Origin of the sequence: Noviherbaspirillum album (assembly GCF_035916955.1) — a bacterium.
In the GTDB taxonomy this organism is placed as follows: Bacteria; Pseudomonadota; Gammaproteobacteria; order Burkholderiales; family Burkholderiaceae_D; genus Noviherbaspirillum; species Noviherbaspirillum album.
In genome coordinates, this window is sequence record NZ_JAWIIV010000008.1 from 112,629 (window position 1) to 170,299 (window position 57,671).

44 protein-coding genes (2 of these 44 cut by a window edge) are annotated in these 57,671 nt (G+C 61.9%); 21 read left to right on the forward strand and 23 right to left on the reverse strand.

The annotated features are described in order from the left end of the window. The 3 genes from boxB to RY831_RS11810 form a co-directional block, all read left to right on the forward strand. Positions 1-68: the final stretch of a benzoyl-CoA 2,3-epoxidase subunit BoxB gene (gene boxB / locus RY831_RS11800; protein ID WP_326506544.1), read on the forward strand. It extends 1,360 nt beyond the left edge of the window; only the last 68 of its 1,428 coding nucleotides appear in the window; its start codon lies off the left edge, out of view; the stop codon is at positions 66-68. Between the two features lie 66 nt (positions 69-134). Continuing rightward, positions 135-1,376 (forward strand): benzoyl-CoA 2,3-epoxidase subunit BoxA, encoded by a 1,242-nt coding sequence (boxA, locus tag RY831_RS11805; RefSeq protein WP_326506545.1) that lies wholly within the window; start codon positions 135-137, stop codon positions 1,374-1,376. Between the two features lie 98 nt (positions 1,377-1,474). After that, a complete protein-coding gene (locus tag RY831_RS11810) occupies positions 1,475-2,284 on the forward strand; it encodes an enoyl-CoA hydratase/isomerase family protein (protein WP_326506546.1) in 810 nt (269 codons plus the stop codon). 26 nt (positions 2,285-2,310) lie between these two features. Here RY831_RS11810 and RY831_RS11815 read toward each other — a convergent pair whose 3' ends face one another. After that, a complete protein-coding gene (locus tag RY831_RS11815; protein WP_326506547.1) occupies positions 2,311-3,621 on the reverse strand; it encodes an MFS transporter in 1,311 nt (436 codons plus the stop codon). Positions 3,622-3,826: 205 nt separating this feature from the next. Here RY831_RS11815 and RY831_RS11820 point away from each other — a divergent pair, with 205 nt between their 5' ends. Then, positions 3,827-4,093: a hypothetical protein gene (locus RY831_RS11820; RefSeq protein WP_326506548.1), complete on the forward strand. Its 267-nt coding sequence runs from the start codon at positions 3,827-3,829 to the stop codon at positions 4,091-4,093. Between the two features lie 218 nt (positions 4,094-4,311). Further along, on the forward strand, positions 4,312-4,773 hold the full coding sequence (locus RY831_RS11825; RefSeq protein ID WP_326506549.1) for a response regulator: 462 nt from the start codon (positions 4,312-4,314) through the stop codon (positions 4,771-4,773). 97 nt (positions 4,774-4,870) lie between these two features. Here the strand turns inward: RY831_RS11825 and RY831_RS11830 are convergent, their stop codons facing one another. Both RY831_RS11830 and RY831_RS11835 read right to left on the reverse strand, forming a co-directional pair. Beyond that, positions 4,871-5,890 (reverse strand): Bug family tripartite tricarboxylate transporter substrate binding protein, encoded by a 1,020-nt coding sequence (locus tag RY831_RS11830; protein ID WP_437126256.1) that lies wholly within the window; start codon positions 5,888-5,890, stop codon positions 4,871-4,873. A gap of 303 nt (positions 5,891-6,193) precedes the next feature. Next, positions 6,194-6,580 carry a cupin domain-containing protein gene (locus RY831_RS11835; protein ID WP_326506550.1) on the reverse strand — a complete coding sequence of 129 codons (387 nt, stop codon included), beginning with the start codon at positions 6,578-6,580 and terminating at the stop codon, positions 6,194-6,196. 323 nt (positions 6,581-6,903) lie between these two features. Here RY831_RS11835 and RY831_RS11840 point away from each other — a divergent pair, with 323 nt between their 5' ends. From RY831_RS11840 to RY831_RS11855, 4 genes are all read left to right on the forward strand, one after another. Then, complete coding sequence (locus RY831_RS11840; protein ID WP_326506551.1) at positions 6,904-7,344, forward strand: PAS domain-containing protein; 441 nt, start codon at positions 6,904-6,906, stop codon at positions 7,342-7,344. Beyond that, positions 7,319-8,701, forward strand: coding sequence for a sensor domain-containing diguanylate cyclase (locus RY831_RS11845; protein ID WP_326506552.1), 1,383 nt, complete (start codon positions 7,319-7,321; stop codon positions 8,699-8,701). The genes RY831_RS11840 and RY831_RS11845 overlap by 26 nt, the downstream gene beginning before the upstream one ends. Further along, positions 8,698-10,479 (forward strand): putative bifunctional diguanylate cyclase/phosphodiesterase, encoded by a 1,782-nt coding sequence (locus tag RY831_RS11850; RefSeq protein WP_326506553.1) that lies wholly within the window; start codon positions 8,698-8,700, stop codon positions 10,477-10,479. The genes RY831_RS11845 and RY831_RS11850 overlap by 4 nt, the downstream gene beginning before the upstream one ends. Before the next feature lie 98 nt (positions 10,480-10,577). Beyond that, the gene (locus RY831_RS11855) at positions 10,578-11,981 is read left to right on the forward strand and encodes a DHA2 family efflux MFS transporter permease subunit (RefSeq protein ID WP_326506554.1); all 1,404 of its coding nucleotides are present in this window, start codon (positions 10,578-10,580) and stop codon (positions 11,979-11,981) included. Positions 11,982-12,057: 76 nt separating this feature from the next. On the opposite strand, the gene RY831_RS11860 is transcribed toward RY831_RS11855, so the two are convergent. From RY831_RS11860 to RY831_RS11880, 5 genes are all read right to left on the reverse strand, one after another. Further along, positions 12,058-12,915, reverse strand: a complete 858-nt coding sequence (locus tag RY831_RS11860; protein ID WP_326506555.1) for an HDOD domain-containing protein — start codon at positions 12,913-12,915, stop codon at positions 12,058-12,060. 320 nt (positions 12,916-13,235) lie between these two features. Beyond that, complete coding sequence (locus RY831_RS11865) at positions 13,236-14,831, reverse strand: OpgD/OpgG family glucan biosynthesis protein (protein WP_326506556.1); 1,596 nt, start codon at positions 14,829-14,831, stop codon at positions 13,236-13,238. Positions 14,832-15,155: 324 nt separating this feature from the next. Next, the gene (locus tag RY831_RS11870; protein WP_326506557.1) at positions 15,156-16,076 is read right to left on the reverse strand and encodes a metal-dependent hydrolase; all 921 of its coding nucleotides are present in this window, start codon (positions 16,074-16,076) and stop codon (positions 15,156-15,158) included. Positions 16,077-16,431: 355 nt separating this feature from the next. After that, positions 16,432-18,312: an ATP-dependent zinc metalloprotease FtsH gene (gene ftsH / locus RY831_RS11875; protein ID WP_437126257.1), complete on the reverse strand. Its 1,881-nt coding sequence runs from the start codon at positions 18,310-18,312 to the stop codon at positions 16,432-16,434. A 345-nt stretch (positions 18,313-18,657) separates the two neighbouring features. Further along, positions 18,658-19,638 (reverse strand): Bug family tripartite tricarboxylate transporter substrate binding protein, encoded by a 981-nt coding sequence (locus tag RY831_RS11880; protein ID WP_326506558.1) that lies wholly within the window; start codon positions 19,636-19,638, stop codon positions 18,658-18,660. A gap of 119 nt (positions 19,639-19,757) precedes the next feature. On the opposite strand from RY831_RS11880, the gene RY831_RS11885 reads away from it, so the two are divergent. Together RY831_RS11885 and RY831_RS11890 are read left to right on the forward strand one after the other, a co-directional pair. After that, the gene (locus tag RY831_RS11885; RefSeq protein ID WP_326506559.1) at positions 19,758-20,111 is read left to right on the forward strand and encodes a hypothetical protein; all 354 of its coding nucleotides are present in this window, start codon (positions 19,758-19,760) and stop codon (positions 20,109-20,111) included. A gap of 106 nt (positions 20,112-20,217) precedes the next feature. Next, positions 20,218-21,708, forward strand: a complete 1,491-nt coding sequence (locus RY831_RS11890) for an alpha/beta hydrolase family protein (RefSeq protein ID WP_326506560.1) — start codon at positions 20,218-20,220, stop codon at positions 21,706-21,708. A gap of 115 nt (positions 21,709-21,823) precedes the next feature. Here the strand turns inward: RY831_RS11890 and RY831_RS11895 are convergent, their stop codons facing one another. The 5 genes from RY831_RS11895 to RY831_RS11915 all read right to left on the reverse strand — a co-directional run bounded on the left by RY831_RS11895 (position 21,824) and on the right by RY831_RS11915 (position 28,113). Beyond that, on the reverse strand, positions 21,824-24,280 hold the full coding sequence (locus tag RY831_RS11895) for a mechanosensitive ion channel family protein (RefSeq protein ID WP_326506561.1): 2,457 nt from the start codon (positions 24,278-24,280) through the stop codon (positions 21,824-21,826). A gap of 235 nt (positions 24,281-24,515) precedes the next feature. Beyond that, a complete protein-coding gene (locus tag RY831_RS11900; protein WP_326506562.1) occupies positions 24,516-25,151 on the reverse strand; it encodes a PqiC family protein in 636 nt (211 codons plus the stop codon). 1 nt (position 25,152) lies between these two features. Then, on the reverse strand, positions 25,153-26,787 hold the full coding sequence (locus RY831_RS11905) for a PqiB family protein (protein ID WP_326506563.1): 1,635 nt from the start codon (positions 26,785-26,787) through the stop codon (positions 25,153-25,155). Beyond that, on the reverse strand, positions 26,780-27,436 hold the full coding sequence (locus RY831_RS11910) for a paraquat-inducible protein A (RefSeq protein ID WP_326506564.1): 657 nt from the start codon (positions 27,434-27,436) through the stop codon (positions 26,780-26,782). The genes RY831_RS11905 and RY831_RS11910 overlap by 8 nt, the downstream gene beginning before the upstream one ends. Continuing rightward, positions 27,433-28,113 carry a paraquat-inducible protein A gene (locus RY831_RS11915; RefSeq protein ID WP_326506565.1) on the reverse strand — a complete coding sequence of 227 codons (681 nt, stop codon included), beginning with the start codon at positions 28,111-28,113 and terminating at the stop codon, positions 27,433-27,435. Before RY831_RS11915 ends, RY831_RS11910 begins: the two co-directional genes overlap by 4 nt. Positions 28,114-28,446: 333 nt before the next feature. Between RY831_RS11915 and RY831_RS11920 the strand changes: the two genes are divergently transcribed. After that, the gene (locus tag RY831_RS11920) at positions 28,447-29,367 is read left to right on the forward strand and encodes a LysR substrate-binding domain-containing protein (RefSeq protein ID WP_326506566.1); all 921 of its coding nucleotides are present in this window, start codon (positions 28,447-28,449) and stop codon (positions 29,365-29,367) included. 43 nt (positions 29,368-29,410) lie between these two features. On the opposite strand, the gene RY831_RS11925 is transcribed toward RY831_RS11920, so the two are convergent. The 3 genes from RY831_RS11925 to RY831_RS11935 all read right to left on the reverse strand — a co-directional run bounded on the left by RY831_RS11925 (position 29,411) and on the right by RY831_RS11935 (position 31,808). Continuing rightward, positions 29,411-29,794, reverse strand: coding sequence for a hypothetical protein (locus RY831_RS11925; protein ID WP_326506567.1), 384 nt, complete (start codon positions 29,792-29,794; stop codon positions 29,411-29,413). Between the two features lie 96 nt (positions 29,795-29,890). Beyond that, positions 29,891-31,078 (reverse strand): hypothetical protein, encoded by a 1,188-nt coding sequence (locus tag RY831_RS11930; RefSeq protein ID WP_326506568.1) that lies wholly within the window; start codon positions 31,076-31,078, stop codon positions 29,891-29,893. A gap of 475 nt (positions 31,079-31,553) precedes the next feature. Continuing rightward, a complete protein-coding gene (locus RY831_RS11935; RefSeq protein WP_326506569.1) occupies positions 31,554-31,808 on the reverse strand; it encodes a hypothetical protein in 255 nt (84 codons plus the stop codon). On the opposite strand from RY831_RS11935, the gene RY831_RS11940 reads away from it, so the two are divergent. From RY831_RS11940 to RY831_RS11950, 3 genes are all read left to right on the forward strand, one after another. Then, a complete protein-coding gene (locus RY831_RS11940) occupies positions 31,807-31,977 on the forward strand; it encodes a hypothetical protein (protein ID WP_326506570.1) in 171 nt (56 codons plus the stop codon). The two genes, RY831_RS11935 and RY831_RS11940, sit on opposite strands and share 2 nt — an antisense overlap. 133 nt (positions 31,978-32,110) lie before the next feature. Then, positions 32,111-32,812 (forward strand): pirin family protein, encoded by a 702-nt coding sequence (locus RY831_RS11945; RefSeq protein WP_326506571.1) that lies wholly within the window; start codon positions 32,111-32,113, stop codon positions 32,810-32,812. 302 nt (positions 32,813-33,114) lie between these two features. Next, positions 33,115-33,405, forward strand: coding sequence for an HU family DNA-binding protein (locus RY831_RS11950; RefSeq protein WP_151633582.1), 291 nt, complete (start codon positions 33,115-33,117; stop codon positions 33,403-33,405). Positions 33,406-33,795: 390 nt separating this feature from the next. On the opposite strand, the gene recD is transcribed toward RY831_RS11950, so the two are convergent. From recD to recC, 3 genes are read right to left on the reverse strand one after another with little or no spacing between them, the layout of a single operon-like run. Then, complete coding sequence (recD, locus tag RY831_RS11955) at positions 33,796-35,871, reverse strand: exodeoxyribonuclease V subunit alpha (RefSeq protein ID WP_326506572.1); 2,076 nt, start codon at positions 35,869-35,871, stop codon at positions 33,796-33,798. 12 nt (positions 35,872-35,883) lie between these two features. Further along, positions 35,884-39,549, reverse strand: a complete 3,666-nt coding sequence (gene recB / locus RY831_RS11960; RefSeq protein ID WP_326506573.1) for an exodeoxyribonuclease V subunit beta — start codon at positions 39,547-39,549, stop codon at positions 35,884-35,886. After that, positions 39,546-42,974, reverse strand: a complete 3,429-nt coding sequence (gene recC, locus RY831_RS11965; RefSeq protein ID WP_326506574.1) for an exodeoxyribonuclease V subunit gamma — start codon at positions 42,972-42,974, stop codon at positions 39,546-39,548. Before recC ends, recB begins: the two co-directional genes overlap by 4 nt. Before the next feature lie 884 nt (positions 42,975-43,858). On the opposite strand from recC, the gene RY831_RS11970 reads away from it, so the two are divergent. The 4 genes from RY831_RS11970 to RY831_RS11985 all read left to right on the forward strand — a co-directional run bounded on the left by RY831_RS11970 (position 43,859) and on the right by RY831_RS11985 (position 48,377). Continuing rightward, positions 43,859-44,296 carry a hypothetical protein gene (locus RY831_RS11970; RefSeq protein ID WP_326506575.1) on the forward strand — a complete coding sequence of 146 codons (438 nt, stop codon included), beginning with the start codon at positions 43,859-43,861 and terminating at the stop codon, positions 44,294-44,296. A gap of 235 nt (positions 44,297-44,531) precedes the next feature. Continuing rightward, on the forward strand, positions 44,532-46,067 hold the full coding sequence (locus RY831_RS11975; RefSeq protein ID WP_326506576.1) for a methyl-accepting chemotaxis protein: 1,536 nt from the start codon (positions 44,532-44,534) through the stop codon (positions 46,065-46,067). Positions 46,068-46,596: 529 nt separating this feature from the next. Further along, positions 46,597-47,286 carry a hypothetical protein gene (locus RY831_RS11980; protein ID WP_326506577.1) on the forward strand — a complete coding sequence of 230 codons (690 nt, stop codon included), beginning with the start codon at positions 46,597-46,599 and terminating at the stop codon, positions 47,284-47,286. 29 nt (positions 47,287-47,315) lie between these two features. Then, positions 47,316-48,377 carry a TAXI family TRAP transporter solute-binding subunit gene (locus RY831_RS11985; protein WP_437126258.1) on the forward strand — a complete coding sequence of 354 codons (1,062 nt, stop codon included), beginning with the start codon at positions 47,316-47,318 and terminating at the stop codon, positions 48,375-48,377. 150 nt (positions 48,378-48,527) lie between these two features. On the opposite strand, the gene RY831_RS11990 is transcribed toward RY831_RS11985, so the two are convergent. Beyond that, positions 48,528-48,989 (reverse strand): copper chaperone PCu(A)C, encoded by a 462-nt coding sequence (locus RY831_RS11990; protein WP_326506578.1) that lies wholly within the window; start codon positions 48,987-48,989, stop codon positions 48,528-48,530. Positions 48,990-49,178: 189 nt separating this feature from the next. Next, positions 49,179-49,577, reverse strand: a complete 399-nt coding sequence (locus RY831_RS11995) for a DUF2946 domain-containing protein (protein WP_326506579.1) — start codon at positions 49,575-49,577, stop codon at positions 49,179-49,181. Positions 49,578-49,771: 194 nt separating this feature from the next. Between RY831_RS11995 and modA the strand changes: the two genes are divergently transcribed. Continuing rightward, positions 49,772-50,527: a molybdate ABC transporter substrate-binding protein gene (modA, locus tag RY831_RS12000; RefSeq protein WP_326506580.1), complete on the forward strand. Its 756-nt coding sequence runs from the start codon at positions 49,772-49,774 to the stop codon at positions 50,525-50,527. Positions 50,528-50,559: 32 nt separating this feature from the next. On the opposite strand, the gene RY831_RS12005 is transcribed toward modA, so the two are convergent. After that, on the reverse strand, positions 50,560-52,644 hold the full coding sequence (locus RY831_RS12005; protein ID WP_326506581.1) for a putative bifunctional diguanylate cyclase/phosphodiesterase: 2,085 nt from the start codon (positions 52,642-52,644) through the stop codon (positions 50,560-50,562). 658 nt (positions 52,645-53,302) lie between these two features. Between RY831_RS12005 and RY831_RS12010 the strand changes: the two genes are divergently transcribed. Next, positions 53,303-56,029, forward strand: a complete 2,727-nt coding sequence (locus RY831_RS12010) for a bifunctional diguanylate cyclase/phosphodiesterase (RefSeq protein ID WP_326506582.1) — start codon at positions 53,303-53,305, stop codon at positions 56,027-56,029. 125 nt (positions 56,030-56,154) lie between these two features. Here RY831_RS12010 and RY831_RS12015 read toward each other — a convergent pair whose 3' ends face one another. Further along, on the reverse strand, positions 56,155-57,671 hold the 3' portion of the coding sequence (locus RY831_RS12015; protein WP_326506583.1) for a thiamine pyrophosphate-binding protein. Its footprint extends 208 nt past the window's final position; only the last 1,517 of its 1,725 coding nucleotides appear in the window; the start codon falls outside the window, past its right edge — the gene reads right to left on this strand; its stop codon occupies positions 56,155-56,157.

Consider the following 57,671-nt stretch of genomic DNA (forward strand, 5'->3'; position numbering starts at 1 on the left):
GGATCGCGCCGCCGCCGGTGGGCATCAACCGCCAGCCGATCGATTTCGAGTACGTGCGATTTAACTAAGCAGCATAGCAGCATCATGGGCCGGAGCTGTGCCGGCCCCGTTTCACCCACTCAAGACTGGCCGCCATGAACGCACCCGAACCAATCGCCTTCATCCGTCAACATCTCATCGACCCCGAGGTTTGCATCCGCTGCAACACCTGCGAAGAGACCTGCCCGATCGACGCGATCACCCACGACAGCCGCAATTACGTGGTCAAGGCCGATGTCTGCAATGCCTGCGGTGCCTGCATCTCCCCGTGCCCGACCGGCTCCATCGATCACTGGCACATCGTACCGAAGGCATCCGCCTATTCGATCGAGGAGCAGCTGACCTGGGATGAATTGCCGCCCAAGCAGGACATCGATCCCGGCGTGCTCGACCGGGCCGCCAGCGACAATGCCGCTGAAGCCGCAACCGAGGAAGTGCAGGTCAATGCCTCGAGCGCGCTGACCTCGTCGGTACCACCATGGTCGGCCGCGCATCCTTACATCAACCTTTACACGCTGAAGAATCCGATCACGGCGACCATTGCCGGCAATTACCGGCTGACCGACCCCGGCGTGGAGAGCGACATTCATCACATCGTGCTCGATTTCGGCACGCAGGTGTTTCCCATCCTGGAAGGCCAGTCGATCGGCATTATCCCGCCCGGCACCGATGCCAATGGCAAGCCGCACTACCTGCGCATGTACTCGGTAGCCAGCCCGCGCAGCGGCGAGCGCGAAGGCTACAACAATCTTTCGCTCACCGTGAAGCGCGTGGTCACCGACCATGAGGGCAGGCCGACGGCCGGGGTTGCATCGAACTATCTGTGCGATTTGCAGAAAGGCGACACGGTGCAGGTGACCGGCCCCTTCGGCACCAACTACCTGATGCCCAACCATGCGGGCTCCAACATCCTGATGATCTGCACCGGCACCGGGTCGGCGCCGATGCGCGCGATGACCGAACACCGGCGCCGGCTGGAATCCAACGGCAGGAAGACCGGCAAGCTGATGCTGTTCTTCGGTGCGCGCAATCCGCAGGAGCTGCCTTACTTTGGCCCGCTGCTCAAGCTGCCCGATCATTTCATCGACAAGCATTTCGCCTTTTCCCGCGTGGAAGGTCAGCCAAAGACTTATGTGCAGGACAAGATACGCGACGCCGGCAAGCAGGTGGCGGAACTGCTGCGCGGCGACACCTACCTCTATATCTGCGGCCTCAAGGGCATGGAGACCGGCGTGATGGATGCGCTGCGCTCGGTCTGCACCGCGGAAGGCATGGACTGGAGCGAATTGTCGGCGAAGATGGTCAGGGAAGGGCGTCTGCACGTCGAGACGTACTGAACCGAAATACACGGAAACGGGGCGCATGCGCCCTGTTTTGCCTTTCTGATTTCTATTCAGTTTTCTATTCCGCTTCGCACACCTTGCCAGGAGCCCGCATGAGAATTTCACTTCCCGTCGAGACAAACAATTTCCGCGTTGAACTCGACGAGCATGGCATTGCCCATCTTGTCTTTCAGCCGGCTGGCGGCATGCCGGTTACCGACGCACAGGGTCATGCGGCGCTGGCTGCCGTCTGGCATATGCTGTCCTCTCATACGGAAGTCAGGGCAGTATTGGTGCGCAGCGAAGGCAAGGCCTTCTGCGCCGGCGGCGAGCTGGCAATGGTGGAAGACATGCTGGTCTCGGAACAGGCGCGCCAGCGCGTCATGCGGGAAGCGCGCGATATCGTGCGCGGCATGATCGATTGCACCAAGCCCATCGTGTCGGCGATCAATGGCGCGGCGGTCGGTGCGGGACTTGCGGTGGCGCTGCTGGCGGATATCTCCGTGGCCGCCCGCAATGCCAAGCTGATCGACGGCCATACCAAGCTCGGCGTTGCCGCAGGGGACCATGCGGTGCTGATCTGGCCGCTGCTGTGCGGCATGGCCAAGGCCAAGTACTACCTGATGCTGTGCGAAACCCTCAGCGGCGAGGAAGCGGAACGCATCGGCCTTGTCAGCCGCGTTGTGGATGCCGAGCAGTTGCAGGCCGATGCATTGGACATCGCGCGCAGGCTCGCCACCGGCAGCCCTTCCGCGATCGCCGGCACCAGGCGGTCGCTCAACCTCTGGCTGCAGGCCGCGTGGCCGGCGTTCGAAGCGTCGCTGACGGCGGAAATGATGGATTTCGGCCAGGCCGATGCGAAGGAAGGCGTAGCCGCCATCAGGGAAAAGCGCGCGCCGGTATTCGGCAAGGGCGCGGGTTGAAGCTCGCGTAAATCGCGGAGCCGGCGTTACACCGTTTCACGAGACCCAGCCGGGTCCGGCTCCCTTCGTTCCGGCAGCGTCCGCCCGCCATGCCGCATTGCAAACCGTGCTACCAGTGCCAGCGTCATTACGCCGATCAGGCCGGACAGCATGAAATGCCCGGCATAGCCGAGCCATTTCGCGGACCAGCCGCTCATCGCGCCGATCAATCCTGAAACCACCACCTGGGCACAGGCCTGGATGGTGAAATCCGCGCCCTCATGCCCGGGGCGGCACTGGTTCATCATCATCGCGAACAGCGCCACCGTGGACATGCCGTCGGCGACCTGTTCGAACAGCGCAACGCCATAGATCGGCAAGATGCCGCTGCCGGCATGTGCGAGCCAGGCGAATGCCCCGAGCCCGAGCGCCTGCAGCAGGCCGAACAGGATGAGCGAGCGCATTGCGCCCAAGCGGGTGTAGAGCAAACCGCCGAGGAAGGCGCCGCAGATGCCGGCAAGGCTGCTGACCAGGGTCAGCTGTCCGATCGCCGCCGCCCGCCATCCCTGGTCCACCAGCAGCGGCTTGATCATCGGCGAACCCAGCGAATCGCCGATCTTGAAACCGAGCACGACCAGCAACCACAAACCCATGCCCCGACGTGCGAGAAAGCCGCGATAGTGGCTCCACAGCAGGCTCGGCCCGGCCGAAGTCTCGCTCGCGACGGATTGACGCGGCAAGCGCCGCTGCTCGGGGAACAGCAGGATGGGCAGGGTCATGACGGCCAGCAGCGCAGCCACCATGCTGATCGACATCCGCCAGCCCCAGGCATCGATCACCAGCAGCAACAGGCTGCCGCCGACGATCATGCCGATCTTGTAGCCGCCCACCTGCATGCTGTTGCCCAGTCCTCGCCAGCGGACAGGCAGCATGCGTACCGCCAGGCCGTCGGTCGCCACATCCTGTGTCGACGCCGCCAGGTTAACCAGCAGCAGCAATCCGAGCAGCAAGGGAAGATAGGCGCCGAACAGCGCATCCGGCGGCAGGAGCGCGACGGCCGCCAGGATAACCAGGACACCGGCCTGCAACGGCAGGATCCAGCCACGGTGATGGCCCAGGCGTCGGGAAGCGATCCGGTCTATCCATGGCGCCCATAACACTTTCAGCATCCAGGGCAGGGCGAGCAGTTTGAGCAGGCCGATCACCGCGATGTCGACGCCATGCTGGCGCATCATTACCGGCAAAGCATGCGCAATCAGGCCGGATGGCAATCCTTGCGCGCAGTACAAGGTCGCCAGCAGCACGATGGCGCCGCCAGTCAAAGTCGGTTCGGGCTTGGTGCCGGATGAGAGCTGCATGGAATGGATCTTTTGCGGAATGTCCTTAAGTCTCGCATCTTACCTGCATGCCGCGCGGATTCGTTCGAACCCCGGCTGGTCCTGCGGACCTCTTGCATCATGCCGGTGCAGCCCCCATCTCATCTCCCTGTCAAATTCGAAGGTCGGTCAGCGCATGCTTGGCCGCACAATCATCTCCATAGAACAACTTGCTTATCGAAGACAAATGGACACTACGATTGCATCCTCAAAATATGATCCGAACCGCTTGCTCAATACGCTGATGGAACGGCTCGGTCTTCCCAGCGACAAGGAATTGTCGCAACGCCTGAATATTTCGACCAAGGTGCTGCGAAAGATCCGCACCGGCGAACTCACCATCAGCGCATCCATGCTGTTGTGGATGGCGGAATGCGCGCAGACAACGATAGAAGAGCTGCGAAGCATTCTGGGCGACAGGCGGAGAAAATTGCGCTTGAGCTACGTCATCTGAGCGCAAGCTGTCAGCGGTTTCTGCCCCGTGCGATAAAGCATCATTTACCTTGAGCGGCTTTGGCATCGAGCTTGCTTATCAGTTCTTGGCCACTGGCTGGCTTGCGCCGGCCAGCGGGTCAGGCGCGCGTCGCACGTAAATTGTGCCGTGCAGTCGTAAAAATTCTAGTTTGATTTTTCAACGGTAGGCTGAAGCGATCCATTGGGTGGTTATGAATAATGACAGCGTCAAGTTTAGCCCGGCTGGCAGGTAGCGGGAGCGGAGGAAGAACGGAGGCAGCAAGAAGAAGGGCGCAGCATTCCAGAGCCGATTGCTCACCCAAGCTGCAGGCCCACCGCTTACTGCTCGTCGATGACGATCTCGACCTGCTGGAAATCACTAGCGAATTGCTGGCCGCCTATGGCTTCGATGTCGTCCAGGCGACCAGCGCCAAGGCCGCGCTGGAGATCCTGCAGCAAGGCGCCGACATCGAGATCCTGCTGAGCGACGTGGTCATGCCCGGCATGAGCGGCCTGCAGCTTGCCTATAAGGCACGTGAGTTGAATCCACGACTGAAAATCATTCTCGTGTCCGGATACCCGAATCCAGCCATTGAATCGGGACATGGCTACCTGAGCGACTTCGAATTTCTCGAAAAACCCTATCGCGTGGAAGACGTTCTCCGACTAGCCGAGAAATGACGGACTGCCGCCGCAGTCCATGCGGGAAGATCGGGCTAACGGCTTTCAAGGCGACGGCGGTCGTCCGGTTGAAAGTCGCCTGCCATGCGTGGGTGGATCAATCAACCCGCGCGCCCGACTCCTTGACTACCTGCGCCCATTTCACTGTCTCCGTCTTGATATAGCCGGCGAACTCGGAAGACTTGTTGCCGACCGGTTCCGCGCCCTGCGCGAGGATCTTTTCGCGCATCTGCTGCTGCTGCACGATGCGGCCGACTTCCTGTTCCAGTTTGGAGACGATGGCCGGCGGCGTGCCGGAGGGCACGAAGAGGCCGAACCAGCTGCCGGCCTCGAAGTCGGCGAGTTCGCCGCCGCTCTGCGCCACGGTCGGCACATTCGGCAAGGAGGGAATCGGTTTGGCGGTGGTCACTGCCAGCGCCTTCAGCTTGCCGGCCTTGATCTGTCCAAGGCTTGAGGGAAGGTTGTCGAACATGAGTTCCACGTTGCCGGCGACAAGGTCCGTAACGGCCGGTGCCGACCCCTTGTAGGGCACATGCACGATCTCCGTCTTGGTTTTGCTCTTGAAAAGTTCGCAGCTCAGATGAATCGATGTGCCGGCACCGCTCGATGCGCAGTTGACCTTGCCAGGATTGGCCTTCAAATACGTGACCAGGGTTTTTACATCGGTGATCTTGTTGCGCTCCGCCCATTCCGCATTGACTGCCAGCACGTTGGGTACGCTGGCGACCATGGAAATCGGCGTGAAATCCTTGATATGGTCGTAGGGCATCTTGGCGCCATACAGCGCGGTGTTGATCGCATGCGAACCGACGGTGCCCATCAACAGCGTATAGCCATCCGGCGCGGAGCGCGCGACGTAGGCGGAGCCGGTATTGGCAGCTGCGCCCGGCTTGTTTTCAATAATGACGGACTGTCCCCATGCCTTGCTCAGTTCGCTGCCGACGAAACGGGCAAGGACATCCGTGGTGCCGCCCGAGCTGAACGGGACGACGATCGTGATCTGCTTCGAAGGATAGGTCTGAGCCGGCGACTGGGCTTGGGCTTGGGCCGCGCCCGGGACGAGAATGGCCATGGCTGCCAACGGCAGAATATGTCTGATCTTCACGCGAGTCTCCATTGAATTGGTCGGGACCGCTCTTTATTGCTACATCGGCGGTGTGGGAAATACTTTCACAAGTCGACTCCAGCGTCAATCAGCCGTGGAAGCCGACTGCGCCAGGCACAGGATTGCATCAAGCGCAGGACGCGCGATGCGAAAACCGGGCCATTGCTCCCGAATGGCGCTGAATGGTCATGATTGGCTGTGGCCGGCCCGGAATGAAGGTGCTCCCATCCAAACTCGGCCTCAAGCCCGGCCACACGGCGCCGGGGCTGAAGCCGAGGGGGCAGGTAGGCCCCAAAACCTCGTGCAGACGGGGTATCAATGCCCGTGCTGGCGTTCGTATTCGTCCGCTTCCGCCTTGGTCGCGTGGACGATGCCATCAGGATGCTCCGGCGGGGAATAGATGGTGTAAAGCTTCATTGGCTCGGACGCCGAGGTATTGATCACATTGTGCTCGGTGCCTGCCGGAATGATGACCGCCACGCCGTCTTCAAGCGCATGCTTTTCGCCATTGAGCAGTGCGACGCCTTCACCGGCCTCGACGCGGATGAACTGGTCATGGCCTTCATGGCGCTCAAGCCCGATCTCTTCGCCGGGTTGCAGGGTCATGATGACAAGCTGCATGCGGTCCGTGGTATGCAGGACCACGCGGAATTTGTCATTGCCGAGGGTGTCGTTTTCGATGTTCGTGCTAAAGCCTGTCATTGACGTTTCCTTGTAGTTAAGTGAATGGTATGGCTACAGTGCATACAGTTTCGATCCGATGGACTCGAAGAGGTTGCGAATTGAATAATACCTTGCCGACGCTGTGGCCGTCTTCGCGCCTGTGGATGGTGCGGAGATACGCTCACGCGATCTGTCCATGTCAAAAATTCATCTCGTTTCGATTGCAATTTGGCGCTGTTGTGCGGCTGTATCCCGCGACCTATTGATCTATAACAAGCTTGTCTAAGTCAAAAGAATGGTAGTATTCTTTCCGTCTGGAAATAATTACCAGCGAGCGAGGGCGGTCATACGGGAGAAGAACAATGAAAATTGCAGATGCGGCGATCGATACCTTAGGTGTCGGAACGATAAATGAAGTGACGTACGGCACGCGCTTTGCCCAGGAAAACCTCCTTGGGACGCTGGGAACCTTAAGCAAGGATGCACTCGATGCGCTGGACTTCGGCGTCATCGGCTTTGACGGCGAGACCATCGTCCGGCGGTACAACCGCTTCGAATCGACATGCGCGGGACTGGCGCCGGAACATGTGATCGGCCAGCGCATGTTCACCAGCGTCGCGCCATGCATGAACAATTTCATGGTGGCGCAGCGTTTCGAGGATGCGCTGGCCGATGGCGGCGAACTCGATACCGTCATCGATTATGTGCTCACATTGCGCATGCGGCCGGTAAAGGTGCGGCTGCGGCTGCTCGCCCGTCCTGACGCGGAAATGCGCTATGTTCTCGTTGACCGATCCGGTTAAAAATATGCGCGCGGCAACCATCGAGGAAGAGCACCAGGCGCTTCTGCAATTTCTTTACCTTGCTCCCGTTGGACTCGCGCAGCTGACGACGGACGGCGAGATCGTAATGATCAATCCGCTTTCGGCCCAGTTGCTCATGCCCTTGTCGCGCGATGGAAGCCTGAACAACCTGTTTACGACGCTGGAAACCGTTGCGCCCGAGCTTCGGCACCTGTGCGCGAGCTTTGCGAAGCCGTACGGAATGATCTGCGATGCCGCCCGGCTTCCGGTCAATGCCGGCGTCCCGGGCAAGTCCGACCCGCAAATCCTGTCCCTGACCCTGCTCAAGCTGGACGCAACGCGTCTGATGGCCGTACTCTCAGACGTCAGCGTGCAGGTCAAGCGCGAAAGGCAGCTTCAGCAGCACGAAGCCTGGTTCAATGCCATCCTGCATGGCATGACCGATTACGCGCTGGTGTCCCTGAACGGCGAGGGCGGCATCGAGCAATGGAATGAAAGCCTAAAGCGGGTTACCGGCCTGGAGGAGGCCGACGTGGCTGATCGTTCCTATTCGGTCTTTTTCCCGGACGGCACCACGACAAAAGACAATCTGGCCGATCGCCTGCATGAAGCCGACCTGAACGGCTGGAGCTTGCAGGAAGGCTACTGCCGCCGGGCCGACGGCACCCGCTTCTGGGCCAGCACGCTGATCACGCCGCTGCGCCTGGGCAATGACGATGCCGCGCATGCCGTGGCCATTCGCAAAGACATGCCGGACAGTCATTCCTACTGCCTGGTCATCCGTGACATTCATGAAAAGCGCGAAGCCAGCGAATCGCGGCGCAAGGAACTGCTTTGCGATCATCTGACCGGCGTGGCAAACCGTCGGGCGTTCTTCGATGCGGCCGAACTCGAACTCGAGCGCATGAGGCGATCGCCCCGGCCCTTGTCGCTCGTACTGTTCGATGCCGATTCCTTCAAAAGCATCAATGATCGCTACGGCCATCCCGTCGGGGACGCCGTTCTTCGCCATTTTGCCGCTACGCTTCAGGAAACCTTCCGCCAGGTCGACGTCGTGGCCCGCATCGGCGGCGAGGAATTCGCGGTGATCCTGCCTTCGACCGACCTGCCCGCCGCACTGGCCGCATCGGAGCGTTTGCGCGCCGCGGTGGAGGATGCATGTGTCGAGATCGATGGCGTGCGCATCCGTTACACGGTAAGCGGCGGCGTTGCGTCAATGGACGCCGATGTGTCCAGCCTGGATGAACTGATCAAGCGTGCCGACACGGCGCTGTACGATGCCAAGGCCGATGGCCGCAACTGCATCCGAACCTGGAAAGCCGGGCATGTCAGGCGACTGAAGATGGTGATGTCATGACCGACGACTCGCAAGAAGCCTACGAGGCGCTGCTGGAATTTTTGTACCGCGTGCCTGTGGCCCTGCTGCAGGTCAATGAGGATGGCGTCATCGACATGCTCAACCCGATGGCAGCCCAGTTGCTGATGCCGCTTGCCACCGATGGCCTTCTGGACAACCTGTTCACGGTGCTCGCCCCGCTGGCGCCCTGGCTTGCCGCCACGGTGCATGAATTCGAGCCGGCATCGGGCCTGGTGTGCGAATCCAGGCGCATCGACATCGGTCATCTCCGTCCTCAGCGCCATGGCCCGCAGGTGCTTTCGGCAAGCATCATGAAACTGGGCGCGCAGCGCTTCATGGTGGTGCTGGCCGATGCAACGCGGGACGCGGAACGAGAACAGCAGACGCTGCTGCGCGAACTCAGCGATGCGGCGCGCATCGACGGGCTGACCCGCATGCCCAACCGCTCGGCCGTGCGCGAAACACTGCAGCGGATGATCGACCAGTCGCTGCCCGATACGCAGGAGTTTGCCGTGCTGTTCATCAACTGCGATCGTTTCAAGCAGATCAACGACAGCTTCGGCAATGCGATCGGAGATCATATCCTGCGCACGATTGCCGAACGCCTGCGCTTGTCGCTCCGGCGCGCGGACCTGGTCGGCACACCGCAGAGTTCGTTGCAGAGTTCGCTGCAGATGGCCGCCCGTTTCAGCGGCGATGAATTCGTCGTGATCCTCGACGGGCTGCGGCACGGCGAGAACGCATCGAATGTCGCGCGCCGTATCCTCACGGCGCTGGAAGCACCGTACCGGGTCGATGCCCAGGAGATCGTCTGCAGTTTCAGCATCGGCATCGTGGTGCCCGACGCATCGCGCGCCGATGCCGATATGTTGCTGCAGGACGCAAGCATCGCGATGGCGGAAGCCAAGCGGGCAGGCGGCGCGCGCCATGCGCTGTTCGATCCGGCGATGCGCGAGCGGGCGCAAAAGCGGGGCGGCATGGAAGCGGAACTGCGCCAGGCGCTGCTGCACCGCGGGCTGCATGTCCAATATCAGCCCATCGTCGGCCTGCAGCAGGAGGGGGACGATGCGGGCGGCATTCCGGCGGTCGGCGCGGAAGCGCTGGTGCGATGGCACCATCCGGCCAAGGGAAGTATTCCTCCGCCCGAGTTCATCGGCATCGCGGAAGAATGCGGTCTCATCGGCGCTCTCGGCGAATTCGTTCTGGAGACCGCCTGCGCGGATTTCATGGAATGGCAACAACGGCTCGGGCCCAACGCGCCCGGCCTGCTCGCGGTGAACCTGTCGCGCGCGCAGCTGGCCGATGCCGGACTGGTGCAGCGCGTGCAGCAGATACTGCGCTCGACCGGCATGGCGCCCGGCGCGCTGCAGCTGGAAATCACCGAGAGCCTGGCGGCTCAGGACGATGTCGTGCAGTCGCGGCTGCGGGATCTCAAGGCGCTCGGCATCAAGCTGGCGCTCGATGACTTCGGCACCGGCTATTCTTCGCTGTCGTGCCTGCACATGCTGCCGGTCGATACCGTCAAGATCGACCGGTCCTTCGTGTGCCAGGCCGACATCAGTCCGCACCACCGCGTCCTCATCGAGGCAACGGTCAGGGTGGCGCACAGCCTGAGCATGAATACCGTGGCCGAAGGCGTGGAGACGCCTGCGCAGGCTGCGGTCATACGGGAACTGCAATGCGACAAGGGCCAGGGTTATCTGTACAGCCGGCCGCTAGGCAACCACCAGTTCATGGCCTGGATCGAAGAACGCCTCCAGTCCAGGTGCGCCGCATAGCGCATCGCGGGAACGCCGCGCGGTTTTGGGATATTCTCCGGGGGCTGCAATCCTGATCGGTGCAGCCGACCGAGCATACCAACCGCACCCGTCCCCGCATGGAACCCGAACAAGGCAGCTACCGCTTCATTGCGCTCGTCGTGGCGAGCATCTTCTTCATGGCGCTGCTCGACGGCGTCATCATCAACACGGCATTGCCGCAGATGGCCGCATCCTTCGGCGTGCAGCCAGTCGAACTCAGCATCGGCGTCACCATCTACATGCTGACCGTCGCCATGTTCATGCCCTTGTCTGGCTGGGCTGCCGACCGCTTCGGCGCGCGCCGCATCTTCCTTTTGGCCATCCTGCTTTTCACGCTGGCATCGGTTGCCTGCGCGGCCGCATCCAGCCTTTCCCAGTTCGCACTGGCGCGCGCGGTGCAAGGCATCGGCGGCGGCATGATGATTCCCATCGGCCGCCTCATTGTGCTCGGACAAGCAAGAAAATCGGAGCTCCTGCAGGCAACGGCGCTCATCACCTGGCCGGCATTGTTTGCCCCGGTGATCGGACCCGTGATCGGCGGCTTCATTACCGAATACGCGTCATGGCGCTGGAACTTTCTGCTCAACATCCCGCTCGGTGCCATCGGCCTGGTCCTGGTGGCGCTGGTCGTGCCGGAACAGGCGGGCAGGCGGGATCGCGTGCTGGATTTGCGGGGATTCCTTCTTACAGCTTCGGCGCTGGGCATGCTGCTGTTCGGCCTCGAACTCAGTGCCCATGCGCAGCGGGAGTGGCGATTGCCGGTTGGGTTGGTTGCCGCCGGCATGGCATGCGGCGCGCTGGCGATTCGCCATCTCAAGCGGGCAGCCAATCCGCTGCTCGACCTTTCGCCGTTCGGCGTGCAGACCTTCGCCGCGGCATCGCTGATGGCAGGCACCTACATCCAGGTCGCCATCGCCGCCACGCCCTTCCTGCTGCCCTTGCTGTTCCAACTGGTGTTCGGCCTGAACGCGTTCGAGGCGGGGGGCTTACTGTTCATCTATTTCGCCGGGAACCTGCTGATGAAAACCGTGACCACCCCCGTGCTGCGCCGTTTCGGTTTTCGTGCGGTGTTGTCATGCAACGGCATGCTGGTGGGCCTGTCGATCGCATGCTGCGCCCTGCTGGAGCGCGAGGCCAGTCAGGCGTTCATCGCCATCGTGCTATTCCTCGCCGGCGCGACCCGGTCCATGCAATTCACCGCAATCAATACGATCGCCTATGCGGACATCAACTCGGCGCAGCGAAGTTCGGCGTCAACCCTGGCGGCGATGGTGCAGCAGACCGGCATGATGGTCGGCGTGGCACTGGCCACGTTTCTCCTCAATGGAAACAACTGGCTGCGCGCCGGCAGCGGCGTCGGCCAGCAGGATTTCCGTGCCGCCTTCATCATTCTCGGCACCATGGCCGTGATCGCATCGATGCGTTTCCTGAAGCTGCCGGCGGATGCCGGAGCCGAAATCACCGGCCGGGCGGGGAATTGAGTCCGGCCCATCATCGATGGGCCGGCCGGCAAAGGGAAAAGTTCCAGCGGGACCGGAAGCCGCGATGCCCGCGGGCTCAGCCTATTTCGTCGAAACGCTGGTGCAGCTGCTCGCAAATGTCGGTCATCTCGTCGGAGGAAATGCCGAGCGCATCCATGGCCAGCTGGCCGCCTTTTTCCCATTCGAAGTGCCTGTTCTGGCCGCGATAGGACTGGATGGCCTTTTCAACGACCAGGCTCAGCGCAACCAGGCCCTTGATCAGGTCCGGCGTGATGTTGTCTGCAAGGATTTCATATTCATGATGCAGGCGGATGGCCATGGCGACATCGCCTGACAGGCCCCAGTTTTTCGCCAGGAGTGCGCCGATGGTGGCATGCGAAGTATGATGCCGCTGATCCTCGATGGTGGTGAAGCGCTCGCTGACCGTTTCGTTGGCCAGACGCAGGGTTTCCACGTAATCCGGGAAACGATTGATCAGCAGCGGAATACCGATGTCGCAGAAGAGCCCGAAGGTATGCGCAACGTCGGGGGAAGCGACGCGCAACTCGCGCGACAGCAGGGACATCGCAAAGGCCCGCTTGTCGGCCGCATCCCAGAAGCGCGTCAGGAGCGGATTGCTGGTATTGACCGTCTTGCGGGCGATCAGGCCCAGCATGATGGATGCGCACTGCGACAACCCGATATAACCAATCGCCTGCTTGACGGTTTCAGCCTTTCGCTTGAGGCCGTAGAACGGCGAATTGGCGGTGCGCAGCAAGGTCGCCGACAATGCCACGTCGCGGCTGACCAGGGTGGCAATCCTGTTAGGGTCGGGGTCTTCCTGCGTCAGTTCCTGCTGCAGGTGGGCCAGCAATTCCGGGCGGGCGGGAATCTGGATCGATCTCACGACTTCATCGATTGCCAGCTCGGGAAGCGTTGCTGTGGAAACCTGCATATTGAGTCACCGGAAGGAATTGGAATCTACGGCCAGGAACGATCTGAACCGAATCGCCTTCCATTGAAGTCGGTCCTGGGTTCGGATTGCGTTACCTTGCAGAAATTCTAGATCGGTTGTTGCTGTAAGACAAGAATTTGTTTGTGCGACGCCTGTTCATTCTGGCCATGCCCGTTTCTATGCACTTGCGCCGCTGGTGCGGAGCCGCCAGTGTTGCCTCTGGAGCGGTTTCGCCTTGACCGGCTTAATCGAGGCCGAGGCGGATTATTTCCGGGACAAGGCGCGGCGACGCGACATGGCGGGCTCGGCGAAAGCGTCCTTCAAAGCTGCCGCATGTCCGCCGCGGGCGGCGTCCATTGATAGAGCCAGGTTTCGCAAAGGGGCGCGCCGCCGGCGGTCATGTAGACGCGCAGGTCGATGGGAGCGACGCTGTCGTCGGTAGGCTTGAGGTCGAACATCACCCTGTAACCCTGGATGTCGTGGAGCGGACGCGCCGAACTCAATTCCACGGTGCCGCGCGAAGCGCTGATGACCGGCGTCACCTTTGCATCCTTGCCCAGCAGCTTGAGGTTGCCGCCGACGAAATCGATCACGAAACGCCGGGAATAATACTTGCGCTTCTGTCCGATTACGCCGCCGATGCCGGTGCGGGTGGCAGCGACAGTGGCCAGCGGCGACGACACGGGAATGTCCCGCCCCCAGTGCATCCGATAGGCGTACAGGTGCTCCTGTCCCGGCTGCGGCTTCTCGACCGGATTCCAGAAGCAGACGATATTGTCGAAGGTTTCATCCACCGTCGGAATTTCGACCAGCTGTATCGTACCCTTGCCCCAGCCGGATTTCGGTTCTATCCAGAGGCTGGGGCGCTTCTCGTAGAACACGCCGTCGTCCTGGTAGTGATCGAAATTGCGGTCGCGCTGCAGCAGGCCGAAGCCGCGCGGATTCTCATCCTGGTAGGCGTTGAAGCGCAGCTGCGCCGGGTTGGTCAGCGGGCGCCAGATCCATTCGCCGTTGCCGCGCAACATGGACAGGCCGTCCGAGTCGTGGATTTCAGGCCGCCAGTCGTTGGCCGCCGCGATGTGGCGGTCGTTTTCTCCATTCTGGAACATGCTGGTCAGCGGCGCGATGCCGAGTCTTTCTATCGCCTTGCGCGGATAGAGTGCCACGTCCACATCCATCACGAAGGAAGCGCCGGGCTCCATTTCGAAGCGATAGGCGCCGGCGACGCTGGGAGAATCGAGCAGCGCATAGACGATCAGCCGAGTCGAGTCCTTTTGCGGACGCTCCAGCCAGAACTTGGTGAACATCGGAAATTCTTCAGGGCGGTCCATGCCGCAATCGATGGCGAGGCCGCGCGCCGACAGGCCGTACTGCCAGTCCGAGCCGACCGCGCGGAAATAGCTTGCGCCGAGGAAGGCGGTGACGTCGCGTGTCAGGTCGGTGTGAAAGTTGATCCTGAAGCCGGCGAAGCCAAGGTCCTTGGGCAGCTTGCGTGGATGCAGACCGCTTTTGCCGTAGTCGAACATCGCGGGGTCGTAGGCGATCTCCCGGGCCTGGCCGTTCGCCAGTTCATGGATATGCACCGGCGTCTTGAAGAACAGGCCGAGGTGAAAGAACTTAGCCTGGAACAACGACGGTTCGCTCGCCCATAATGCATGTTCGGCGCGGTACTGGATCGCCTGGTACTGGTCCCAGTCCAGCTTTTCGACATCTGCCGGCAAGCGCTCCGACGGCGGCCGGTAGGCATTGGCCGCGAGCTGCTGCGCATGGCCCTTGAGCCACGCATAGTCGAAGGCCTGCGCCTGGCCTACGTACTTGAGCGGACGCGGCGACGTTGCCGCCGCAAGCAGGGGGGATGAATGAAAGCCGGCCGCCGCCAGGGCCGCCGCGCCTCTCAGAAAATCGCGTCTATGCATAAACTCCCTTATCCATTGTGTTCATCGTGCAGTGTGTGCCGCGACCCGGCACGGCATGCCGAGTCCCGGCCTGCGTTCCAGGTGGTCCCGGCAGCGTTGCCTTCCTTCGTTGGAGGGCGTTCAGGGTTGCCGCACTTGAGCGGCGAATGAATTACCGCACGGCTTCGAATCGACTCAACTCGTTGCAGTTCGTCGCAACTCGATTCAGGCTGTCGCGGGTGGCGTGCGCCGCTGTTTTCGTTTAAGGCTAGTGGGGTCGCCATGGACACCGGCGTCGTATCACGCCGGCCCGCCCGGAATGGTTCCGGAGCGGGCGGTTAAAGCTCAGAACTGGTAGGCCTCGCCCGGATTCATGGTCACGACGCGAACCGGCGCATTGCCTATGGCGCTGGTGTACTCGGCCGGCGTTCCCTTGAGCTGGGGCGTGGTGCCATAGTGGATCGGGATCGCATATTTCGGCTTGAGCATATGTACCGTGGCTACCGCGGCATCCTTGGGATCCATCACGAAATGGCCGCCGATCGGGATCAGCAGCAGGTCAGGCCGGTAATAGTCGCCGATCAGCCGCATGTCGCCGAACAGCCCGGTGTCGCCCATGTGGTAGATCTTGAATCCGTTCTCGAGCTCGATGATGAAGCCGATCGGTTCGCCGCCGACATGCGTTTCGTCCTTGCCGGTGGATGGATTGCGCCACACCAGCTCGGAGCTGTGCTCCGCATGCGTTGCGGTAATCTTGATGTTCGGACCGATCGGCGTTATCGTGCCGCCCTTGTTGAAGCGCGGCGACAGCTCGGTCGGGAGCATGCCCAGGTGAACCAAGGACTGGTTCAGCCCGGCCGGGCCGTAGACCGGTGCATTATTGAGCTTGGCCAGCGCCGGCGCATCGAGGAAATGGTCCATGTGAGCATGGGTCACCAGGATCAGGTCGACCTTGCCCAGCGCCTCCAGCCGCCGGAAGCCTTCGGGTGTTTTCGGATTGGTCGTCAGCCACGGGTCGATGACGATCACCTTGCCCCCGGGCGTGGTGATCTTCGTCGCCGCCTGGCCCAGCCACTGCACCGTGACCTTGCCCGCCGCGACCGGGGTGGGAGCCGGGGCCGTGGCCGGGACGGTGCTCGATACGATGATCGGAGTAGGCGTCGGCGAAGCCGATGCGGCCGGTCCGCTTGATGTGCCGCAGGCGGCGACAAGCAGCGATGCCGCCGCAATGGCGAGCGCCGGGAAAACTTTCTTGTTGATCGTCATTCCTAGATCCTCGATTGGTCGGTCGTGATTCGTCGGGGGCACAGGAAACCGATGAACGGCATGCCACTCGCTGTGCCATGCGTGAAGCGGAAACATGGGCAAACCTCGCAAGTTTAATCGGCAATCTTATGGAAGCTGCGGCAGTTGACGGCCTGCTTTAAGTAAATCAATCATCTTTCATCCAGGCATCAAATTTCCGTCCCGGTCGGCGCGTTTTCGAGCTTGGAACGCGCGGGGAACATGGAATGGATGAAACGCAGAGGATAGGGGCAGGAAAGACATCGCACAAAAGCACCACGGGCGTGCAATCTGCACGCCCGTGGCGGATGCTGCTAGCGAAGTAAGACCCCCGCGCTTATGCGGGAGCAACCGCGTTCGGGGTCGCCGGGTCAGAAGGACGGTTCTTCTTCTCCGGGATGTCGTACTTCGGAGGACGCGGCGGATTGCCCGACATGATGTCCTTGATCTGGTCGGCGTCGATGCTTTCCCAGTCGAGCAGGGCCTTGGTCATCGCCTCGACCTTGTCCCGGTTCTCTTCGAGCAGGCGGCGCGCCAGCGCATACTGGCGGTCGATGATGTCGCGGATTTCGGCGTCGACCTTCTGCTGCGTCTCTTCCGATACAGACGGCGTCGGCCCGAACGGCGACTGCTGATCATCATCCACATAGACCATGGTGCCCAGGGTTTCGGACATGCCGAAACGGGTCACCATCGCCCGCGCCAGCTTGGTCGCGCGTTCGAAGTCGTTCGAAGCGCCGGTGGACTGCTGGTTCATGAACAGTTCTTCCGCGATGCGGCCGCCGAACAGGATGGAAATGTCTTCCAGCATCTTGTCCTTGTACATGTTCACGCGGTCATGCTCGGGCAATTGCCAGGTCAGGCCGAGCGCCATGCCGCGCGGCATGATGGTGACCTTGTGCACAGGATCGGCCTTTGGCAGCAGCGACGCCACCACCGCATGGCCGGACTCGTGGTATGCGGTGTTGCGGCGCTCTTCCTCGCGCATCACCGCGGACTTGCGCTCCGGGCCCATGATGATCTTGTCCTTGGCATCCTCGAAGTCGCGCATGTCGACGATCTGCTTGTTGCGCCGGGCGGCGAACAGCGCGGCTTCATTGACCAGGTTGGCCAGTTCGGCGCCGGAGAATCCGGGCGTGCCGCGGGCCAGCACCTGCGGCTCGACGTCGCGCGAGATCGGCACCTTGCGCAGGTGTACGTTCAGGATCTGCTCGCGGCCGCGGATGTCCGGCAGGCCTACCATGACTTGGCGGTCGAAACGGCCGGGACGCAACAGCGCCTTGTCCAGCACGTCGGCGCGGTTGGTTGCGGCAATCACGATGACGCCGGAATTGCCTTCAAAGCCGTCCATCTCCACCAGCAGCTGGTTGAGCGTCTGCTCGCGTTCGTCGTTGCCGCCGCCCATGCCGCTGCCGCGCTGACGGCCGACCGCGTCGATCTCGTCGATGAAGATGATGCAGGGCGCATGCTCCTTGGCCATGCGGAACATGTCGCGCACGCGGGAGGCGCCGACACCGACGAACATTTCAACGAAATCCGAGCCGGAAATGGTGAAGAAGGGCACGCGGGCTTCGCCGGCGATGGCGCGGGCCAGCAGCGTCTTGCCGGTGCCCGGCGGGCCGACCATCAGCACGCCGTGCGGCACGCGGCCGCCGAGCTGCTGGAATTTGCGCGGATCGCGCAGGAAGTCGACGATCTCGCCGACTTCTTCCTTGGCCTCGTCGCAGCCGGCAACGTCGGCGAAGGTAATGCGGTTGCTTTTCTCATCGAGCATGCGTGCCTTCGATTTGCCGATGGAGAGCACGCCGCCCATGCCGCCCTTGCCCTGCGACTTGGACATGAAGAAGACCCAGACGCCGATGAGGAGCAGCATCGGGAACCAGGAGATGAACAACTGCGACAGGAAAGAAGGTCCTTCGGGATTCTTGACGTCGAAGCGCACGTTATTGTCGATGAGATCGCTGATCAGGCCGCGATCAAGCAGCGTGGTGGTGGAACTGAGCACAGCCCCGCCGCTGGTCACCGCAGTAATGCGCTCTCCCTCGATCGTCGCTTCCTTGATGTTTCCGGCCTTGATTTCGGTGATCAGCTCCGAATAGGCGATTGCCTTGGCAGATGACGGTACGCCGCTGCTGCCACCAAGCGACTGGCCGAAGATGAAGAATATGAAAAACATGATGGCAGCCCAGATTGCGGCCTGCGGATATTTCTTGTTCACAACACCTCCTCGGGGAACCAGCTTGCCTGTTGTGAGGAAAGGCAAACCGTTGTAAATGACTACACGACGCAGGTTAACCCATGCTGCCTTGGATAAAAACCGAGGTTTATGGCTAGGTTGCTTCGGTAATCTAGGAGTCTCAGATGAGGCCGGGCGCTGCGCTTTCAAGTGGACCTGCCTGCAGGATAGGCGTTCCCTGCGGCGGCGGCAATAGAGGCTTTTTTCCTGCATCGGACCCAGGCATCGTGTCGGTTTGTCGGGCCCAATGAAAAAAGGGCAAGCCAGGCTTGCCCTTTTTACCGCGCCGTAACATGTCCAGGCGCAGCGGATCGCTTGTTTGCGCTATCAGCCGGCTTTCGCTAGGCCCAAGCTTTCCACGGTTTCCTTCTCTTCCTTGAAAGTCTCCTGGGCGAACTTGGTATAGGCGGCGCTATCCTTGTAGATAATGGGCTGGTCGAATTTTTCCAGAACGGCAACCACGGTTGGATCTTCCAGGGTTTTCTTGAACGCATCCTGCAGCCGCTTGACCAGCGCCGGATCCATGCCTTTCGGTCCGCCGATGCCGAACGGCGAATCGGAAACGGTTTGATAGCCAAGTTCCAACAATGTGGGTACGTTCGGCCAGCGCTTGGTGCGCTTGCTGCCGTAGGTCGCCAGCAGGCGCGCGCGGCCGGCTTCGACTGCGGAGGCCCAACCGGTGGCGTCGCTGTGTCCCATCACATGGCCGCCCAGCAGGGCCTGCATGCCGTCGGCATTGCCTTTGAACGGCACGTGCAGCAGCTTGATGCCGGCCCGCTTGGCGAACTGTTCTACTACCAGGTGCGGCGTGGTGCCGGTGCCGGTGGAACCATAAGTGAAGCCGTCGGGATTGGCCTTCGCATAGTCAACGAGTTCCTTCACCGATTTGATCGGAGAATCCGAGCGCACCACCATGCCGAAGGTGTAGCCGGTCATGCAGGCAATGTAGGTCAGGTCCTTCATCGGGTCGAAGGAGACCTTCTGCATGTGCGGCAGGCGGAAGATGCCTAGCGGCAGCTGCGACAGGGTGTACCCGTCCGGCTGGGCGCGGGCCAGTTCGCCAGCGCCAAGGATCCCACCGGCACCCGGCTTGTTTTCAATGATGACGGTGCCGCCGATCTGGCGGGCGAGACTGTCGCCGATGGCGCGCATCACCACATCCGTCGAACCGCCGGCCGGCCAAGGCACGAGCAGGCGAATCGGACGGGAAGGATATTTATCCTGGGCGATCGCCGGCAGGGCGATCGTGGCACCGAGCGCCACCGCGCCTTTGATGAAATTGCGGCGGGGGTGGTGTGGAATCGACATGGTTGATTTCCTTTAATGATGTGACGTGGATGGAAAAATCCTGTATGCGCCGGTCGGCGAACCGAGGGATGAATAGCGGCCGGGCGGCCGTTCGTTATGGTCGGGTTTGGAACAAGCCCTTGACGCCGCAGCGCACCGGCACGGCTGCGCCTCCGCACCTGGCTGCAATTACAGTGGCTGCAGCGGCTGCCGCAGCAGCGGATTCGCCGAATTGCATCGTTGTCATTTGCATCTTGTCTCCCAACTTTTCCCGAAATGAGCTTCTTTCCGATCACTCGACGGTGCCGCACGACGGCATCCGTGATAAGAACGATCGTGCATTTTGTTCGGGCGATTATAAGGAGTCTTACGCTGAATGTGCAAATATCAGAATATATTTCTGCAATGCAGAATTAATTCTCGCAGTTGACCACGGTATTTCCATGGCTCAATTGCCATTAAATAACAAACTGCAAGAGCTAAAAATCCACTAGACGCTGTTCATTTTTTGCTTATACACTAGTACGCAGCAGTACCACGACAGAACCGTGTTCTGCTATGCAGTACAAAATTTGAAAATCATAAATTTCGGAGACAAACATGGCATCAACAATGGCTTCCGCGCTTCGGCTCGCGGTAGTAAGTGCTTTCCTTGCAGGTTGCGGTGGTGGCGATAATGACGTAGTAGCAAGTGCCGGCAGCACGGGCACGACGCCGGTGACCCCGCCGGCCGAAGCGAAACGTCCTCAGGACAGCCGCACTTTTTCCGTCACTGAAGCCAGCCTGCCTTTCGAGCCGCTGGCCGGCGCTCCCGAGGCCGACCGCTGGTGGGGCGTTCACCAGGGCTCGGGCTACCGGATCGAGGTACCAAAAAACTGGAACGGCAAGCTGGTCATGTATGCGCATGGCTATGCAGGCACCGGACCGGGGCTGACGGTCAGCAACCCCGGCATCCGCCGCCACCTGCTTGAACAGGGTTACGCCTGGGCGGCGTCGAGCTACACCCGCAATTATTATGATGTGCGGGCCGGTGTGGAAGACACCAACGCTCTGGCGCTCGCATTCAACAAGATCGCCGCCGAAAAGGGCCGTGCACTGGCGGCGCCGACCAAGACCTACATTATCGGCGTGTCGATGGGTGGACATATCACGGCCGCCGCGGTCGACGAGGAAGCGCTGCAGACCGCCAACAATAAGGTGCGCTATGCCGGCGCGGTACCGATGTGCGGCGTGCTGGGCGATACCGAACTGTATGATTTCTTCGCTGCCTACCAGGCTGGCGCGATGCAGCTGGCGGGCCTGCCGGCAACCACCTGGCCCGTCACCAACTGGGCGGAAATCGAGCCCGCGGTGCGCTCTACTTTCTTCAGCACCTTCCCGACGGCCACGGTCAACGGCGTGACGACGGCGCAGGGCGACAAGCTCAAGCAGATGGTGAAGAACCTGACCGGCGGCGAGCGTCCGATGTTCGACATCGGCTTCGCCGGACCCTATACCGCCACCGCATGGGGTACCTTCGGGCGTGACGGCAAGATGCTCGGCATCCTCAACGAAGACGTGGTCAGCACCAAGGACTTTATCTACCAGTTCGACAACGACCTTGCGCAGTCGGCCGAGGAGAGAGCTTTCAATGCGTCGATCTACCGCGTGCAGGCAACGCCGGATGCAAACCGTCTGCGCACCGACGGCTTGCGCTGGGTACCCAAGACCAATGCGCGCATCAATGTTCCGGTCGTGTCGATCCATACCCTGGGCGACATGTACGTGCCGTTCAGCATGGAGCAGATCTACAAGCGGCGCGCCGATGCACAGGGCACGTCGCAATGGCTGGTGCAGCGCGCGATTCGCGGCGTCAGCCATTGCGACTTCACCATGAAGGAGCAGGCATCCGCATTCGATGCGATGATCAACTGGGAGCAGAACGGCGTGAAGCCGGAAGGCGACGACGTGCTGACGCCGGCAACGGTCGCCAGCCCGACTTACGGCTGCAAGTTCACTGACAACACCCTGACAGTGGACGAGCCGGCAACTTCGGCGATCGCAAGGTCGCGCGAAGCGCTGAAGGTGTCCAATCCCTGCCCGGCGTCCTGATGGGTAATACGATCATCTGATCGAGCTCCCTTCTCCCGCCGGCGGGGGAAGGGAACCTTATTCGCCGGACCAAGCAGTATCAAGTTGCCTGCTCAGTCGGAATGCTAAAACCCGACTACGGCGTAACCGCAGGCGGCGATTGAGGCTGTTCCACCCCCGGACCTGCGGGATTCACCCCGGCATCCGGCGCCTGCGCCGGCAAGTCCTGGTTGCTCAAAGCGTCATTGATGTCGCTGATCAGATCGCTCCTGACCCTGAGCCAGGCATCGAGGTCGCCTGTCCAGACCCTGAGCTCGAATTCGAAGGCATCGACGCCGCGCTTGATGAACAGCACTTCCGGCTCGGGCGATTCCAGCACCTGCTTGTTCCAGCGCGCGACTTTAATCAGCGTGGCTTTCAGCCGGGTCACATTGATGTCCGGCTTTGTCACCACCGGCACCGCGATCTGGCGCAACTGGCTCGACAGGGTCCAGTTGGTCACCTTGTCGGCGATCAGCTTGCCGTTCGGGATGATGACTTCCGCGCCGGTGGTGCTGTGGATCACAGTGGCGCGGATGCCGATATGCTGAACCCTGCCGACAATGCCGTCGATTTCCACGGTGTCACCCACCTTCACCGGCCGCTCGAACAGCACGATCAGTCCCGAGACGAAATTGTTGACGATGTTCTGCAAACCGAAGCCGATGCCGACCGTAAGCGCGCCGGCGACAATGGTGAACTTGGTCATGTCGACGCCGATTGCCGTCAACGCAAGCACCAGGCCGGACAGCAGGATGATGTAATGCACGGTGGTCGACACCGCATACGGCAGGCCGCGGTCGAGCCGTACCCGGGAAAAGATTTCCTCCTCCAGGAAGAAGCGCGACAATCTCGACAACTGGTAAGTGGTCCAGAGAACGAGCACGAACAGCACGATATCGCTGACCGCGACATTCAGGCTTCCGATATCGAAACTCGCCTTCCATAGCGCGAGCAGCCAGCCGAGTGCCTGCTGCAGGAATCCGGTCGCCTGCAGAGTGAGAATAATCCACAGCAAAAAGGCGAGCCACTGCATCCAGCGATTGATGCGCATGGCGATGCGGGCGCGATGGCGGCGCACCCCGGCCAGAAACGACAGCGGCGGCACGTACAGCATGCCGTGCATCAGTCCTTCGCCGGCGCGCGTTAGCACGTACAGAACTGCGCCGGTATAGGCGCTGGACAGGGTGGTGCGCATCACGAGGTCGGCCAGCCGCGAATAGCCGCCGGCATTGCAGGCCAGCACCAGTGCCGACAGCAGGAAAAGCGTCCAGCTTCCGTAGTAGAGGGTTCGTGCCGCCGCGCGCGACTCGGGCAAGCCCTCGCGGCGATACTGGCGCAGCGCCGCCACCATCACCAGCAGAAGGCCGAACGCTTCCACCAGCAGCATGAAGCGATGCACACCCGGCAAGGGCGCGAACAGGGCGCGCACACGGTCCAGCAGATAGAAAATGACGACCGATAGCAGCAGCGTATAGATGCGCCGGTCCACCACGCGGCGCGCGAACGCAAGCAGCGGCGCGGAAGCGAGCACGCCCATCATCAGCCATAGTGCCCGCGGCGGGCGCGGATAGAACCAGGTGCTGAACAGCATCGCCAGCAACAGCGCGGTGACGACCGGCATGTCATAGATCTGCCGGTTGCCCTTCAAGCCTTCGTCGGTCTCGCACAGGATATCGACCCGGCTGCGCGCGGCCGACAAGGCAATGATGAGCAGGCCGAGGAAGCAGGCATGGAAAATGAAGCTCCTGACATGGGCGCGCACGTAATCGCCGAGCGCGATGGACTGGTTGACGAGGTTCTCGCCCGCTTCCACGGAAAAGCTGCGCAGCCATGCCGCCCAGAAGTCGCCGCTCCACAGCGGCGAACTGTCACGGTAGAGCAGTCGCGTCACCGCGCGTTCGCTGGCGTCGGCAAGCATGCGACGAACATCGGCGAGCTGGGTACCGATATCGGTGGCGCGGCCCTGCAGGGCAAGCACCTTGGCACGGTCTTCCAGCACGCTCTTCTTTGCAGCGGCGACGGTGCGGCTCAGATCCCTCGCGCGGTCGAGCACATCGGGAGGCGCGGCTGCCTCGGCTGCCGCCTTTGTAGTGGCGTTCCAGACGGCTTCCAGCCGTTCCAGCTCCTTCAGGTCGCGATCGTTCTGCAGCGCAGTGCGCGTCAGATCGCGACGCAACGGTGCCGTGCGCAGCTCGATGTCGCGCAACTCTTCTTCTAGGTTCTGGATGCTTTCCAGGGAAAACGCAGCCCGGTTGAGCCGGCGCGCCATCTGGACCCGATAGCCGGTTTCACGTTCCAGCAGCGGCAGGCGATCGCCTGCGGTCTGAATGACGTCCTCGATGCGGGCCCGGTTCTCCAGCTGCCGGACTTCGGCCAGCGCGGTTTCGGCCTGTATCGCGATATCGGAGATGGCAACAGGCTCCGGCGCCGGCGGCGCTTCCGGCGCTTTGGGAGGAGCGGCCGGGGCAGGGGCAGGCAAGGCAGCGGCGGGCGGCTTGGGCGGTATCTGCGCCAATGCATCGCCCTGCAGGCAGAACAATACCAGCAGCAAGGGTATCCATAACCCCGGCGTCCGCAGGCGCAGACGGCCGCAAGCTTTGGGAAATGCGAAAAGAAGAAATCGGTTCACGCTTGTGTTTATCCGGTATGCATGGAAAGGCGCCGCACGTTGGCCGTCCGGCCGGTATGTTTTGCCGGAGAAAGGCAAGTGCGGGAGATGAATTTTTCCCGTGCATGATACTTCATGCATGCCATGCGGGCTGCGCGGCAGGATAGGGCTGCAGCCGCTATTTCGCCGCCGCCGTCGGAGCGGGCATTGCCGCGATCGCCGCCGCGATGTCGCGGCTGACGCCTGCCATGGCGCGTGCGAAGGCAGGAGCGATTTCCTCATTGCCGGACCCATGCACCGGTTCGCGCGCTGCCGATTGCCCGGCCAGCGGCGCCTGCGGCGTTGTCGACCGGATGGACCACAGGGCTTGCACCACCACGGCCTCGCCCGGCACCGCATCGAAGCGGCTGATATCGATTGCCACCCGGATCTGCGCATTCTGGGCGGCCGCATCCCGGTCGAGCGCCACGCGGGCTCCCGGCAGATGGCTGCGCAATCCGCTTGCAATCGCCTGCGCGATTTCGGAACGCAGCGGCTGTGCCCAGCGATGCTGTTCGAGCAGGTCTACCTGCGTCGCTCCGCGCCGCACCACCAGCTGCGAGCGGTCGACGATTTCCGGTACCCGCACCGGACCCACCGCGATGCCGATGCCGGATGCCGCATTGTCACCCGGCGCGCTCGCAGCCGAGGCAGCCGGGGTGGTCGCCGAAGGATTAAGCGTATAAAAGCTTTCCTTGGATGTCGACGCGCATGCGCCCAGCATGGCGCAGGCAAGCATCATCGTCGTCTTCCGGATGAGCATGGGTGCGGACATGTTATTCCTCTTCCTTTTTTCCGCGCAACAGCGCTTCGGGGTGGCGGCTCAGGTAATCGGTGAGTTCGCGCACGGACTGCGCCGCGCGTCCGACTTCATTGAGCGTATCGCGCAGGTCCTGCTGAACCGGGGCGTCGCTGGCCAGGGTGCGTTCCGCATTGCCCAGCGTCTTGCGCGCCTGCTCCAGCGTCTGCTTCACTTCCGGCAGCACGCTGCCGTCGAGCTGGCGCACCAGCTTGTCGGCGCTCTCCAGCGTGGCGCGCAGGCTGACCAGGGACTTGTCGAGGTTATTGCCTATCGTGTCGAACGGCACCTTCTCCAGCTTGCGCGCGATGCTGCTCAGGGTTTCCTGAAGATCTTCGAAGGCGCCCGGCACCGTCGGCAGGGTCGCCGGTGTCTTGCTCCAGTCGATCTTGGTGCGCGGCGCGTTGGGGAAGAAGTCGAGCGCGATCAGCAGCTGGCCGGTCAGCAGATTGGCCGTCTTTAACTGGGCGCGGAAGCCGCGCGCCACCAGCCTGTCGAACAGCACATGCGGCTCGCGTTCCATCGCCGACAATTGCGGCGCGCCCGGGCGATAGCGGGAACGCATGCGCTCCGGGTAGATCTCTATCTCGACCGGGAAACGCAGCGTCTTGCTATCGCGGTCGTACTCGACGCTGACGGCCTTCACTTCGCCGATCACGATGCCGCGGAAATCGACAGGCGCGCCCGGCGCAAGGCCGCGCAGAGATTCGCCGAAGTACAGCAGATAGGTTTGCACATCTTGCCCGACACGCTTGAGCGCATCTTCCTTGTTGCCGAACAGGGTGAAGCTGGCGTTGGCTGCCGCCGGTTCGCCTGCCGAACCCTCCGGCGGCGACTGGAAGGCGATGCCCCCCACCACCACCGAGATCAGCGACTCGGTATTGAGCTTGAAGCCGGAGCCTTCGAGCGAAATATCGATGCCGCTCGCATGCCAGAAGCGCGTGTTGCTGGTGACGAAACGATCGTTCGGCTCGTTGACGAAGATTTCCAGCGTGACGCCCTTGCCATCTTCGTCCAGGGTGTAGGCGGTGACGTTGCCGACCTGCACGCGACGGTAATAGATCGGCGCGCCGATGTACAGTGAGCCGATGTCGTCGGCGCGCAGCGTGAAGCGGCGGCCCGGCGAATCGGAAGTCACCGGCGGCGGCGTGTCGAGCCCGGCGAAGTTGCGCTTGGTTTCCTCCGACTTACCGACGTCGACGCCGATGAAAGCACCCGAGAGCAGCGTGCCGATGCCGGTGACGCTGTTGAAGGTCACGCGCGGGCGCACCACCCAGAAGCGCGTGTCGGCCACGATCAGGTCTTCGGCCTGCTTGCTCATTTCGGCGGTGACGATGACTTGCGAGCGGTCCTTGGAAATGGTGATGTTCTTGACGGTGCCGATGTCCACATCCTTGTAGCGCACCTTGGTCCTGCCCGCTTCCAATCCCTCCGCGTTCTTGAAGGTGATCGTGATCGTAGGACCCTGCGACATGACCTGCTGCACCGCGACCCAGGCGCCGAGCAGCGCCGCCACGATGGGAATGAGCCAGACCAGGGATACCGCCCAGCGGCGCCTGGGCACGGCGACCGCGTGCGGAATACCGGAATCGTTATGCGGGTGGTCAGTCATTGTTCTCCTCTGCGTTGGTCGCGTTGTCCCAGATCAGCCGTGGATCGAAGGACTTGGCCGCCAGCATGGTGAGCACCACGACCGCGCCGAAGGCGGCGGCGCCGATGCCGGCCTGCATCGAGGCGAGCGCCTCGATCTGCACCAGAGCCACCGACAGCGCGACGACGTACACATCAAGCATCGACCAGCGGCCGATGAACTCCACCATCCGGTAGAGCCGGGTGCGCTGGTGTGGCCGCTTCGATGAGCGGCGGTGCACCGAAATCAGCAGCAGCGTCAGCGCAAACAGCTTGGTCAGCGGCACGACGATGCTGGCAATGAAGATCAGCGCGGCAATGAACCAGGAACCGGTGTTCCAGAACAGCACCACGCCGCTCATGATGGTATTGCTCTGCGACTCCAGCACAGAACTCGTGTACAGGATGGGATAGAGATTGGCCGGGATGTAAAGTATGTAGGCCGCGATCAGCAAGGCCCAGGTGCGCGACAGGCTGCCTGGCTTGCGCAGGTGGACGTCGGCATGGCACCGCGGGCAGCGGAGTTCTACCGCATGTCCGGGTGCGCGGCAGAGCAGGCCGCAGGCATGGCAGGACAGCAGGCCCAGCGAGGCCGCGGAACGCATTGCGCCGGAGGATGGCGACGGGTTCATCGCAGGGCCTCCGCCGAACCTGCGCGCGCCTGTGCCCTGGATGCTTGCGCTTGCCGTGCATCTTCCGTCCAGCGCCACAGGTCGCGCGTGCTGAACGACGCCGACAGCCAGGAAAACAGCACGATCACTCCGCAAAAGGACCAGAAGGCAATGCCAGGCACGATGCTCGCCAGTTCGGACAGCTTGACCAGCGTGACCAGCAGTCCCAGCAGAAAAACTTCCAGCATGCTCCATGGGTGCGCGGCAAGCAGCATGCGGAAAGCCGTGGTCATGCCCGACGGCACGCGGCCGAAGCGCAGCGGCAGCAGCATGTAAAGCAATGCCGACAGTTCCAGCGCCGGCACCAGGATGGTGGTGACGAACATCAGTACTGCGACCACCGGCCGTCCCTGTTCGGCCAGCAACTGCGCCGAGCCGAACAGCGTGGTCGAGACCGCGATGCCTTGCGTCGACAGCGTGGCGATCGGGAAAAGATTGGTCACCAGGAACATGATCGCGCAGGCGAGCGCCAGCGCGATCATTGTATCGAGCCTGGTTCGCGGACCGCGGTACAGCACGGCGTCGCAGCGCCGGCAGCAGGCAACGGCCCGCGCCGGAAGCTCGACTTCGTGCTGAAGCAAATCGCATTGTTCACAGGCAATCCACTGCCTGCGGACTGCCGCATCGGCAGCCTTCATAGTTTGTTCCTGCGTCATGGTTGTTCACGAATAAAATAGCCGCGTGTCGTTGTTCAATCTAATACATGGACGAATACGCTGACGCCGCATCGCTTGGACGCGCTCACCATCGATTGACGTTGATCGGCCACCGAAGTTGCCGTTAATTAAATTGTCGCTGCGCTAGAGCAAAGCCTGAAGCCAGGTACGCCGATATCACGGCCGTTTCCGTCGTTATCTGCTGCTGTTGAGAAAGTTTGCCAGCGGCAGCTGATGTACCATGTGCATTGCCGGACCTGCTACCGGCATTGTAAATACGAAAAACGACTGCTGCCGCCAGGCGCGAAAACGCACATGCTCAAACTTACTCTCGACGCGCTGCAGATCATCGACGCCATTGACCGACTCGGTTCCTTCTCCGCTGCCGGCAAGGAAATTTTCCGCGTGCCGTCAACGATTTCCTATACGGTGGGCAAACTGGAAGAGGATCTCGGCGTTACCCTGTTCGAGCGTTCCGGTCCCAAAGTGATCCTCACTCCGGCAGGCAGGGAATTGCTCAAGGAAGGCCGGCATCTGCTGCGGGCGGCCGGCGACCTGGAGATGCGGGTGCGGCGCGTGGCGTCAGGCTGGGAAACCGAATTCGCCATCGGCATGGATTCCCTGCTGACGCCGGTGGCGCTGAAAGACGACATCATGGATTTCTATCGGGTCGCCGACCAGACCCGGCTGAGAATCGTGCAGGAAGCCTTGTCGGGCAGTTGGGAAGCGCTGCTGGACCGGCGCGTCGATCTGCTGATCGGTGCCGCCGGCGAAGGCCCGTCCGGCGGCGGCTACAAGGCCGAACCCATCGGCGCGGTACGCTTCGTGTTCGCTATCGCGCCTTCGCACCCGCTGGCGGCGATCGACCGGCCCCTGCGCAAGGACGACCTGCGCCAATACCGCGCAATATCGGTTGCGGACTCCGTACGGCAGACTCCCGCGCGCACCGTTGGCCTGCTGCTCGGTCAGGAAACCCTGGCCGTGCCGGACATGCAGACCAAGTTTCGGTTCCAGCTTGCCGGCATTGGATTCGGCTTCCTGCCGGAAGCCTGCATTCGCGAGGCGGTGGCGACAGGCGCTCTCGTGGTCAAGGAAGTCGAGGAGCCGCGCGCTGAGGAAATGTTTTATCTCGCCTGGCGCACCGGCGAGGAAGGCGCAGCCCTCAAGTGGTGGCTGGACCGTGCGCGGCGGTATGCCGCGCCGGACCGATTCGTGTCCTTGGTACGGGCATGTTAGCGGAGGCGGAGCGCGCCGCGCGCCCGGCATAATGAAATCCGCTCTAGTCAAGCAGCTTGCGAACAGCCGCATGCTCCATGACCACCAGCGGTTCGGCTTGCAGGATGTCGCGATAGCGCAATGTGAATGGCGAGGCCGGCGCGGAATCGCCGCCCGGCAGCAGCAGCTTTCTTGCCGCGCCGCGCGCCGCCTGCGCTTCCTCGGAACCGATGGATTCCTGGTCGACGAGTTCATCGATGTAGGTCATCAAGCCGCTCAGCTCGCGCAGCCATTCGAAGCCCGGATGCTTGGTCAGTAGTTGCAGCAGCTGGCCGGAATCGACCTGCCCCCATTCCGCTTCGTATTCGCGGCGGGCAACGCCGACGAGGGCCTGGTGCAGCCGCCGCAGCGCATGCGTGAGAGCCGTCAGTTCTTTTCTTTCATCCATGATGTGCTGTCCTCCGATCGGGTATGAGCCCGACATTGTGCAGCATTGCGGTCCGGGCCGCGTGGATTAAAGGCGAAGTTGCCGCACCGCTTCAGCTCAGCGTGGTGCGGCAGTGCCTGCCTTGCCTTTCGCGAACATGTCGGTAAACGCCTGGCTTAATAGCTTCCGCGGAAACTTCAGCCTGATCCTGACTGCCCGGCGCGCTTCGGTGAATTCGAGCTTCGCCGACTTGTCCGCATCCGACTTGCGCTCCGACCTGCGCCATGCCGGAAGCTGGACGGGCGATCCGGTCTTGCGCGGTTTCGTCCGCGTATCGAACGCCGCCAGCAGCCGTTCGCGCGCGGCATTGTCGAGCTGGCCTGCGTGCTGGTCGAGCGCATCGCCGAACGCATGCATTGCCGCCACGCTGCCTTCGCTTTTCTCGTAGGGTAGTGAGCTGGCCAAGGTCGTCAGGACCTGCTCAAGCGATGTGCGGTTCAATCCCGTGGCAAGAAGGGTGAATCCCCTGATGATGCCCGCAAGCGAAGCCGGCGCCGCCGCCAGGCACTGCTTCGCAGCCTCGTTGATCGCGGCTCCGTACCAAGCTTCGCCCCGCGCGGGCTGAAGCAGGGAAGCAATGGCTTCGATGGCGGTGTGATGTCCTTGCCTTACCGCATCCGGCAATTGTTCCGCAATCGCATTCAGATGTTCCGTATGGAGAGGCAGCGACAGTTCAAGCATCAGCATGCGCAGCGCGGTGATGTCCGAAGCATCGTTTTCACGAAGAGCCGATTGGAACCGATGGGCCAGATCATTTGCCGGACATCTCTCCCGTATCTTTTTCAAGACCGGCTCGCGCTGTTCCGGCGATGTGCGGTAGCTGAGAAGATGAATGAATTCCCGCAAGGTTGCGGTATTTTCTTTGGATTCAATACCAGGGAGGTGCTGGGATGCCGAGATGATGATGTCCCTGCAACGCTTGCGGTCACCCATGTAGTACATCTGCTGCCGCAGATAGGAAACAGATTCGGCGTCGCCGGAGCGCAACGCGGCAATCAGCGCCGCTTCCATGTGGGTTTCGAGGGTCCTCGCGCGCTCGACCATGTCGTTGGTGCCCTTGTTGACATCGCATGCCGCCTTGATCGAGTCCAGGGCCGGCGACCCTCGCTGTTTGCCTTCAATCTCGATGTTGTGACGTGAACTATCAAGAACTGATCCCCAATCCGGGATCGACTCCAGATCGTTAATGCTGGGTATCGTTTGATTTGAAAGTGCGAGACTGACTACGCTTTCCGCACCGGACAAGCTGTCTTCGTGCAGTAACTCGCGCGCAAACCGTGTTCCCGCCAATGCGGGCCGGTTCTCACCGGCGTTGGATTCCCAATCCGGTATCGTTCGCAGATCAGAAAGGCTATATGTCTCCTGATCTGAAGGTGTGGGAAGGTTCGTGCCGTCGTCGGCGGACAAGAAAGCTTCATCCAGGGAGGGCCGCATGGACGCTGAACTTGACGGCCGTGTTCCACCTTCATTTCCTGAAGCGTAGCCGGAGTCCTTGGTCTCCTTGCGGGCTGTCGCGTCAGACAGCGTCCTAATCCTGGCCCGGTTGCGCGCTAGCGTGTTGAGGGATGCCGCGTTTTTCCTGTTTGAAGCCTCAGCCGTGGGCGTCCTGACTGTTGACGTAGTTTCGCCTTGCGGCGGTGCCAAGTCGGCCTTCTCAACGGGAAGTGGAAGAGCGCTGGTCGGAGGAGACGAGTTGATCCTGGCCATAAAAATTCATTCCTTATATCGTGGCCTGTCGCCAGGCTGAAGTTTGTGTCGTTTCAAACCGATCGGGTGCCGCTCCCGCCCTGCGCGTCCTTCTGATTTCGGCGCGCCGGTAATGCGACAGGCAGATGCGCCGTGCACCGCGCGCGGTTTGCGCCAGCACGCTGACCGAACGGCGTGCGGCGCTGCTGCTGATCGTGCCGAAAATGACCAGTTCCACCTCGTACAGCGATTCCGGGCGTTCGATTGCGGAATTCTGCAGCGGCACCATGCAAACCTCCTCTTGTCGAGCACATCAATGGACGGCGCGGTTATTGATGAGTGGCTTGGCGGGCAAGCTAGTTCCGGCAGGCGACCATCCGCTGAAGCACGGCGGCTGGTTTCATAAGCGCATGGACGCTGATGAGTCAATATTCGAAAAAATTGAACATACAACCTGAAACTTTCCGCTTTTTCAACAGTGATCGACTTGCCATAATGCTTGTGTGCCCATCCAAGCGGGTGTAGCAGAAAAAATGGCCTCGAAAGAAATTTCGAATGTTTCGAATGTATGAATTTCAAAAGGAGTCGATCATGTTGGAAGTTCGTAAAAGCACAGAGCGCGGCGCAGCCAGTTTTGGTTGGCTCAACTCCCGTCACACATTTTCATTCGGCGAGTATTTCGATCCCCGCCAGGTCGGTTTCGGTCCGCTGCGCGTGATCAACGAGGATGAAGTCGAGCCGTCGCGCGGTTTCGGCACGCATGGCCACAGCAACATGGAGATCATTTCCTATGTGCTTGACGGCGCGCTCGAGCATAAGGACAGCATGGGCAACGGATCGGTGCTGCGGTATGGGGATGTGCAGCGGATGAGTGCGGGTACCGGCGTACGCCACAGCGAGTTCAACCATTCGGCAAGCGAACGCGTTCACTTCCTGCAGATTTGGATCGAGCCGAACCTGCGCGGCATCGAGCCGTCCTATGAGGAAAAGCATTTCGATGCCGCATCCAAGCAGGGCAGGTTGCGCCTGATCGTATCGCCGGACGGTCGCGACGGCTCGGTGTCGGTGCAGCAGGATGCGTCGATCTATGCCTCCATCCTGAATGGCGAGGACCGCATCGAACATAAGCTGGAACCGGGCAGAACCGCCTATGTGCAAGTGGTGCGCGGCCAGATCGAAGTCAACGGTATCGCCCTCGGCGGCGGTGACGGCCTGAAGATCGCCGGCGAAAGCCAGGTGACCCTGGCCAGGGCCGAAGCAGCCGAAGTGCTGTTGTTTGATCTGCCGTATTGAACCTCGGGTTGAAGGCGAGGATTGCCGCGTTGCGGCGATCCTCGCCAGCCATCGCATGAGGCAGGCGGGAAGACATCGCAGGCAAGCGATTGTTATGCAATCTCCCTATCAATTGTCCCGAATCGGCCTGATTTGGAGGCTCGAGATGCCCGGACAGGCATTTGCTGCAGTGCGCAGAGTGTTGTGGAGCGACGTATTACGCTGCTGGGGGCTTGACTACCGTCACCGGTTTAGTACTATCCACGACGGGCGACAACGCCTCACACCACAGCTAAACAACAGATGCATCATCGGAGATTGAATTGAACAAGAGCGAAATCATCGACACCGTCGCAGCCGAGCACGAACTGACCAAGGTGAAAGCCAAGGAAATCGTCGAGCAGGTATTCGGATTCGTGGGCGCCGACCTGAAGAAGGAAGGCCGTTTCTCCTTCCCGGATCTCGGCACTTTCACCGTGTCGCAGCGTGCAGCACGTACCGGCCGTAATCCGGCGACAGGCGAAACCATCAAGATCAAGGCGTCCAAGAACGTTCGCTTCAAGGCCGCTCCGGCACTGAAGGAATTGGTCGCCAAGGTCAAGGTCGCCAAGTAATCGGGACGGAGCCGTGGTCTAACAAACCCGGTTCGATAGCAGCAGCCTGATAAGACGGGGCGGAAGGAAAGTCAGCTTTCCTTCCGCCCCGTTCCATTTTCCGCACCACGAATCAGTGGCCTTATACCAATCCCAAGCCATTGCATGACATGAGATCGCGTCTTTTCCCGGCTGGCGTCGTTGCGCTCGTCATCCGTAGNTCCATTTTCCGCACCACGAATCAGTGGCCTTATACCAATCCCAAGCCATTGCATGACATGAGATCGCGTCTTTTCCCGGCTGGCGTCGTTGCGCTCGTCATCCGTAGCCCCGCTATGCATTCCTCCCGCGCCTTGCCAGACGAAAAAAATCCATCGATCTCATCCGTCATGTCATGACTTGGGATTGGTATTAGCCGAAATCGAACTCCCCCTGTCCGGGTGCGCTGGCCCGCGACGCGCGGGAGCGCTTGCTGCGCGATGCCTCGGTCGGCATGGGTGCGGCCACTGCCTGCGCCTGCATCTTCAGCATCATGCGCAGGCCGGTCATGCGTCGCGTCTGCCTGGCGATGGCGCCATCGAACACCGCGGCATTCGGCGACACCAGCGTGAAATGCCGCTTCGCCCGCGTAATGCCGGTATAGACCAGTTCGCGAGTGACGACCGGGCCGGCATCGGGCGGCAGTACCATCACCGCATGCGCGAATTCCGAACCCTGCGCCTTGTGCACCGTGGTGGCGTAAGCGGTTTCCACCTGCGGCAGGCGGCTCGGCAGCACGCCGAATACGCGGCTGCCGTCCAGCAGATAGACCCGCAGCGCATCGGGACGGCCGGGATCGGGCAGTGCAATGCCGATATCGCCGTTGGAGACGCCGAGCGATGCGTCATTGCGGGTGATCATCACCGGTCGGCCCACGTACCATTCGCCGCGACGGCGAACCAGGCCCTTGGCATCGAAGTAGCTTTCGACGGCTTCATTGACGCCGTTCACACCCCAGTCCCCCTCGCGCACCGCACATAGCAGGCGGAAGCCCTCGAAGGCCTCCAGCACCTCCCGGACCCACGCCTCGTGGGCATCCCTGCCGGTCCCGGGCGCATTTCTCAGCAACCGCAAATAGGCGTGGTACCCGCCTTCCGCACCGGCGCGTCCTTCCAGGGCCAGCTGCAGCAGGTCGGATTGGCGTGCCGCGTCGATCCACGACAATACGCGGTCTTCCGCCCGCCGCAGGCATGAAGAGGCCGCTGACGCGTCGCCGCCGTTGATGGCGGAGGCCAGCACGCCGACCGGGCCGCCAAAGCGCCGGCTCTTGCGCAGCATGACCGTCTGCTGGGCAAGAGCGTCGCCGCTTCCGAGCATCGCGTCCGGCAGCGTCTGGCCGCATGCCGCCGCGATATAGCCGGCGGTGTCCTTCAGGTAGTTGCCGTGCTCGGCGCCTGAGCAAAGGTCGCCGAGCACGGCGCCCGCTTCGACCGAGGCCAGCTGGTCCTTGTCGCCGAGCAGGATGACGACCGCGTGCGGCGGCAGCGCGTCGAGCAGGGCGGCCATCATTTCCAGGTGCACCATCGAGGCTTCATCGACGATCAGCACGTCGATGTCGAGCGGATTGCCCGCGTGATGTCGGAATGCCCGGGTGTCGGGCCGGGCGCCCAGAAGGCTGTGCAGCGTGTAGGCGGCGCCGACGCCTGCCCCGCCGCCGGACAGCGGGAGCGGCAGGGGCATGTCGCCTCCGTGATCCTTCAGGCCGTCAAGCGCCGCATCGATCGACTGCTTGAGGCGGGTGGCGGCCTTCCCGGTCGGCGCGGTCAGCGCCACGCGCATGGCTTCGGGTTTTTCCGCAAGTGCAAACAGCAGCACCAGCAGGCGGGCCACCGTGTAGGTCTTGCCGGTGCCCGGTCCGCCTGTGATGATGGACAAGTGGCTGCGCATTGCGATCGCACAGGCAATTTTCTGCCAGTCAGGTTCGCTGCCGGCTCCGGCATCGCCGGCAACGAATAGACGGTCCAGCCAGACCCGCATCTGCTGCACATCGATGTCGCGCTGCCGGGCCGCCCGGCCGGCGACCGCAGTCGCGACCAGGGTCTCATTGCGCCAGTAGCGGCGCAGGTAAAGACGCTCGCCGTCGAGCACCAGCGGCTGGTTGCGGTCGGCACTGCCGGTCACCCAGACATGGTCGCAGGCGGCCAGCGCCACTTGCCATGCCTCGGTCGAGTCCGGGACGCCGCCCGCGGCCTCGCACAAGCCCACCCAGTGTTCCTGCGGCCAGCCCAGCAGCGCGCAGGGCGATGCCACCAGGTCCGACAGAAAGAGGCAGCTGTGACCGCGCGTCTCCAGTTCCGACAGCACGGCGCAGGCCAGGGTTACCGGCGGCGGCGTGCGGCCCAGCGTATCGATGAATCGCGCGAATGCGCATCCCAGCCGCTGCAGCAGGCCTTCCGCGACGAAAGCGTCGAACCGTCCGAATAATGCGGCGCTGTCGATCATGCCCATATCATGCTCATGTCATGCCCATGTGTTTTCAACTTGTTCCGTCAGCAGCGCTTCAAGTTCGTCCAGCAGCTCGGGGAGCGCCGGCATGTGATGGCATCCGCGCGTGACGGGATTGCCGATGCCGCGCAGGAAAAAGAACACCACGCCGCCGAGTGCCTCCGCCGGATCGTAATCCTCGCCCAGCCGGCATTTGAGCAGCCGGTGCAGCGCCAGCAGGTAGATCGTTCCCTGCACGTCATAGCGGTTGGCGGCCACCGCTTTTGCCAGTGCGTCCGCATGGTAGCCGGCATCGTCCGCGGCCAGCTGGTTGGACTTGTAATCCAGTACCCAGTAACGGCCGTCGTGCTCGAACACGAGATCCTGGAAGCCGCGCAGCATGCCCTGCAGTTCGCGCTCGGCCAGCGCCGGACGTTCCTCGCCGGGCAGCAGGTGCGCGCGGCAAAGTGCATCGATGGCGCGGCTGCTCACGCGTTCGAGCGGCACCCAGAATTCCATCTCCGGGATCGTCCTCGGCAGTTCCGCCAGGGAAGCCCCCAACGGCGGCAGCGCCGTGGTGCTTGCGGCATGCATCCATTCGATCGTATCGTCCTGGTGGTGCCCCCAGCCCGCGCGTTCGCAGCGGGACGCCAGCCGTGCGCCGAAATCGGCGTCGCGCGCGGCGGCGAATCCTTCGGCGGCCAGCCATTCGAGCTGGGCGTGCAGGAACTGGCCGGGCAGCGAGCCGCGCGGGAATCGGTGCCAGGGATTGGCGCGCTGGTGCGCCGCCATGCCCTGCGGCAGTGCAAGAGGCAGCACGTCGTCATCTTCCAGCAGCTTGTCTTCGGCCGGCGTGGACGGCGCGGCGGCCACCGCCGGCGCGGGGGCCGGCCCCAGGTCGCGGGTGATGGAGGTATAGCTCGATACCGACCAGCCGCGCTCGAACTGCGCGCCGAACTCGGCCGCCTCGCCCAGCGACGCCTCCTGTTCATCGCGAGTCAGTACCGTGCAGCCTGTTTCCTCGGTATTGATGATCTCTATGTCGATATGCGCGCACGCCGAGCAGGCGTCGCGCATGGTTTGCGTGAGCGCTGCCGCCACCACCGGATTGCCGCCGGCCAGCAGATAGCCGAATGCGCAGTGATGGAAGGCGCCGTCCAGCGACGCCACGCCCATCCACAACGCATGCCTCGCGCGCGTCAATGCGACGTAGAACAGGCGCAGTTCCTCTTCCAGGCGTGCCTGGTCGGCCAGCGCGATGGCTTCGGCGGCGAGCGAGAAATCAATGCGCCGCGTACCGCCGCGCTCCGCGATTTCAAGAAAACGGTTGCGCCCCTTGCCGATGCGCCGCGCCGATACCGCAAACGGCAGGAACACCAGCGGATACTCGAGCCCCTTGGATTTATAGACGGTTACCACCTTCACCAGCTGGTCGTCGCTTTCCAGCCGCAGGATGCGTTCATCATCGGATTCGCCTTCGCCCTCGATCTGCGCCGCGAGCCAGCGGATCAGCGCCTGCTCTCCGTCGAGGCGGGTGCCGGCCTTCTGCAGCAGCTCGGCGAGATGGAGCAGATTGGTGAGGCGGCGTTCCCCGCTGGCTTCCTGCAGCAGGCGCGCGGGAATGTCGAGGTCGTGGATCAGCTGGCGCAGCATGGCCAGCACGCCGTGCCGCTGCCATACCTGCCGCCATGCCTTCAGTTGTTCGATGCACGCATCCCAGCGCGTATCGTCGGCGGCAATTTCGGCCAGCAGCGGCAAGCCGAAGCCGACGGTGCGCGTCGCGTAGGCGGCCCGGCCGAGCGCGCCGTCCAGCGGATTGGAGACCGCATGCAGCCAGCGCAGCACATCGGCGGCTTCATCGCTATCGAACACCGAATCCTTGTCCGACAGGTAGACGCTGGGTACGCGCCGGCGCTCAAGCTCGGCCCTGACGGCATCGGCCTCATAGCGGTCGCGCACGAGGATGGCGATGTCGGCCGGACGCAGCCGCTCGAAGCCGGCGTCGGAGCTGAAGCCTGCGCCCGGATCGTTGAGGAGCGTGGCGATTCGTTCCGCGCACTGGGCAGCGAAGCCGCTGCGATAGGTTTCCTGCACCAGGCCGTCGTTCTCGTTGGACCAGATGGTCAGCGCTGCGACGCCCTTGCCGTCGGCGACAAGGCATTCCTTGCGGCCGTGGGCCGTGACTTCCTCGAAGGGCAGAGGATTGGCTCCGCTGTCGCGGAAGCCGAAGGCGCCGCGCGGGTGACCGGACGAAGTGCCGCCTTCCGCATGCAGGAACAGGTGGTTGACCGCGCGCACCATGCTTTCGGTGGAGCGAAAATTGCGCGTCAGCCTGAAATGGCGCCCTTCGGTGGCGCGCCGCGCGGCCAGGTAGCTGTGAATGTCGGCGCCGCGGAAACCGTAGATCGCCTGCTTCGGATCGCCGATCATGAACAGTGCGAGCGATGTATTTTCTTCGGCGACCCGATACAGCGCATCGAAGATGCGGTACTGATCGGGCGAGGTATCCTGGAATTCATCGATCAAGGCCACCGGATACTGGGCAACGATGCGTTTTCGCAGCGCTTCGCCGTTGGCGCCGTGCAGTGCTTCCTTCAGGCGCGACAGCATGTCGGCGAAGCCGAACTGGCGGCTGCGCCGCTTCAGCTCCGCCATGCGTTTTGCGATCGTGACCGCCGCATGCGTCAGCAGCGCATGTTCCAGCGGGGCGATGGCGTTCAATGCATCGAGCAGGCTTTCCAGCTCCGCGCATTCCGGAGGCAGGGGCACGCTCTTGCCCTTGTTGAAGGCAGCCTGCAGTGCGTCGGGCACCATCTTCGGCGCACCCTTGAAGAATTCCTGGCGCGGCTTCACCAGGTTGTCGCTGTCCGCCCATTCCTGCAGGGCCTGGAACAGCCCGGCCGCTGTCGCCGGCTGCAGTTTAGTGCCGCTGATCGCGGCGCGATGCTGTTCCAGCCATGCCTGCAGCCGGGCCGCCTTGTCGGCCCAGCCCTTGCGCAGGAGGTTCGCGCAGCGCCGGTTCTCTTGTTCGAGGCGCGCCAGCATCGACGACAGGGTTTCCTGCTGGGCGCATTCCAGCAGATGCGCACGTTCGATCAAGCCGCCGATTGCGCTTTCAAAGGCTTCGAGATCCATCCAGCACATCTGCACCGAAGCCAGCGCCGCACGTTCGAGCGAGTACACGTGGTGCCGCCAATAGTCGCGCACCGCGTCCTTCCTGAGCTGGCGCTCGCTGCTGATCAGTTCCTCGTCGAACAGGCAGCCGCTGTCGAACGCATGTTCTCGCAGCATGCGCTGGCACCAGGCATCAATGGTGAATACCGCCGATTCATCCATGGCCTCGGCCGCCAGCATCAGCCGCCGTGCCGCCTGCTCGCACATCTGCTGTTCGGGATAGCAGTCGGCCAGCTGCTGCAGGAAATCGTCTTCAATACCCGCGGCCTCGCCGCGGAAGAAGGCGGCCGCTTCCACCAGGCGCGCGCGGATTCGGTCCGACAGCTCGCGCGTGGCGGCGCGGGTGAAGGTCATGACCAGTATCTCGGAGGGTTGCAGCGGCTTGATAAATCCGCGCTCGCCGCCATGGCCGAGAACGAGGCGCACATACAGCGCGGCAATGGTCCAGGTCTTGCCGGTACCGGCGCTGGCTTCGATCAGGCGCGCGCCGTGCAGGGGGAAATCGATAGGGTCGAGCAGCTGGCTCATGCGGCCTCCTGTTTCTGCAACGGCACGCCGTCGAGCGGAAAATCGGCGACGCCGCTTGCGATCCATTCATGCAGCGGGCCATAGAGCTTTTGACTGCAGGCTTCCCAATCCGGTTCGGCAGCCAGTGCTTCGAACGAGGGCCAGAGCCGCGCGAGGCAGGCATCGCCCACTTCGCCGCCCGCCTGGAAGCCGCCGTCGTAAGCGCTGCGCGGATCGCCGCCCGCGAGCATCTGCAGCGCTGTCCTGCATGCGGTTGGCAGCGGCCGGTCCATGCCGGCGCGCCAGAGCGCGACGAGTTGCTCGAGCATGTGCTGCGACGCTTCTCGTTCCAGCGGCGCGAGCACCAGCAAGCGGTCGCGCGCCACGATATAGCCGGTTACCCTGTAGCCCGCGGCGGCCGCGGCGAGCTGTCGCAGCCAGGCATGGATGAGCTTTTCGGCGCGCAGCACGTCCTTGCTCTTCACCTTCGCGAGAACCTTGCCGGGATTGATGTCGAGCCAGGCGGTCTGTTCGCCGTCGCCGTGCAGCTTGTCGATCCAGTCTTCGAGGCGGATGGCGCCGCATGCAATCGATACCGGCAATCGCGGCGCGGGGCGCGGATACTGGCGGCGCAGATCGACCCAGGCCCTGCGGACCGGCACCAGCGCCTGCACGATGGCTTCCTGCCACTGCTTGCCGGCGTGTCCGATCGGCAGAATGCCCTTCCTGCCCAGGCGCGCCGCGCGTTCGCGCAGCATGTCCTCGACGCGCGATGCGGCTTCGAGTTCGCCGCCGTCGTCGAGCAAGGTGCGTACCACCTCGTACTCTTCAAGCTTGTTGAGGAAGAAGGGTTCGTCGTCCCTTCCGATTTCCACATGGTCGGAGAAATAAACGCCCAGCCGCTGATGAAAGAAGGCCGCTGCAGGCTGGCGGATGAAACGCGCAAGGCCCTTCAGGCCGATTCGCAGGTCCGTGCCCGGATCCCACGGCGGGATGTCGCCCGCCGCCTGCATCTTGCTTCCCTTGTGCGCTGCCCGCCATTCCTTCGCATAGGTTCGAATGCCGCCGTCCTCGAAGTAGCGGCGGCTGAACGGCTGCAGCGGATGTTCGGTGGTGAGCGAAGCCAGGTCGATGTTCCAGCCTGTGCGCAGATAATCCTGCAATTGCGATACGAGAATCGATGCCGGCTGCGCGCTGTTGTCGCGCACGTCGCGGCCGACCCAGCTGATATAGAGCTTGTCGCGCGCGGCCAGCAGCGCTTCGAGCATCAGGTAGCGATCGTCGTCGCGCCGCGATCGGTCGCCGGGACGCGACATGCCGGGCTGCGCCAGGAGATCGAAGTCCGCATGCTGGGCGCGGCGGGGATAGTCGCCATCGTTCATGCCGAGCAGGCAGACCACGCGGAAGGGCACCGCGCGCATCGGCATTAATGTGCAGAATGTCACCCCGCCGGAAACGAAACGCTGGTTCAGCGAATGGTCGTCGGCAGCACCAAGCCAGGCTTCGCGCAGTACCGCCAGCGGCACATCTTCGTCGAAGCCCGCCTGGGCGCAGTCGTCGAGCCAGGTTTGCAGCGACTGTTCGAGCCGCACGCAGGTCAGCCTGTCCTGCTCATCCCTGACATCAAAGAAGTCGCGCAGCATGGCACGCGCGCGGGTGCCCCAGATGTTGGGCGCAACCGCCTGCGCCAGCAGCTTGCGCCATCCGAGCAAGGTTTCGACGAAGCTCGCCAGCGAGCCGGCAAGTGCCGCATCGAGCCCCCCGACTTCGCCATAGGGTTCGATGCCGGCATAGCCGGAGTCGGCGCCGTTCGCATAGCCGAGCAGCATGCGGCGAATGCCGAAGATCCAGGCGTTCTGCTCGCCGGCCGGCGCCAGGCCAAGCGCCTCGCGGTGCTCCCGGTCCAGGCCCCATCGCACGCCGGCGCCGTCAAGCCATTGGCCGATGCGCGTCAGGTCGTCCTCGTCGATGCCGAAGCGGGCGGCGATGGCGGGCACTTCCAGCAGGTCGCGCACCTCGCTCTGGCGGCAGCGCTGCTCCGGAAGGCGCAGCAGCCATTCCAGCGCGGCCGGCAATGGATTGACCGCGCGATCGGTGACGTCGGCGATTGCAAAGGGAATGTGGCGCGGATCGGATGAGCGGCTGTACTGGCCGAATACCGCCTGGATGGCGGGTGTGAAGCTTTCGATGTCGGGCACCATCACCACGATGTCGCGCGGCCGCAGCCCCGTCTCCTGCGCTTGGGCAAGCATGCCGAGCAGGGCGTCGTGCAGGATTTCCACTTCACGCTGCGCGCTGTGGGCGACATGGAATTCGATCGAGCGGTCGCCGGCGTCGGGCGGACAAAGCGGATGTTCGTCCAGCGGCAGCATGTCGCGAATCGCCGCCTGCACCTGGGCCAGCAGATGTTCCCCAGGCCCTTCACTGAACAGGTCCAGCCGCAGATTGGAAAAGGATTCGACGGTGGCCTGGGCATTGTCGAACTCGTCGAGCATGCGAACGAAATCCCGGCCTTGCCGGCCCCATGCCGCCAACAGCGGATTGCAGTGCGAATGCATCTGTTCATAAGGGATGGCGGAAAGATCCTTGCCGTCGCGGAAGGACTGGCGGCGGCGTTCGGCGGCAAACAGTTCGCGTCCTTCGATGATGTCGCCCCAGTAGAACTGGCACGGATTCGGAATTGCGAGGATGACTTGAACCCGGCTTGACAGCGCCGCCAGCGCCTGCATGGTCTGGTAGGGCAGCGCGGAAATGCCGAACAGGATGACCCGCGATGGCAGCCGGCCGGGAGCCGGTGCGTCCGTCTGCAGCGCAGTGACGAATCGCTGGTGTACGCCCGAACGCCCGGTGAGCCGCTCGGATGGCGGCAGTTCCTCGATGATCGTGCGCCACAGCGCTGCCTGCCAGCGCTGGTCCTCGGCCAGCGCCGGCGCCTCTCCTTTCATCCCTCTCACTACGTCATGTCCGTTTTCCCAGTCCGCCAGCCAATCGGCACGGTACACCTGGTACAGGTCCATCAGGTCGGACAGGCGGCGGGCAAGCTGCAGGCGGCGCTCGGGGTCCTGATCGGAAAGAAAGCGCTGCAACGGTTCGAAACCCGCCCTGGCGGCGACCTGCGGGAGAAGGCGCATCAGGCGCCAGACCAGCGGGGCGCGGTCGAGCGCCGAGCGCGCCGGGATGGCCTCGGAGCCAAGGACCGCCCGGTAGGCTTCCCACAGGAAGCGGGCAGGCAGGGTGACACGGGTGGCCGCGCATACGCCCATCTGCCCCGCCAGTGCGATCTTCAGCCATTCGGCGACGCCATTCGATTGCACCAGGATGATCTCCTGTTCCAGCGGATCGAGCGGATGCGCCTTGATCCAGTCAATGACGGCGCCGCGCAGGTCTTCCAGGCGATTGCCGTGGAGGGTGATGAAGCCGGGGATTAGTACAGAAGGCATAGGCATGTAATTGGCGGCCATCCATGCGGATCACGCAGGCCAGCGATCAGTCTTGTTGTCTTGTGATTGACAGGCTTTGAATTTCCGGCAACAGCCTTGCGTCGAGGCCACGTTACCCCGACATACTACTTGTTACCCGGAATAAATTGAAGTTGCTTGGGGTGATTGTTGTATCGGCTTGTGACGGCGCTGGCTGAGGCGCCGGCATGTAACGCCTTCGAAGCTGACCTTCCAGGCAGCGCCCGCGCTTGCGCCTTTTCCCGGTAGAAGTTTGCGCTATCTTCTATAAACGAATTAACGGCGTGCGGTTTGCGCTTGCGGTGATAGTCGTGGTTCTTGGTACGGGAGATTTTCGGGATTGCTTTTTTCGCACGGAGGTCAGGCCATCGGCCGGTCTTGCAAAAAACCTGCAAGCCAGGTCCGTTAAATAAGCCGGATATACCTGAAATCTCCGGTTCTTGACGGTTAGTTCGCTTTTAACGTGTTGATTGGTTCACCACGGGAAGAGTATTTGTCTCAATGCCTCATCCAGAAAGGGTATGTCTTATTGATTCGGCCCGAAAAATGGTTCCTTTTTCGGGCTGCTGATCTTACCCTCTCCTCCTGGGAGAGGGCCGGGGTGAGCGGATCCGGCCCAACATATTTTCGGGCCGGATCTATAAGCGGCATCCCGACAGCAAAGGCGGCGACTCGATCGCAAGGCAGTTGTGCCACCTTTGATCTGGATCATGCAGCCTCGGTCGGCCGCACCTAACATGATTTGTCTTCAATACCGAAGCTTGAGGTGGCCATGACCGCACTTGGCATGACTCAACCTGATTCCTCGGCTCGTCCTGATATCTCCAATAAAAACCGCCGGGCGGCAATGTTCTTTCTACTGGAGTACGACCATGCAGGGCACTCGGAACAATCAAGCCGCGCAGTCCGGCGCGGATCATCCGGACAATTCAACTCGGTGCCTGCTGGAGATGCTGCACCAGGCCATGCAATGGCCGGATGACAAATTCCACCGCTGCTACCAGCAATTGGTGGCTCAGATCGAATGCGATTGCCGGCGGCAGGAAGAGTGGCTGGAATTGCTGCCTTCGGCATTCTCCCGGCAACACCTCGAGGAACATGCGCGCATGCTGAGCGTCATGCACCATACCGCCCTTTGCGTAATGCAAGGTGATATCGCGACCGGTCGCTCCGCAATCTTCCTGCTGGTGGATTGGGTCCGCGTCCATGCCGAAACCATGGACAAGCCGTTAGCCGCCGCGATTCTGAACCAGCGTTCGCGTATCCGCCGTAGCGGCCGCCTGAGGAATGATCTGATTGATATCGGTTGAGACAACGGTGTAGCGGCAGATTGCATTTCCGTGAAAAAAATCATACGCCCGACCGGTTCCGCAAGTTAAAGCGCACCAACCTTCACAGTCAATGCTGGCGATTCCCGCCCAAAGCAGGGTAAGATACGGATCAGTTGCCTCGGAGAAATAACAAAAATCATGCTCCATCGCAATGCGGGTCGCAGCATGGGCTGCGGCATTGGAATTAAAGCGTTGTCATGTGAAGGAGACGCTGATGAATTTGCGCAATCTGCGTATCGGAATTCGACTGGGAGCCGGTTTTGCGGTTGTCCTAGGTCTGCTGATCCTTGTCGTTCTGGTAAGTACCTTCCTCAATTTCCAAAACAAGTCCGCGCTAAAGCAGGGACTCGAACGCGCCAATTTCAAGGGTGAACTTGTTGTCGACATGAAGAGCGCCCTGCTGCAAAGCGGCATCGCCATGCGCAACATGCTCGACATCAGCACCGTCGAGCAGCAGAAGGCACGCGTCGACGCGCAGAACAAGCTGTATGCCGAAACACAGGCAAAGCTGGTGAAGCTTCCCTTGTCAGATGCCGAGAAAGCCATCCTGACCGAGCTGGCCAATATGGAAAAGCGCATTGAGCCGCAATACAAGGTGGCGATCCGTCAGGCCGAAAATATGAATTCCGAAGGCGCCGCCTCGGTCATCACGAAATATATCGATCCGATGAACGCGAAGGCGATCAGCGAGATCGACAAGCTGCTCAGCATCCAGCGTGCCGCCGAGCGCAAGGTCATGCAGGAGTCGGAAGACGCCGACCGCGTGCTCATGCTTCTCCTTCTCGGGATCACGGTAGCCGCGGTTGCCATCGGCACGGCCATTTCCTGGCGTATCACCGGCAGCATCACCAAGCCGCTGACCAATGCCGTCACGCTGGCCAGCACGGTTGCCGCGGGCGATCTGACACTGAGGATCGCCCACCAGAGCAAGGACGAGATCGGCCAGCTGCTCGACGCCCTGGCAAGGATGAACGACAGCCTCAACAGTATCATCGGCAATGTGCGCAACACGACCGACACTATCGGCGGCGTTTCGCAGCAGCTTGCCGCCGGCAATTCCGATCTTTCCGCACGCACCGAATCGCAGGCCGGCTCGCTGGAAGAAACCGCATCCGCCATGGAAGAACTCACATCCACCGTGCGCCAGAATGCCGAGAACGCACGCCAGGCCAATACCCTGGTACAGTCGGCATCCGATGTCGCGGTACGCGGCGGCCGTGTCGTGGGCGATGTGGTTCAGACCATGAATTCGATCAAGGAAAGCTCGGGCAAGATCGTTGACATCATCAGCGTCATCGACGGCATCGCCTTCCAGACCAATATCCTTGCGTTGAATGCAGCGGTGGAAGCGGCGCGAGCCGGCGAACAGGGCAGGGGTTTCGCGGTGGTCGCTTCGGAAGTGCGAAATCTCGCGCAGCGTTCCGCATCGGCTGCAAAGGAAATCAAGTCGCTGATCGACGATTCCGTGGAAAAGGTCGACACCGGCAGCGTTCTCGTCGGCAATGCCGGTGCAACGATGGATGAAGTGGTCAGCAGCGTCAAGCGCGTGACAGATATCATGGCCGAAATCCTGGCTGCCAGCGAGGAGCAGAGTGCCGGCATCGAACAAGTCAGCAAGGCCGTCACTGAAATGGACAAGGTGACGCAGGAAAATGCGGCGCTGGTCGAGGAAGCCGCTGCCGCGGCCAGAACCATGCAGGAACGCGCCGGCAATCTCGCCGAAGCCGTCGGCGTCTTCAAGCTGCACTGATCTCGTTTCACAAGCAAGCCGGGGCCTTTCCAGGTGCCCGGCTTGTATTCCAACCTTCACTCTTCCCCCATACAAGCAAAAGCAGCGCCGGTGCCGACGAGCGCAGGCGAAAAAAAACCCGCAGGCTTTGCAGGCTGCGGGTTCAATCCAATTCAAGGAGAGTTGGAGGAGACAGGTGCAACTATAGCGCCGGTCGACTCGGCAGTCTGCTTTATTTCTCTTATATGAGGTATGCGATCCGGTTATATCGTTAACCGCGCAAGCCGCATGCCCGACGCCGCTGCAAGTGCAGGCATCTTTCCGCGCCATTCACTTGCGATCAGGCCGGCGCGGACGTTTCATGTCTCTCCCTCAGTGCCTTTTGTGCTAGCTCAAACGCAGCTACACAAATCGGTAGCAAATTTAACAGCATGTAGTCGGATAAATCGCCTATCCCGGCAATGGTGCTGCAATCGGGCCCAATCGTCGGACACTGATCGATTTGGCGTCAGCTGCGAACGACGCTTGGCTGAAGGTGATTTGAACCATCATGAACATTGATGATGAGCGCACGGCGTCACCCATGGCTGGTGACGCGCCCGAACGGCGGCGCCTGCATGCCAACCCGTCCGCAGACAAGGGGCCCAAGGATGCGCGTGACGGCATTGGCGATCCAGGCATCGGATCCTTTGCCAGGTTTCCGCTGCCGCCGCTGCCAACATTGCCACTGGACGCCAACCGGGAGTCGGCCTCCATCTCAAGCTACTTTCGATACAACCTGCCGGCCATACTGATCGTCTGCATTATCGCCGCGGCGATCGGCGTTGCCATCGGCTCCCATTTCGCCGCCGAGCCTGCGGGCCTGATATCGGAATCGAGGCCATACGACGCGTACCTGCAGGACCGGATGGACGAATCGCCCGCGATGCCTTCCGACACGCTCATACAGCGGATCGAGGAAATGCGAAGGATTGCCGCGGAAGATGGCATGGGTGATGTTGCCGGAATTGCCGCGACAGCGGGAACGGAGGGAACAGCGGGAACAGCGGAGACGGAAATAATTCAGGGCACCGCTCCTTCCCTCTCTGCGTCTCCTTCCACTTTCACCGCTCCCGTGGCGAAGCGCCCGGAACAAGGCATGGAGCAAGGCGCGGCCGCGAGGCAGCCGGCAACCGGGATTCGTTCGGGCGATCCCTGCACCGCCGCATCCATGGCACTTGCGCTTTGCGATCACCGGTAAATCATGTCTAGATGAATGGAAAGCCGTCCATGAAAATTCTTATGCTGATTGCGAGCCTGTTGCTGCTGGTGCTTCGTCCTGTACAAGCGCAAACGGAATTCAAGATCGTGACCGCCTCGGAGCGCGGCACCTATATTCAGATCGGCCGTGATCTGGCGAAGTGGGCAGCCCAGCCGGCAAAGATTGATCTCGATGTGCTGCCGTCGAAAGGCTCCTCGGAAAACGTGCAGCGCCTGCGTTTCGAGCCCGGCGTCAAGCTGGCGCTGGTGCAGTCGGACGTCTACCAGGCTTTCGTCGACCAGGCGGACAACGGCAATGCGGCGGCCGGGCGGCTGATCAGCCCGTTGCGCGTCGTACTGTCGCTGTACAACGAAGAAATATATTTCGTCACGCGGGCAGACTCGCCGCTGACCTATATCCATGAACTCAAGGACAAGAAGATCAATATCGGGCCGGTCGGCAGCGGTACCGCATTGAGCGCGACCACGCTCTACCGGATGATGTTTGGAACCGCGCTGCCGGAAGCCAACGCCAGCTATCTGTCCAATGAAGATGCGCTGCTCAGGCTAACCTCCGACAAGTCGCTCGATGCTGTGATCGTCGTCGCCGGCCAGCCGGCGAAGCTGTTCTCCGAGATGAAGCCGGAGGCGCGAAAGTACATCAAGCTGCTGAGGCTGGACGACAATGCGAAGGAGACCGCGCGCGCCGCGGCGACCTACTTTCCCGCCACGATCCGCACCGCCAGTTATCCGAACTGGATGTCGGAGGATGTGCCGACGCTGTCGGTTAAGGCATTCCTCGTCACTTACAACTACGGCAATGAAACCACCCAGACCAGCCTGAGGCAGTTCGCCGAGGCGCTTTGCGCCAACTTCGACAGCCTGCAGGCGGAAGGGCATCCGAAGTGGAAGGAGGTGCAGCTCGACATGCCGCCCCTGGGCAAGGGCTGGAAATACTTTGCACCGATGGAACGCACGCTGCGCGCCTGCATGGCGCAGCAGCGCACGCGCACCGTGCCCGCGTCCATGCAGGCGCCGATGAAGAAGGATTGCACACAGCAGGAGAAAGTGCTCGGACTGTGCCGGATGTAAGCCCGGCATGCCCGGATGCGTCCTTACCTTTGCTTGTCTTGTCCCGCCACCAGCGCGTAGCCCTACAGGCTCTGATCTTGCGTATTCCGGATTTTTCTCCCCGTCGATGACGCACCTGAATTCATGGCATTCGTTGTCGTCATGGTCGGCCTATCGGCTGGAGTGGCCGGCTGCGCCTGTCAGCGGACGTGCCTTTAATTGCACCGGAATGCTTTCCCGTTTCTTTCCCGCGGTTTCGATCACCAGGGTCAGCGGTATGGTGTCGCCTTCGCCCACCGGTTGGACGAGTCCCATCAGCATGATGTGATAGCCGCCGGGCTTGAGATCGACGGCCCGGCCTGCAGGGAGGGCGATGCCGTCAATCGGGCGCATTCTCATGACATTGTTCTCCATGGACATTTCATGGAGCTCAACCGTTTTCGCGACAGGGGACCGGACCTCGACGAGGCGAGCATCCTGCTGCGCGGTAATGCGCATGAATGCGCCGGTCGCCGCCTGCCTGGCGACGGTGGCGCGGACCCATGCGTCGTTGATGGCGACCTGGGCAAGCACAGGAGTGGATATTCCGGCCAGCATGGCTGCGGCTGCGATGAGTGAGAGCGATTTTTTCATGGTTGGATCTGGTTCTAAAATTGTTTTGCGACGTGGAACGCCAGCACGGGGCGGCGCTTGCCGCCGCTGCAGTTGCACAGGGCGAATCGTTAGGTGAGGTCGGTAAGGGAATGCCGGACAGGCAGCGCGACAAGCATGCGGCTTGAATCGCGCGATTCCTGTGTCATGCAGTCCGGGTGGCCGGCCGTTTCAGAACCGGTAAGGCGGTGCGCGCGGCTGCCCAGACGTCCAGACGAACAAGGGCCGGGGCGACTGATGGAAGAGAGAGGGCAGGGGGAAAAGATGAAGCGGCTGATATGCCGCCAGGTCAATTGCCGTTGGCATGCCGGGCGCGTCGCCCTGGAAACGGCAATACGTGCATTCTTCGCCGTGGGCATCGTGCTTGTCCTGGGGTACCCCACTTTTGTGCAGGTCGACCATGACGACAGGCTTTACCGGCGACGTAGTGCAGATTTCGGTCGGAATGGAAATGACCGTGGCGTTGCGCGCCATCGATGAATGAAATACCGACGGCAGCATCGACGCAAACAGGAGCGCAAGCCCTGTAATCCATGCGGCAAGATATCCTGTTCGTCGGTTGAACATCATGCTGGAATTTTAACATCGCACACTTGCGGATTCGGTGGCAGGCAAGGCTGAACACCCCATGGCATTTGATCGGCTTCAATGGCTGTGCCTGCACGGTTGCCGGAATGCGCAGCGATAATGCCTATCGCTCGGCGCTTATATACCGACTTTGCAATGTTTGCCAGAATGACGTTTCAATAACGAAGGAGAACGAGATGCCCGGGAAGATACCCGCTCTCATTGGATTGCTCGTGTGCGGCCATGCGTGGGCAGCGGAAGTTCACGTCGCAGTGGCGTCCAATTTCAGCGCGCCGATGAAAGCCATTGCCGCGCAGTTCGAGAGCGACACCGGCCACAAGGTATTGCTGAGCAGCGGGGCGACCGGCAAGTTCTATGCGCAGATCCGCAATGGCGCGCCCTTCGAACTGCTTCTCGCCGCGGATGATGAGGTGCCCGCCAGGCTGGAGGCCGAGAGCCTCGGCGTTGCGGGCAGCCGATTCACCTACGCCATCGGCAGGCTGGTGTTGTGGAGCGCCCGGCCCGACCTCATCGACAGCCGGGGCGAAATTCTGAAGAAGGCGGCATTCGAGCATTTATCAATCGCCAATCCGCGGCTTGCGCCCTACGGTGCGGCGGCGGTCGAGGTCATGAAGGCGCTCGACGTGTTCGCGGTCGTTGAGGGCAAGCTTGTCATCGGGGAAAACATCGCCCAGACCTATCAGTTCGTCCATGCCGGCAATGCGGCACTGGGTTTCGTGGCGATGTCCCAGGTGTACGAGGACGGCAAGCTCAAGTCAGGGTCCGCCTGGACCGTGCCTTCCCACCTTCACCAGCCGATCCGGCAGGATGCGGTTCTGCTGAAGAAAGGCAAGGACAATCCGGCGGCGCTGGAATTGGCCAGATTCCTGAAAGATCACAAGGCCAGGAGCACGATCAGGCGTTACGGCTACGAAGTGCAAGGCGGTTCGTAAGCAAATCCCGATTCGCCGCTCTTCGTTGTCGCTCAGACCTGTTCGGGTTGCGCGCTGGCATGCCGTGCAGCTTCCAGCAATTGTAGAAATTCTTCTTTCGGCATGGGCCGGGCCAGCAGGAAACCCTGCGTCTGGTCGCAGCGCAGTTCCTGCAGCACGTCGAGCTGCGCCCGGGTTTCGACGCCTTCGGCGACCACCTCCATCTCCAGCGCATGCGCAAGGCCGATGATGGCAGAGACGATCGAGCGGCTCCTGCCTTCTTCCCTGGTCAGCGTCTTGATGAATGCGCGGTCCACCTTCATCTGATGCACGCCGAAATCCTGCAGGTGGCTAAGGCTGGAATAGCCGGTGCCGAAGTCGTCGATCGCCAGCATGAAGCCGACCGACTTCAGCTTGTCGACGGTGCTGCGAGTTTCCTCCGCATTTTCCATGGCGGCGGATTCCGTAATCTCGAGCATCAGCATTTCTGGCGGAACGCCGTACCTGCCGGTGATGGTCAGGATATCCTGCACCAGGCTCGGCGAACGCAGCTGCACCAGAGAAAGGTTGATCGCGATGCGGATCATGGCATGGCCGGCGGCACGCCATTCGCTCAGTTCCCGGCAAACCTGTTCAATGACCCATTGACCGACGCTAATGATCTGGCCGGACTTCTCGGCGATGGGGATGAACTCCGCCGGCGATATCAGGCCCAGTTCCGGATGCTGCCAGCGCAGCAGCGCTTCCGCGCCCTGGATGCTGTTGTCGATGCAATTAAACTTCGGCTGGTAATGGAGGAAGAGCTGATTCTCACGTACGGCCGCCTGCAGGCCTTGCTGTATCGTCACCAGGCGCAGCGTGGCGACATTCATCTCCACCTCGAAGAAGCGGTAATTGTTGCGGCCGCTGGTCTTGACTTGGTACATCGCCGCATCGGCATGACTGAGCAGGGTGTCGATGTTGTCGCCGTCCCTGGGGAAAATGGCAATGCCAATGCTAGGCGACAATCCCATCTCGATGCCTGGCAGCTTGAAGCCGGTCTTGAAGCTTGACAGCAGCTTTTCCGCGATGCGCACCGCGGCCGTGTCGTCCGTTACGCCTTCCGCCAAGACAATGAATTCATCGCCGCCGAAGCGCGCCAGCATGTCGTCCTTGCGCATCACCGCTTGCAGCCGCTGCGCCAGATCCTTCAAGACCGCGTCGCCGATGTTGTGGCCGAAGGAGTCATTGATGGTCTTGAAACCATCGAGGTCGATGAAGAATACCGCAAAGGGTGTGCCGGACTGGCTGTTGTGTCTGGCAATCGCACTGTCGATGCGCTCGGCCAGCAGGACCCGGTTGGGCAGGCCGGTCAGGCCGTCATGCGTTGCCTGATGCTGCAGGCGCTTGACGAAGACATTGGTGCGCAGCTGCAGCCTGGCGTCGAGCACCGACAGGACCATCGTGATGGCCAGGATGCTCAGTGTCGTGCCGCCGACGGAAAGCGCCAGCCAGTTGGTGCTGATGCCGTTGGCCGCGCGGCAGATCGAATCGGTCGGAAACTTCGCGGCCGCCATGCCGGTGTAGTGCATGCCCGTGATCGCCAATCCCATCAGCAGCGCGGCTCCCAGGCGATGCAGCCACAGCAGTCCCGGCTGCGTCGTGCGCAGCGCATTGGCCAGCCATAGCGCCGCGATGGACGCGACGATCGCGATGAGCACGGAGGCAATCAGTATCGTGACGGTATAGTCGATCTCCGGCTGCATGCGCAACGCCGCCATGCCGGTGTAATGCATTGACGCGATGCCGAGGCCCATGAGCACGCCGCTGACCGTCATCCGGGCAAATGACAACTGGCCGCGCGTGACCAGATCGAGGGCGAAGTACGATACGCCGCATGCGATCAATAGCGAATAGAAGGTGATCGTTGGATCGTAGCCGAGCGGGATCGGCAGCGAAAACGACAGCATGCCGACAAAATGCATCGACCATATGCCCAGCCCCATCGCGATGGCGCCGCCGATGAGCCAGTACACGCGATAGGCGCTCTTGCCAAGCGCGGAAATGCGGCCTACCAGATCGAGCGTGGTATAGGAGGCAATCGTGGCGATGAACAGGGACGCAAACACCAGCGGATAACTGTACGAGCCTTGCAGCATGACTTCCATTCCAGATGAACTAAAAGGTTGATGGCATCCGCGGGCTGGTGGTATTGAAAAGCAGCGGCGACGACAGCCGGGCACGGCAAGGCCGGAGAGTTGTCACTGCAGGTCGGGAATTCCCGGGTACTGGCAAGACTGGAATGACCATCGGTCTTGCGGATGCTTTCGAACACGCGGCTTGTTCAATACAAGGCGCAGCGATCGAACGGCGGAGGCGGGGGCGTTCTGAAAGGCGCTGCTGATTTCCGTGCGGAAATAAGGAGGATAGCTGAATTCTGCAATCTCCGTCCATGACTTTTACAACGGTCGAGACAATTCGAGCAGGACGGGAAGAACTGCCTGCCTTGTCAACTCCATTCCACCGAGAGTGCGGCAATGATTGCGCCCGACGCGCCGGATGTCCATGAATCGCCGGCCTCGGGCCGCTGCGAAATACTGTCATGACTCGAGCAAACCTCGCACAGCAGGAACGCCACTTGAAAAACCGTCATCCTCCAGGTGATTGGAATTGCCGTCGCGTGTTGCTATTGACGCCGCGCCGCAGGCTCAACCAGCCACTATGCTTTCCTTGCCATGGAAAAACGTCTATGCTCCTGCCATCGGCACTGCGCAAACTGGTGCGGGCATAACGAGACATCGGGCAATCGGAGAAGATTTGGAGACCGAGAACAAGACCGATGAGGTCAGGAGCGCGTTAACGCAATTTCGCTTCCTCAAGGGCAGTCTTTGGCTGATCATTGGCTGGCCTGCGGCATGCATGCTGGTTGCCGCCGCGGTATGGATGCTGTCGCTGTCGCGGCTGGAGACAGAGCAAGACAGGAGCCGCGCGCAGGCATTCCGCGATGCCCGTTCACTGGCCAATTCCTACGCAGAACAGCTTTCCCGCAGTGCCGACCAGCTCGACCAGATCACGCTGACGCTCGCCTACTATTGGAAAAAGAGCAACGGCACCTTGCGTCTCGAAGACCAGGCCAGCCAGGGCCTGTATCCGTCCACCAACAATTTTTCACTCGGCATCGTGGACAAGCATGGCAAGGTGCTCACCGGCCTGCTCAAGCGCTCGGCTAACGTCGATCTGTCAGACCGGACCTACTTCAGGGCGCACCGGGACGGGAAGGTGTCCGGCCTGCAGATCACGCGAATCGATCACGGCCGCATCGTTGGCAAACCAATCGTGATTTTCAGCCGGGCGCTGACCGACAGCCAGGGCCGCTTCGACGGCATTGTCTATGCCGGCGTCGCCCCGGAGTTCCTTGCCTCCTTCTACGAGAAGGCATCCGAAGGTTCCAACGACGTACTGGCGGTACTCAACGACAAGGGCGACATCATTGCGATGAAGACCGGCAAGAACATTCGCCAGTACTCGCGCCTGTCGACAAGTCCTGCGGTTTTCCAGCGTTCGCAGGGCGTTCATGTGGCTCCGGCCGAGCGCTTTCTCGATCGCCGCTCGCGCATCGTCGCCTGGCAAAAGCTTGAGAAGTATGCGTTCGTCTCCGTGGTGGCGATGGCGGAGGAAGACGTGTATGCCACTTATGAAGCGCTGCGCCGGGATTACATGAGTCTTGCCGCGGGCGGCGTGTTTCTGTTGGCGCTGATCGGCATCGTGGGAAGCATCTTCATTGGACGGCTCGCGTGGCGCAAGCATCAGACGGCGATCATCACCGATACCTACCGCCTCGCGACCGAGGGTGCGCAGGAGGGATTCTTCATGGCGCGCGCGCTGTATGGAAGCGATCGACAGATTACCGATTTCGTCGTCGAGAACTGCAATGAGCGCGGCGCCCAAATGCTCGGCTTGGACAAGGAGCAGTTGCTGGAAGTGCGCTTCTCGCGGCTGTATTCGGGAAAGATGCAGGATCGCGTGATGCAGGTGTACCGCGATGCCATGCACAAGGGATTCCACCAGGATGAATTCCGCATGCAGGTCAACGGAGGCCATTTCTGGGTGCACCGTAGGCTGGTTCGTTCCGGCGACGGTATCGCCATCACCATGCGCGACATTACGCAAGGCAAGGAACATGAACGCACGCTGAGCGACCTGGCCAATCGCGATGCGCTGACCCAGCTCCCGAACCGGTATTGGCTTTCCCAGCACCTTCCGCGCCTGCTCGAGGAAGCGGGCCGGCAGCAAGCCTCGCTTGCGGTGCTTTATCTCGATCTCGATAATTTCAAGGACGTCAACAACTCCATGGGGCATTCGGCGGGCGACGACATCCTGAAGCAGGCGGGCCAGCGCATGCTCTCGGTGCTGCGCACCGGCGATCATGTGGTACGTCTCGGCGGCGATGAATTCACTATCGTGCTCGGCCAGGCGCAGACCCGGCAAGACGCCGCGGATGTCGCGGCACGCATCCTCAGCCTGCTGTCCGTTCCATTCCGGGTGACGGGCGGATTCGAATACACGATGCAGGCATCGGTCGGCGCGAGCCTGTTTCCCCAGGACGGCAAGACGATGGAGGCGCTGCTCAAGCATGCCGATACCGCGATGTATGTGGCGAAGAACAATGGCAAGGGACATTGCGCTTTCTACACGCCCGAGCAGACCGAGCGCATCGTCAACCGGATCGGCGCCGAACACGCGCTCCGGCATGCGATCGACAACCGCGAATTCCTGCTGCATTATCAGCCGCGCGTCAATGCCGCGACCGGGGAACTGACCAGCATGGAGGCGCTGGTGCGCTGGGCGCATCCCCTGCGCGGCATGGTGTCGCCGGGTGAATTCATTCCGCTGGCCGAAGAGACCGGGTTGATCGTGCAGATCGGCGAGATCGTGATCGACCAGGCTTGCGCGCAGATCGCTGCCTGGCAGAATCAGCAGCTGCAGGCGGTGCCGGTATCGGTCAATGTCTCGCCGAAGCAATTTGCCCATGCCGACCTGAAGTCGGTGCTGATGTCCAGCCTCGCGCGACACGGCGTCGCGCCGGAGCTGCTCGAACTTGAGATCACCGAGTCCTGTATGCTGCAGGACAGCCAGAAAGTCGCGCAGGACATCGATGCCATCAAATCCTGCGGCATACGCGTTGCAGTTGACGATTTCGGCACAGGTTACTCGTCGCTGGCGCAGCTGCAGCGGCTCGATCTCGATGTGCTGAAGGTGGATCAGGCATTCACCCGCGAGCTTGCCAACGGCGAGACCGGTGAAGCCTTCTTCATGACCATCGTGTCGATGGCGCATATCCTCGGCATGCATGTCGTGGCCGAAGGGGTGGAAACGACCGAGCAGCTCCAGGTGCTGCAGGCGCTCGGCTGCAATGAGGTGCAGGGCTATTTGATCTCGCGGCCGGTGCCGGCGGGAGAGGCGACCCATTTCCTGGTACGGCGCAAGCTGTTCCGGCATTTGCAATACGAAGAACCAGCCGGAACGCCGGCGCAGCTTTCCTGATGCATCCAGGCTGACTCAAATAAGCCGAAGCAAATAAGCCGAGGCAGTTGTCCCGAGCATCTTTCCGGCTTTTCCCGCGGCGTCTCGCCTGCGCCGCGGCGCACCTCATCTCAGCTCATCTCATTTCATGCCAGGGGCGCATCCTCGGCAAGCCGCATCTGCGGCGTAATCTGCCGCGGGTCCACGATCAGTTCCAGCACCGACGGCTTGCCGCTGGCGGCTGCCCGCGCGAAAGCTTCCGGAAACTCGTCATCCGATCGTACCTGTTCCGCATGGGCACCCATCGAGCGCGCCATGGCCGTCAGGTCCGGCGGTTCGATGGTGGTGGCGCTGATGCGGCCGGGGAAGCGCTTCTCCTGGTGCATGCGGATCGTGCCGTACATGCCGTTGTTGACAACGATCACGATGATGGCCGCATTGTTTTCCAGCGCGGTGACCACTTCCTGCGGATACATCAGGAAGCAGCCGTCGCCGGCGAAGCAGATCACGGTGCGCTCGGGATGGCGCAGCTTGGCCGCGATCGATGCGGGCAATCCGTACCCCATCGCGCCGCAGGTCGGAGCCAGTTCGGTGCGCGGCCGGCGGTACTGGTAAAAGCGGTGTACCCAGACGGTATAGTTGCCGGCGCCATTGGTCAGGATGGCATCGTCCGGCAGTGTCTTGTTGAGATGGTCCATCACGGAGGCCATGCTGACGCCCTGGTATTTCTCATGGCGCGCAGGCGGAACGATGAAGGCATCGTGTTCGGCGCGCGCGCCCTCGGTCCAGGCGGACCAGGCCGGCGCTCCCGACATTGAGGACGCCTGCAGGCCTGCCAGCATGGAAGCCGCCTGCGGCATGGAGGCAACCATGGCCAGGGCGGGCTGATAGACGCGGCCGAGTTCGCCCGCATCGGCATGGATATGGATCAGGCGCTGCGCCGGCTGCGGCGGCACCAGATGGGTATATCCATTGGTCGTGATATCGCCGAGCCGCGTGCCGACCGCCAGGATCAGGTCGGCCTGCTGCACGCGTGCGGCCAGCGCGGGATTGACGCCGAGGCTGAGGTGGCCGATGTAATGGCGGTCGCGGTTGTCGAACAGATCCTGGCGGCGGAAGGCGCAGGCCACCGGCAGGTTCCAGCGCTGTATGAAATCGGCGAAATCGCGTGTCGCCTGTTCATTCCAGCCGGTGCCGCCGAGTATGACCAGCGGCCGCTGCGCGGCCTGCAATTCCTGCAGCAGCAATGCACTGTCCTGCGGTGCGATCGCAGGCTGTGCCGGCCGGCACGCGGGCGCGTCTCCGATCTCCAGTATTTCCCCAAGGATGTCTTCAGGCAGTGAAATCACGACCGGGCCGGGTCGGCCGGTGGTGGCGCACACGAAGGCGCGTGCCATGATTTCCGGTATGCGCGCAGGATCATCGATTTCCGTCACCCACTTGGCCAGCGGTCCGAACATCTGCACATAGTCGACTTCCTGGAAAGCTTCCCGGCCGAGATGTTCGCGAGCGACCTGTCCGATGAACAGGATCATCGGTGTCGAGTCCTGGAACGCGATGTGCACGCCAATGCTCGCATGCGTCGCGCCCGGCCCCCTGGTGACGAAACACACGCCGGGCTTGCCGGTCAGCTTGCCGTCCGCTTCAGCCATGTTGGCCGCCG

Bases quoted from the DNA above. Each gene is read 5' to 3' on its own strand.
- boxA (WP_326506545.1), top strand. From the start codon at position 135: ATGAACGCACCCGAACCAATCGCCTTCATCCGTCAACATCTCATCGAC.
- RY831_RS11810 (WP_326506546.1), top strand. From the start codon at position 1,475: ATGAGAATTTCACTTCCCGTCGAGACAAACAATTTCCGCGTTGAACTC.
- RY831_RS11815 (WP_326506547.1), bottom strand. From the start codon at position 3,621: ATGCAGCTCTCATCCGGCACCAAGCCCGAACCGACTTTGACTGGCGGC.
- RY831_RS11820 (WP_326506548.1), top strand. From the start codon at position 3,827: ATGGACACTACGATTGCATCCTCAAAATATGATCCGAACCGCTTGCTC.
- RY831_RS11825 (WP_326506549.1), top strand. From the start codon at position 4,312: ATGACAGCGTCAAGTTTAGCCCGGCTGGCAGGTAGCGGGAGCGGAGGA.
- RY831_RS11830 (WP_437126256.1), bottom strand. From the start codon at position 5,890: ATGGAGACTCGCGTGAAGATCAGACATATTCTGCCGTTGGCAGCCATG.
- RY831_RS11835 (WP_326506550.1), bottom strand. From the start codon at position 6,580: ATGACAGGCTTTAGCACGAACATCGAAAACGACACCCTCGGCAATGAC.
- RY831_RS11840 (WP_326506551.1), top strand. From the start codon at position 6,904: ATGAAAATTGCAGATGCGGCGATCGATACCTTAGGTGTCGGAACGATA.
- RY831_RS11845 (WP_326506552.1), top strand. From the start codon at position 7,319: ATGTTCTCGTTGACCGATCCGGTTAAAAATATGCGCGCGGCAACCATC.
- RY831_RS11850 (WP_326506553.1), top strand. From the start codon at position 8,698: ATGACCGACGACTCGCAAGAAGCCTACGAGGCGCTGCTGGAATTTTTG.
- RY831_RS11855 (WP_326506554.1), top strand. From the start codon at position 10,578: ATGGAACCCGAACAAGGCAGCTACCGCTTCATTGCGCTCGTCGTGGCG.
- RY831_RS11860 (WP_326506555.1), bottom strand. From the start codon at position 12,915: ATGCAGGTTTCCACAGCAACGCTTCCCGAGCTGGCAATCGATGAAGTC.
- RY831_RS11865 (WP_326506556.1), bottom strand. From the start codon at position 14,831: ATGCATAGACGCGATTTTCTGAGAGGCGCGGCGGCCCTGGCGGCGGCC.
- RY831_RS11870 (WP_326506557.1), bottom strand. From the start codon at position 16,076: ATGACGATCAACAAGAAAGTTTTCCCGGCGCTCGCCATTGCGGCGGCA.
- RY831_RS11880 (WP_326506558.1), bottom strand. From the start codon at position 19,638: ATGTCGATTCCACACCACCCCCGCCGCAATTTCATCAAAGGCGCGGTG.
- RY831_RS11890 (WP_326506560.1), top strand. From the start codon at position 20,218: ATGGCATCAACAATGGCTTCCGCGCTTCGGCTCGCGGTAGTAAGTGCT.
- RY831_RS11900 (WP_326506562.1), bottom strand. From the start codon at position 25,151: ATGTCCGCACCCATGCTCATCCGGAAGACGACGATGATGCTTGCCTGC.
- RY831_RS11905 (WP_326506563.1), bottom strand. From the start codon at position 26,787: ATGACTGACCACCCGCATAACGATTCCGGTATTCCGCACGCGGTCGCC.
- RY831_RS11910 (WP_326506564.1), bottom strand. From the start codon at position 27,436: ATGAACCCGTCGCCATCCTCCGGCGCAATGCGTTCCGCGGCCTCGCTG.
- RY831_RS11915 (WP_326506565.1), bottom strand. From the start codon at position 28,113: ATGAAGGCTGCCGATGCGGCAGTCCGCAGGCAGTGGATTGCCTGTGAA.
- RY831_RS11920 (WP_326506566.1), top strand. From the start codon at position 28,447: ATGCTCAAACTTACTCTCGACGCGCTGCAGATCATCGACGCCATTGAC.
- RY831_RS11925 (WP_326506567.1), bottom strand. From the start codon at position 29,794: ATGGATGAAAGAAAAGAACTGACGGCTCTCACGCATGCGCTGCGGCGG.
- RY831_RS11940 (WP_326506570.1), top strand. From the start codon at position 31,807: ATGCAAACCTCCTCTTGTCGAGCACATCAATGGACGGCGCGGTTATTG.
- RY831_RS11935 (WP_326506569.1), bottom strand. From the start codon at position 31,808: ATGGTGCCGCTGCAGAATTCCGCAATCGAACGCCCGGAATCGCTGTAC.
- RY831_RS11945 (WP_326506571.1), top strand. From the start codon at position 32,111: ATGTTGGAAGTTCGTAAAAGCACAGAGCGCGGCGCAGCCAGTTTTGGT.
- recD (WP_326506572.1), bottom strand. From the start codon at position 35,871: ATGGGCATGATCGACAGCGCCGCATTATTCGGACGGTTCGACGCTTTC.
- recB (WP_326506573.1), bottom strand. From the start codon at position 39,549: ATGAGCCAGCTGCTCGACCCTATCGATTTCCCCCTGCACGGCGCGCGC.
- recC (WP_326506574.1), bottom strand. From the start codon at position 42,974: ATGCCTATGCCTTCTGTACTAATCCCCGGCTTCATCACCCTCCACGGC.
- RY831_RS11970 (WP_326506575.1), top strand. From the start codon at position 43,859: ATGCAGGGCACTCGGAACAATCAAGCCGCGCAGTCCGGCGCGGATCAT.
- RY831_RS11975 (WP_326506576.1), top strand. From the start codon at position 44,532: ATGAATTTGCGCAATCTGCGTATCGGAATTCGACTGGGAGCCGGTTTT.
- RY831_RS11980 (WP_326506577.1), top strand. From the start codon at position 46,597: ATGAACATTGATGATGAGCGCACGGCGTCACCCATGGCTGGTGACGCG.
- RY831_RS11985 (WP_437126258.1), top strand. From the start codon at position 47,316: ATGAAAATTCTTATGCTGATTGCGAGCCTGTTGCTGCTGGTGCTTCGT.
- RY831_RS11990 (WP_326506578.1), bottom strand. From the start codon at position 48,989: ATGAAAAAATCGCTCTCACTCATCGCAGCCGCAGCCATGCTGGCCGGA.
- RY831_RS11995 (WP_326506579.1), bottom strand. From the start codon at position 49,577: ATGATGTTCAACCGACGAACAGGATATCTTGCCGCATGGATTACAGGG.
- modA (WP_326506580.1), top strand. From the start codon at position 49,772: ATGCCCGGGAAGATACCCGCTCTCATTGGATTGCTCGTGTGCGGCCAT.
- RY831_RS12005 (WP_326506581.1), bottom strand. From the start codon at position 52,644: ATGCTGCAAGGCTCGTACAGTTATCCGCTGGTGTTTGCGTCCCTGTTC.